Origin of the sequence: Enterobacter sp. SORGH_AS_0287 (genome assembly GCF_031453695.1) — a bacterium.
GTDB lineage: Bacteria > Pseudomonadota > Gammaproteobacteria > Enterobacterales > Enterobacteriaceae > Enterobacter > Enterobacter ludwigii.
The window spans coordinates 2,295,369-2,353,039 of record NZ_JAVIZW010000001.1; the positions used below are offsets into that span (position 1 = coordinate 2,295,369).

The following is a 57,671-nucleotide window of genomic DNA, read 5'->3' on the forward strand; positions in this document are numbered from 1 at the left end:
GGTTGCTACATGATGGGTAACGACGACCTGAAAGCCGAAACCAGCATTAACAAAGAGATTGGTCTGGAGTGGAAACACGACGGCTGGCTGGCGGGCGTGACCTGGTTCCGTAACGACTACCGCAACAAGATTGAAGCGGGGTATGCGCCAGTCGGCCAGACCTCCACCAGTAAAGTGACCACCGATATTTACCAGTGGGAAAATGTGCCTAAAGCGGTGGTTGAAGGTCTGGAAGGCTCCCTGAACGTGCCGGTCAGCGACACGATCAACTGGACCAACAACATCACCTATATGCTGCAAAGTAAGAACAAGGAGACCGGCGACCGTCTGTCGATCATCCCGGAGTACACGCTGAACTCAACCCTGAGCTGGCAGGTACATCAGGATGTGTCGCTGCAGTCGACCTTCACCTGGTACGGCAAGCAGCAGCCGAAGAAGTACAACTACAAAGGCCAGCCGGTGACCGGGTCTGAGAAAGACGAAGTCAGCCCGTACAGCATCGTTGGCCTGAGTGCGACCTGGGACGTGACCAAAAACGTCAGCCTGACCGGCGGCGTGGATAACGTCTTTGATAAACGCCAGTGGCGCGCAGGTAATGCCCAGACCACCGGCAACGCCACAACCGGTGCGTATATGTACGGCGCGGGTGCATACACCTATAATGAGCCGGGCCGAACCTGGTTTATGAGCGTGAACACGCACTTCTAAGACAGGCTGTGTCTCCCCCTCTCCTGCCGGGAGAGGGGCTGAATGTCTTCCTCTCCCGGCAGGAGAGGATCGGGGTGAAGGCATCAGGCCGCACTATTCCTCAACGTCAGGACGAGAAAACATGCGTACCACCCACTCCACATTTCGTCTTGCCGGAACCACGGTCCACCAAATTACCTTCGATCCCACCACCTTTACCGACGCCGACCTCCTCTGGCTTCCTCACCACAACGCGCTTGCTCACGCTGTCCCCAAACGTAAAGCTGAACACCTGGCCGGACGCCTCGCCGCCGCCCACGCCCTGCAGGAATATGGCTTTACGGCCATACCGGCTATCGGCAGCAGCGGCGAACCGCTGTGGCCTGACGGCATGACGGGCAGCATCAGCCATACGGCCAGTCGTGCGCTGGCCGTTGTAACGCCGCACGGGCTAACGGGTATCGACGGGGAAATTATCCTCGCTGATGACGAAGCGGTGGAGATCAAAGACGGGATTATTGGCCCCGCAGAGGACACGCTGCTGCGCCACACCGGCCTGCCATTTGCGCAGGCGCTGACGCTGACGTTTAGCGCCAAAGAGAGCCTCTTTAAGGCGCTGTTTTCACAGGTTAACGCGATGATGGGCTTTGATTGTGCCCGCGTCACGGCGCTCGACGAGAACACCCTGACGCTGGCGCTGACCCGCCCGCTGGCGGGGTTTTCGCAAGATGATGCCTTCACGCTGTTTTGGCTGCGTGACGGCAACACGCAGATCATACTGCTTCCGCCTTTTCCCGCCGCTTCGCGCAAGTCATCATCACGGCGTTGAACAATACGCCAGACTGCAGTCTTTTCAATCCTTGCCCCAGGTGCAGCGCAGATAAGGCAGGGTGTTACGTCTTACTGAACAAAAGCCTCATGCAAATGACTGTTATCCCAGTGGCACCGATGGACGAGACGGACAGAACAAGAATCGAAGCAAAATCATGCACACCCTCTATGCCGTAAATACTAAACACGTTTGCCAGACGTTGAACGTTGTCCAGAGGAAAAAAGGCTGCCCATATCAGGCCGCAAACAAAAAACCAAAATACTATTTGTACGCAAAAAAGGAAAAAACCGGTGAAAGTCCTCATCGGGTCACCGTTATTGCTCCGCAGGAGAACCGTTAATATCAACACCGCCATCGCCTTTAAGCCACACGTAAGCTGGGATCGTCATTTTTATCTCCTTATAAAAACCAGCAGTATTATCGTAAATCGCTTTTTGAATTAATGCATTTGTGCTTAAGGAAAGACTGATAAAAACAGATAAGGCAGATAAATATAAAAAAAGAATGGGCAAATAGCAGTGCTACTGAGTCGTAAAGGATAAGCAGTCGTAGAACGGGGCCAGAACTGGCCCCGCGGTTTTACTTCAATTCAGTGCTCAAACATCCGGGAACATCACGCTATTCCCCGGCGCCTCGCGATGGAGGTGAATAAAGTTCAGGTGCCGCTCATACTGATCCAGTATGTCCGTAATTACCTGTTCCTTACTGTAATCCATCAGGTCATTCCCCTGGCTCCCTTCCAGCAGGAACGTCTCAAGGCGGTAATACGTTGATTTCCCACTGCGTGCGCGATAGGTAAACCCGGGCACCGAATACTGCTGTGGCCAAATCTGGTAGACAAAGTTTTGTTCGTCGCCCATATGCACCAGCAGGTCCAGGTGTCCCAGGGTCTCACCGTCGTCCGGCGGCAGGTTTTTCAGTTCAACATACGCACCACGCAGCTTCAGCTCCTGCGCCACCTCTTCCATCGCCGGGAAGCAGACCGTTTCCATCATCTGTTTGGTGTAGCGCGTGCCCGGATAGTTCATCAGGCGTGACAACCGCTTTTTCCAGCTCAGTCTGTCCTGCGCACCCATCGGGCGTGGCGCGGTGTCGCGGCTGGCGCTGACGCGGCGGTAATCTTCCACCTTGAGAGATTTATACAACCCGGCCATCACGAAGAAGATCACGAAACTGAACGGCAGACCCATGATCACCGTGGTGTTCTGCAGGGCAGAAATACCGTTGGTCATCAGCATACCCAGGGTCAGCAGGCCAATGGCGACAGACCAGAAGATGCGCAGCCAGTTAGGAGCATCGCTGTTAATGTCCTTGAGCTTCGAGGTAAAGTTCCCCAGCACCAGCGCGCCGGAATCCGCCGAGGTGACGTAAAACAGCAGGCCGGTAATGGTCGCAACAGAGGCGCTAAAGGTAAACGCCGGATACTGCGCCAGCAGGCTGTAGAACCCCCGCTCCGGATGCACCATCGCTTCCTGCGCAAACGTCGCATTGCCGTGAATGATCTCGTGCAGCGCGCTGTTGCCGAACACCGACAGCCACAGCAGCGTAAAGGTGAACGGGATAATCAGCGTGCCCATCACAAACTGACGAATGGTACGTCCACGCGAAATACGCGCCAGGAACAGGCCAACAAACGGCGACCACGCGACCCACCACGCCCAGAAGAACAGCGTCCAGTTGTTCATCCACTCGACCGGGCGATCGAAGGCGAAGCTGTTCAGCGTCATACCCATAAAGCGGTTCACGTAATCACCCACGTTCAGTACTAAGGCATTGAGCAGGAATGACGTATCGCCCATAAACAGCACGAACAGGATCAACCCCAGCGCCAGCGCGACGTTCAGCTCAGAAAGCACGCGAATGCCCTTGTCCACGCCGGAGGTAACCGAAATGGTGGCGATAATCACCGACAGCGCGATCAGCGCCGCTTTGGCCGCCATGGAATCCGGGATATCAAACAGCACGCTCAGACCGTAGTTGAGCTGCACCACGCCGATACCGAGCGTGGTGGCGATCCCAAAGATGGTGCCAATCACCGCCGCAATATCCACGGTGTGTCCAATCGGTCCGTTAATTTTTTTACCGAAAATCGGATAGAGCGCGGAGCGGATCGTGAGGGGTAAATTATAACGATAGCTAAAGTATCCGAGCGCCATCCCCATCAGGGCATACATCGACCAGCCGGTTAAGCCGTAGTGGAACAATGTCCAGACCATCGCCTGTCGCGCGGCCTCCATCGTCTGCCCCGCCCCTTCCGGTGGCTGCATATATTGCGTGACCGGTTCCGCCACGGAGAAGAACATCAGGTCAATACCAATGCCCGCGGCAAACAGCATCGCGGCCCAGCTCAGCAGGCTGAACTCGGGTTTTGACTGTTCCGGCCCGAGCTTTACCGAGCCAAAGCGCGAGCAGGCGATGCAGACGACGAAGACGATATAGAGCGTCGCCGCCAGCAAGTAGTACCAGCCGAAGGTCTTCGACACCCAGTTCAGGGTGCGCCCAATCCACTCGGCAGAAAAATCGCTAAAGAAGATCGTCATCAGGGAAAACAACAAAATCAGTCCTGCGGATGTATAAAAAACAACCGGATTGATTTTGTCCTTTTCTCTGTCTTGCGAAAGATCTGTCATCCAGTATCCCCACTGTTTTTGTAACTATTGAAATCCAAAACCGCAACAATTAAGACACATTTTATATTGAACGTCCAATCAAAAACCGCTTTAATGGTTAACCAACGCTGATGAATGGAGTGGCAAAAATGCCCAAAGTGGGGATGCAGCCAATCCGGCGCAGGCAACTGATCGACGCCACGCTGGAAGCAATAAATGAAGTGGGAATGCATGACGCGACCATCGCGCAGATCGCCCGTCGGGCGGGCGTTTCCACGGGGATCATCAGTCACTATTTCAAGGACAAAAATGGCCTGCTGGAAGCGACCATGCGCGACATCACCGGCCAGCTGCGCGACGCGGTATTGAACCGTTTGCATGCCTTACCGCACGGCAGCGCTGAGCAGCGTCTGCAGGCGATTGTCGGCGGCAATTTTGATGAAACCCAGATCAGCGGCGCGGCAATGAAAGCCTGGCTGGCCTTCTGGGCGAGCAGCATGCATCAGCCAATGCTCTACCGTCTGCAGCAGGTGAGCAGCCGCCGTCTGCTGTCGAACCTGGTGTATGAGTTCCGCCGCGAGCTGCCGCGCGAACAGGCGCAGGAGGCGGGTTACGGGCTCGCGGCGCTGATTGACGGGCTGTGGCTGCGCGCCGCGCTGAGTGGCAAACCGCTGGATAAAACCCTGGCCCAGTCGCTCACCAGCCACTTTATTAGCCAGCATTTACCGACCGATTAACCGAGGAGAATTTATGTCCCGAATGGCAGAACAGCAGCTTTATATCAATGGTGGTTATACATCGGCCACCAGCGGTAGCACCTTCGAGACCATCAACCCGGCCAACGGTGAAGTCCTGGCGACCGTTCAGGCCGCCGGACGCGAGGATGTCGATCGCGCCGTAGAAAGCGCGCAGCGCGGGCAAAAAATCTGGGGGGCAATGACCGCCATGGAGCGCTCGCGCATTCTGCGCCGTGCGGTAGACATTCTTCGTGAGCGTAACGACGAGCTGGCGAAGCTGGAAACCCTCGACACCGGCAAAGCGTACTCAGAAACCAGCACCGTTGATATCGTCACCGGCGCGGACGTGCTGGAGTACTACGCAGGGCTGATCCCGGCGCTGGAAGGCAGCCAGATCCCCCTGCGCGATACCTCATTTGTCTATACCCGTCGTGAACCGCTGGGCGTGGTCGCGGGCATTGGCGCGTGGAACTACCCGATCCAGATCGCCCTGTGGAAATCCGCGCCAGCGCTGGCCGCAGGTAACGCGATGATCTTCAAACCGAGCGAAGTGACGCCCCTCACCGCCCTGAAGCTTGCCGAAATCTACACCGAAGCGGGTCTGCCGGACGGCGTGTTTAACGTTCTGCCGGGCGTGGGCGCAGAAACCGGCCAGTTCCTGACCGAGCACCCGGGCATCGCCAAAGTCTCCTTCACCGGCGGCGTTGCCAGCGGCAAAAAAGTGATGGCCAATTCGGCGGCCTCGTCCCTGAAAGAGGTGACGATGGAGTTGGGCGGGAAATCCCCGCTGGTTATTTTCGACGATGCCGACCTGGATCTCGCGGCGGACATCGCCATGATGGCCAACTTCTTCAGTTCCGGCCAGGTATGCACCAACGGCACCCGCGTGTTCGTGCCGGCGAAATTCAAAGCAGCGTTTGAGCAGAAAATTGTTGACCGCGTGGCACGTATTCGCGCGGGCGATCTGTTCGACGAACGCACCAACTTTGGCCCACTGGTGAGCTTCCCGCACCGCGAAAACGTGCTGCGCTATATCGCCAAAGGCAAAGAGGAAGGCGCGCGTGTGCTGTGCGGTGGCGATGTGCTGAAAGGCGAAGGCTTTGACAACGGCGCGTGGGTGGCTCCCACCGTGTTCACCGACTGCACCGATGAGATGACCATCGTGCGCGAAGAGATCTTCGGGCCGGTGATGTCCATCCTCACGTACGAAACCGACAAAGAGGTGATTCGTCGCGCCAACGACACCGATTACGGTCTGGCGGCGGGCATCGTGACTGCCGACCTGAACCGCGCGCACAGCGCGATCCACCAGCTTGAAGCGGGTATCTGCTGGATCAACACCTGGGGTGAATCCGCGGCAGAGATGCCGGTTGGTGGCTACAAACACTCCGGCATTGGCCGCGAGAACGGCGTAATGACGCTCCAGAGTTATACCCAGGTGAAGTCCATCCAGGTTGAGATGGGTAAATTCCAGTCCATATTTTAACCGGGAGGTTTTTTTGCAATTTGACTACATCATTATTGGTGCCGGCTCTGCCGGCAACGTACTGGCAACACGACTGACGGAAGATCCCAATACCACCGTTCTGCTGCTAGAAGCGGGCGGCCCGGATTACCGTTTTGACTTCCGCACCCAGATGCCTGCCGCGCTGGCGTTTCCCTTGCAGGGCAAGCGTTACAACTGGGCGTATGAAACCGAGCCCGAGCCGCACATGAACAACCGCCGTATGGAGTGCGGTCGCGGCAAAGGGCTGGGCGGCTCATCCCTGATCAACGGTATGTGCTACATCCGCGGTAACGCGATGGATCTGGACAACTGGGCAACTGAGCCGGGTCTGGAACACTGGAGCTATCTCAACTGCCTACCCTACTACCGTAAGGCAGAGACCCGTGACGTGGGGCCAAACGACTACCACGGCGGCGACGGCCCGGTGAGCGTGACCACCTCTAAACCCGGCGTAAACCCGCTGTTTGAAGCGATGGTAGAAGCCGGTGTGCAGGCGGGCTACCCGCGTACTGACGACCTTAACGGCTATCAGCAGGAAGGCTTCGGCCCGATGGACAGAACCGTGACGCCGCAGGGCCGTCGCGCCAGTACCGCACGCGGCTATCTGGATCAGGCGAAATCACGCCCGAACCTGACCATTCGCACCCATGCCATGACCGATCACATTATTTTTGACGGCAAACGCGCGACAGGCGTCGAGTGGCTGGAAGGCGAGAGCACGATTCCGTCAAAAGCGACGGCCAGCAAAGAGGTGCTGCTGTGCGCCGGGGCGATTGCCTCTCCGCAGATCCTGCAGCGCTCCGGCGTGGGTAACGCGGAACTGCTGAAGCAGTTTGACATCCCGCTGGTACATGACCTCCCGGGTGTGGGTGAAAACCTGCAGGATCACTTAGAGATGTACCTGCAGTACGAGTGCAAAGAGCCGGTCTCTCTCTACCCTGCCCTGCAGTGGTGGAACCAGCCGAAGATTGGCGCGGAGTGGCTGTTTGGCGGCACCGGCGTGGGAGCGAGCAACCACTTTGAAGCCGGTGGGTTTATCCGCAGCCGCGAAGAGTTTGAATGGCCGAATATTCAGTACCACTTCCTGCCGGTCGCCATTAACTACAACGGGTCGAACGCGGTCAAAGAGCACGGTTTCCAGTGCCACGTTGGCTCCATGCGCTCACCAAGCCGCGGGCATGTACGGATTAAATCACGCGATCCGCATCAGCATCCGGCGATCCTGTTCAACTATATGTCCCACGAACAGGACTGGCAGGAGTTTCGCGATGCTATCCGCATCACCCGTGAGATCATGCACCAGCCGGCGCTGGATAAATACCGTGGACGGGAAATCAGCCCGGGCATTGAGTGCCAGACCGACGAACAGCTGGACGAGTTTGTGCGTAACCACGCTGAAACCGCCTTCCACCCGTGCGGCACCTGTAAGATGGGGTATGACGAAATGGCCGTGGTCGACGGCGAAGGTCGCGTTCATGGGCTGGAAGGATTGCGCGTGGTGGATGCGTCCATTATGCCGCAGATCATCACCGGCAACCTGAACGCCACCACCATCATGATTGGCGAGAAAATTGCCGATGCCATTCGCGGACGCGAGCCGCTGGCGAAGAGTACCGCGGCATATTATGTCGCCAACGGTGCACCGGTTCGCCTGTAACGCAGTTTGCTAAGCAGCCCCTCTCCCAACGGGTGAGGGGCATATTTTACAGACGAAACGCCTCCAGCTTTTTACGCTGCCGCCCTTCCCCGTCAAAATTCGCTTCAGCCAGCCAGGCGCGGAGTTCGGCATCCCGCTGTGGCCATTCGCCATCAATGATTGACAGCATGTCGCTGTCGCGGTTGCGCCCTTTGCGCACCAGCTTCTGACGCAGCCGGCCTTCCCAGACAAACCCCAGCCTTTCCGCCGCATTACGCGAGGCAGTGTTCATTGAATCGCACTTCCACTCCAGCCGACGATAGCCATGCTCGAATGCATTCCTGAGCAACAGCCATACGGTTTCCGTGCCGAGGCGGGAGCCTTTCATCTTGCGTGACCAGGTGACGTGGCCGATCTCCACCGACCCTTGCATGCGCTCTATTGCCATATAGCTCACCAGCCCCACCGCTTGCCCGGTACGTAAATCGATGACGGCGTACGGCACCAGTTCATCATCCAGTACTTTGCCAAGGACCCATTCCGCGGTGTCTTCAACGCTCACGGGCTGGGTGCTGACAAGCCACGTCCAGTCGCTGTCGTCCCCCAGCGCATAGGCCTCATACAAATCCGCGGCGTGGCGTTCGGCATCCAGCGGCTCCAGACGACAATACTGACCGACGAGCGGAGTGCGGGTTAACGCACGGGCGCATTTCCAGTCGGGGACGATATCGTTAACAGTTTGACCATGTTGATTAAGCTCGGGCACGGCGTTGACTCCCGGAAGGATAAGGGTTTTGTTATAGCAGGTTAAAAAGCGGACGAAAAGAGACGCGGCGTATTGCCTGCTGGGGAAAACGGGAGGGAGTGGCGTTTGCACGCCAGGATGACAGAGGTACGCCGGGTAAGACGTCGCCCTACCCGGCAAAGCATTATTTCAGCAGCTTCACCGTAGCGTCGATGTCGATCTCATCTTCCGTGAAGATCATCGTCGTATTCTGGAAGGTGGTGATAGCCAGCTTCTTCACCGTGCGCATTTCACCCGGTTTTTTGTCAGACTTGGGTTTGATGTTGTTCATCAGCAGCCCCACGGACAGTACCGCGTTCTCTTTATCGATGCCGGTATCTGCTGGCTCTTCTTCGCTGAACACCACAAACGATTTGATCGAGGTGAGCTTCACGCGCTCGCCTGCGATATAGAGGTGTTTGCTTTCCGGGATCACCTTCACCGCATAGGCGGAAAGGCCTTTGTTGTTGGTTGTGGGCTCGAAGGTCACCGCTGCGTCTTTCTTAATCAGATCAGGGTTGGCGACCTTAATCACATGAAAATAGCGGTTGTCACCGTTTTCATCTTTGATAAATCCAAAGCCTTTATCTTTAAACCACGTTGTGATTGTACCGTTCATCGCTGTTACCGCCTGTCAGATCTCTAAGACTAAAGTTTTGCAGCGCGCAGTGTAATCCACAATGGCTGAGGAGACAAAAAAAAGCCCCTGCACGGGGGCAGGGGAAAACTCATGTCAGAGCTTATTAGTATTTAGTTGAACACCATACCACCGTCAATCAACAAGGACTGACCGGTCATGTAGTCGGAATCTGGCCCGGCGAGATAAGAGACGCAGGCGGCCACATCTTCGGGTTCGGACAATCTGCCAAGCGTAATGCGTTTGGCAAACGTTTCAGTACCGTAGCCGAGCGGTTTACCCGCTGCTTCGGAGACCTGGCGGTCAATTTCCGCCCACATCGGCGTTTTGACGATGCCCGGGCAGTAAGCGTTAACGGTGATCCCTAATGGCGCAAGATCACGTGCCGCCGTCTGGGTTAACCCGCGTACCGCAAACTTACTGGAACTGTAGACCGCCAGTTCAGGGTTCCCGGTATGGCCTGCCTGGGAACAGGCGTTGATGATCTTGCCGCCGTGCCCTTCTTTACGGAAGGCGTCAATGGCAGCCTGGATACCCCAGATAACCCCTTTGACGTTGATGTTGTAAACTTTGTCGACAATTTCCGGGGTGATCGACTCAATTGGCGTGGAAGGCGCGATCCCGGCATTGTTGACGATCACGTTGAAACCGCCCAGCGCAGTGCGGGCTTTTTCCACCGCTGCAAACACCTGCTCGCGGCTGGAGACATCCACCTTCACGGCGACGGCCTTCCCCCCATTACGAGTGATCTCATCGGCAACGGCTTTTGCCGTCTCTTCGTTGTAATCCGCGATGGCGACGGCAAAACCGTCTTTCACCAGGCGAAGCGCAATCGCTTTACCAATCCCCTGGCCTGAGCCTGTTACGAGAGCAACTTTTTGCATTTCTCTGTCCTTATATTGATTCACAAAATCTGGCTGAGATGGAGCTGGCCCATCAGCAGCGGGTTATCGCTATAGTCGACGGGAATGGCGACCACAGCCGGGCCATCGACATCCATTGCAGCACGCAGCGTAGGCTCCAGCGCATCCGCGCTCTCGACGGCAAAGCCTTTCGCCCCAAAGGCATCGGCATAGACTTTGAAATCGACCGGGCCGAACTCTACGCCGGAAAGGCGCTGGTATTTTTTCTCTTCCTGGATCGCCACCATGTTGTAGGCGTTGTCTACCCAGATGATGTGCAGCACATTGGCGTTGAGACGCACGGCGGTTTCCAGCTCCATGCTCGACTGCAGGAAGCCGCCGTCACCGGACACCGAGACCACCTTGCGACCAGGATTGACCAGCCACGCACCAATCGCCCACGGCAGTGCAACGCCCATGGTCTGCTGACCGTTAGAGATCATGACCTGACGTGCGCGGAAGCTATAGAGATAGCGGGCGATCCAGATGTGAAAGCTCCCCATATCAACGGTGAGCGTAACGTCGTTATTGACGATGTCCTGCATGGCCCGCACGATGCGCAGCGGATGCAGGGCAAACTGATTAAGCGAGGCGCCACGGCGATCGAGCAGATCCCGTTGATGCTGACGATCGACCAGGATTTCTGACGCACGCGCGCTGAGCTCCAGCTTGTGGGCGATCCGGCTGGCGAGCAGGTTCAGCGTTTCGGCGATGTCCCCCACCAGCTCGAGGTCAGGCACATAATTGCGTTCTTCATAGGCGGGCAGCACATCGATATGCACCAGCGTGGCGTCGCCGCTGTTCCACATGGACGGTTCGTATTCCACTGGGCTGTAACCGATGCAGATAATCAGATCCGCCAGATGCAGCAATCTGTCGCCTGCCTGGTTGTTAAAGAGGCCGACACGTCCGGCAAAGCGGGTGAAATGTTCCTGATTCACCGCCCCGGCCGCCTGATAGGTACTGGTGACCGGGATGCGGCTTTTCTCCAGCAGCTTACGCAGCGCGGCGCTGTTGGCAGGCTGGCTGGCCATCAGGCCCAGTAAAATGACCGGATTTTTGGCTTTTTCGATAAGCTTCGCCACGTCGTTAATGGCGGATTCCGGTGCTGGCCCCATTTTGGCAGTACTGCTGCCCGGCAAAATCGCGCCCGTGGCGGGCTGGTCGACAATATCCTGCGGCAGGCTGACGAACGCGCCCCCAGGCCTGCCGTGCTCGGCAGCGCGAAACGCGTTCGAGACCACTTCGGCAATCGCATCCGGTGAACTCACCTCTACGGCGTATTTCGTCACCGGGCTGAACATGGCGACCGTGTCCATGCTCTGATGCACCAGCTTCGCTTTATCTGCCCGCTTCACGGCACCGCCCAGCGCGACCACCGGGTCACCCTCACTGTTGGCGGTGGCAATCCCGGTGATCAGGTTTGAGCAGCCCGGTCCGGAGGTGACCAGCGCAACACCGGCCTTGCCGGTGAGGCGCCCTACCGCTGCGGCCATAAACGCCGCGTTCGCTTCGTGGCGCACGGGAATGATTTCGATGGAGGAATCGAGCAAGGAATCAAACACTTTGTCGATTTTTGCACCCGGAATACCGAAAACCTGCTTCACGCCCTGCGCTTCCAGCTGGCCTACGACCATATCGGCGCCATGCGCCCACTGACGTGCCTGTTTATCACTGTTCACGGTGGTTCTCCTGTTAGTTTTCGACGGAACGGATTGCAGCATCAAGGTTGCTGGGGTGAAGGTTGGCCTGTAAAAATGCGCTGTCGGCAGGCAGGTCGATCATCAGTTTGTGAATTTCACCGAAGGTCAGCACGCCGCTCTCCAGCTGGTAGTCGAGCAGATGCCCGCCGCCCTGACGATCGTCGGTGATAAAATGTTCGTGATATCCCGCGACGTTAATGCCCTGCATATGCTGCGGCGTGCGGAACCCGACCAGTACCCCTTCTCGCTGGTTAAAGCGGAACACCGGCTGGTCGTCCAGCACGTCGGTCATCGCACGGTATGGCGGCTTCTGACGTGGAACGGTACGGGTGTGGGCGTGGCGGAAATTACCGTCGATACGTAACGCACAGAACAGGTTATCGGAGGGGATTTGCTGGTCGATCACGTCGTGGATCTGCTGACGGCTGACCGGCGCATCGAAGGTTTTGCGATACTGCGGCTGGAACCAGGTCATCACCGCAAACGGTGTTTTTTGCTCCGGCTTCGCGGCACGGGCACTCCCGTCGGCGCGCAGCTGATACACCTGGCTGCTGAAGGCAATCATTTCGCCATCCAGCTCGTTGAACGTACCCAGACCAAAATCGCCGTGCGCAAGCAGATCGGCGATAGTGGTATCCCCCTCGTACACGCCGCTTAACAGGGCGCTCATTAGCGATGTCTGATAGATCACGCTGTCAGGATGCTGGGCAGAAAACCCACGCAGGGTCTCGCACAAACTGGCCTCACAGTCGCATGCAGATGAATGCACCATCATGCTCGTCCTCTTCAACTTTATTTAGAAAGGTTAAATAAATGTTGACCCGATTCAGCATAGAGTTCCAATATAGAATCCATGCTGGTTTGAGACGTTTTTGATATGGAACTTCGTTATCTGCGGTATTTTGTCGCCGTTGCACGTGAGCGACACTTCACCAAAGCGGCCAAAGCGCTGGGTATTTCACAGCCTCCTCTGAGTCAGCAGATTAAACGGCTCGAGGAAGAAGTGGGCACGCCGTTATTCAGACGCCTGACGCGAGGCGTGGAGCTGACTGAAGCGGGAGAAGCCTTCTATGAGGACGCCTGTAAGATCCTGGCGCTGAGCGACGCCGCGCTGGAGAAAGCCCGGGGCATTGCCCGCGGGCTGAACGGCAGTCTGTCGATTGGGATCACCAGTTCAGACGCCTTTCACCCCAAAATCTTCACCCTTATTCGCCAGTATCAGTTGCAGAACATGGCGGTGAGAGTGCACCAGGTAGAAGCCAATATGTCTTCGCTGACGGCGATGCTGGCGGAGGGTGAGCTGGATATCGCGTTTGTGCGTCTGCCGTGTGAGAGCAGCAAAGCGTTTGAGCTAAAAATTCTCGACCGTGAGCCGATGGTTGTGGCGCTGCATCGCGACCATCCACTGGCGAAGTGTGGATCGCTGGCGCTGGACCAGCTTCGTGATACGCCGGTCGTTTTGTTCCCGCAGGAGGTCGCGCCAGGGCTGTACGATCGCGTTTACGGCTGCTGCGAGCGGGCCGGAATTGACGTGCAGCACACGCTGCAGTCTTCGCAACTTTCCTCTTCCCTGAGCATGGTGTCCGCTGGCGGCGGGTTCGCCCTGGTGCCGAAGTCGATGGCCGCCATTTCGCCCCCCAATGTGACCTACCATGCGCTGACATCACCGGAGCTTTATACCGATATCGCGCTGTGCTGGCGGCGTTTTGAACGTTCGCGGACGGTGAAACGGTTTCTGGCGATGCTGAGTGAAGGGTAATGGCGCGGCGTTGCTTGCGCCCGCTAAGGCCTTTCTGGAAGCCGCCTCGCAAACCTGCAAGTAACCCTGTGTAATTCAGGGTTACTGCTTTTCTTACTCTCCTCCCGGCCGTAAAGTGCCTGCGTTGCGGCACATCCGCAACCGGGCGTAGGAACCCGCATATCACGATACGACAATTATTTTGTCGCGGCAGCGCTCATCCCGTTACACTACGGTCGCGCTGGCGGAGCAACCGAAAGGTTGGCCGTTTTTGTCGTGTGCGGTATTCCTACCTCCGTCAGCGCTACCACCCATGAGCGTAGGAACTTATTGGATGGTCTGGAGTTTTTTTAAAATGGAAAATCACATGACAACTGTCCCTTCCCTGTCTTACGCGCTCTCTGAAGAAAGCGCTATACACCATCTGATTCATCTACAACTGCCTGAATCTGCAGATCTCTTCGAACTGGCCGATGCCTGCACCGCGTATGTAAGCGTGCTGGTAGAAACCGACGATGCGGTCACTCATGCAACACTGTGCACGCGTTTGCTGGCAGTCCTTAAACGCCTTCGCGCGCGTTGTGATTCTGCCCTCCCGCCTTATCTGGTCGAACAGCTGATTGCAGGAGAGAAGATTGTCTCCTGCGTTCCGGACTGCTGGCAGGATACGTCGCTCCAGGTGGACTATGCGCTGGCGTTAACGCAGGCGGTAATGGGCGGAACATTGCCTGCAAACGTGGCAAAAGAGCTGACCGGTCTGCTACATGATATGGTCTGGCTGCTGGCGGAGTTCGTCAAGGAGCCGTATATCACGGCGCACTAAGGCCAGAGCTTAAGGGCCGAAATCCAGCTGGTCTGTGAGCCAGAATTTCGGCCTTAATAATATAAAAAACCCATGCAGACGAAGGGTTAAAGTACTGAGATAGCCTCGTCCAGCCAGCCGGGAAGCGTTTCTCTGTACCAGTTCAGGTACAGCTCAAAATCTGTTTTGTTCCGGTCATAGAGCAGGGACATCACCTCTGACACAATCCATGCTTTAGCAAGGGTTATTTCCGTCGCTAGCTGTCGGGCAGGCATATGCAGATAATGCACGCTGTAACGCTCCGCAAGCTGTAAAATGCTTTGCCTGGAGCCCATCCCCTTTACCAGCGGGGCGAGGTCGATAGCCGGACTGCCCGTGCCAAACCTTTCCCAGTCAAAGAGAACCCACTCTCCGTTTTCTCTCCTCCCCCAGTTACCGGCATTGGTATCCCCTGAGATTAAACATTTCTGCCGAAACAAAACGCTGCCCGCTTGCTGAAAACAGCGCATCTGGTGGGCCGCGCGGTCCGGTAATCTCAAAAGCGCCAGTGATTTTTCAAGCGCTTTCTCGGGCCAGGAATGAGGGTGATACACCCAGGTTGGATCTGGTGGAGTGCAATGAAGATGAGAAAGGCATTTCAATATGTCATCCCCCGACACCTCATCCTGAGACACTTTTCCAGGGATATATTCCAGCCTTAACCGGCGTGGATGTAGATCGGCAGACAACAGCGTCGGCGTTTTGATTCCCCTGCTGTTGAGCTCTTCCGCCGCATGCTCGTAGAAAGCGTATTCCACAGGGCTAACAGGGCATTTATCTATGACTTGCTGACCATATTGATCCACCAAACGCTGCACTTTTGCCGCACCCATTTGGGATAAATTCTCCGCAGACATACATGACTCCCTGTGTCAGGTTTGGCTTTAAGGGATAAGTGTAGTGTGATGCGGAGGGATCAGGGGCATTGCGTTTTACGGGCGGTGTTGCGGGTTGTGGGAAGGTCCGCTTAGAGCGATGAGAGGACGTTGAGTTTCTAGTAAAACTGACATGAAAACGTCCAGAGTCCCTCTGGGGATTTGTGAAAATAGCCGATACCATTGTCCGCCCACATCCAGTTTACTTTTTCTTCTGACCCCACTTGAAAGACAAAATCTTGAATCCCCACACCATGTTGTATCTCCATTGGATATCCTCCAACCTTGGTTCCCCTGTACCGGTTAAAACCATCATAGAATCTATCACTTGCATCCTCATCATCGTTTACGTCAGACAAGTCAATAATATCCCAAGCATCCTCCCATCCCGGAGCATCATCATTGACACTCACCCACCGAACCGGAAATGCTCGATATGGAGTGTTAATTGCAGGCAATAACTCAAGCCCATCAAGGGTGGCGTATTCTCGTATTAGCCACCCCTCGCCATGAGGTTTATCAAATGGATGGCTTTCCATATTATGATAAAGCACTAAGAGCGCGATCCCCTTCAGTTGTTCAGGAATCACGGGAAGTTCATCTACGCGAATCTGGAGAAGCGGAAACATCGGCTGCCCCTTCCAAACTGGCAACCCTGCACCTGGAAGAGCGACTCCTTTTAAAAACCAGGATGTAATTGGGTCTGCTGTAGGGCGGAAACCACCGACTTGTGCCACAGATGCAGTACGTAATTTGGATCTGAGTTCTTCTAAAACTAACGCACTCTTGGATTTCATAATTGCATCCTTGCGTATGCCCATACTCTTGGATTCTGAAATAGAGAAGTTTTTATTATATATCGTAATTATTACCCAACAGACCTAAATATTTCTGTGCTTCCTCGTCAGAAGAGTAACGGAGGTCCGCTCCTGACACGAAGCGGACCGTCGTGTAGGGATTAAGTTCTGCTTAGAGCGAACAGTGGAAGTTCTGCATGCATATTGACATCGAGAGTCTTGAGCAATGGGGAGCAAGTCAAAGGTTCGAAAGATAGCCACCTGGAAATGCTCTCCTTTGTACGTCATTGAGCAAGATCGGTCAGGCAAACTGAATCGCCTTCGAGCATATTAAGCAGCACGGAGGAAGTCATGTGTGATAATAAAACTGATAGTTACGCCAGACGCTTTAAACAGGTCTTTGATTATATTGACCACCATCTCGATGACGCTTTATTACTGGAAAAACTGAGTGAAGTGGCTCACTTCTCGCCATTTCATTTCCATCGTCAGTTTTGTAGTTATTGTGGGATGCCACCTGGCCGTTACATCCAGATGATGCGCTTAAAACGCGCATCTTATCGACTGGCTTTTAATCCGTTAGAGAAAATCACTGATATCGCGTACGACGCCGGTTTCCAGCATTCTGAATCATTTAGCCGTGCTTTCAGACAAATGTTCGGTCTATCACCGACGCAATTCCGCCAGCAGCCCCCCTGGGTGGATTGGCATAAGCGCATATCCGAACCTTACAAAGCCAGGAGACAAACCATGCAAAGCCAGGTCAGGATCATTACTTTCCCCGCGACGTCAGTCGCAATGCTGACACATTATGGACAACCGGAGCGAATAAACGAAACGGCGGCTCGCTTTATTGAATGGCGAAAAACCACGGGTTTTTCACCGGTTGCCAGTAGCCAGACATACGGTATTGCACCACACGATCCAACCTTAACGCCGCCGGATGAATTTGAGTTCCATATTTGCGGAACCGTCACGTCACCCATTATTGAAGACAATCGCTTCGGGGTGATAAATAGTGACATTCCGGCTGGTCGCTGTGCGGTGTTACGTCATCAGGGATCGCATGATGCGTTAACCGGGTTGGCTAAGTCTCTGTATCGTGACTGGTTGCCAGAGAGCGGAGAGGAACTTCGCGACTTCCCGCTTTTCTTTCATTACCACAACTTTGTGCATGAGGTAGCAGAACATGAATTACTCACGGATATCTATTTGCCGTTAAAATGAGCTGATTCAGGGTTATTGTTCATCGTTGATCTGCTCCCCATCGATTAAAACCGTGATATTTGCAACGTCCGCTCCTGGCACAAAGCGACCAAACTAACGGAGCAGAAGGTCCGCTGTGAGCGAACTGCGGACATTGTGGAGACAACGTGCTACTGGGTGCGGATGTCCTGTAAGTATCCATGCAAAACGAACCATCAACTTTTAGGGAGTCTCTGGCACTCCAACTTCCGCTTCTGGCACAAAACGGATGGATATATGTGGAATGTTCGCTATGAGTGGAATGAGGGAAAAGTTGATGCTGCGCAACATATCATCCCATCATGATTGAAAGGTAACGATACCAGGCGTATCAAAAGAGACGGCAGCTTTGCCATTCTTTAAGGAAACAGAAATATGGCGGACAGAAGACCACTTAATCCAGGCGTAGTTGTTCCTAAACCCGGCGGTGGTACGCAGCCCCGTGATCGTAACAATGATGGTAGAGTTCGAGAAAAACGCTCGGATGCTGGTAAACCACGCAAATAATGACAAGCCGCCTCAGGGCGGCTTTTTCCAAAATGACCCGGCTGTCCCCTTTGAGCGAGGAACGGAAGTTGCTAACAGCATTCTGTGTGAATCAACAGGGAGCAGGTCAGTCCGTTATGAGCAGGAGTGGAGCTAAGATAGATTCGATAAAGGGTACCGTTAACTGTATACATTTTTATTTACTTGATATAAAGCAATGATATCCTGTTTCAGGATGCGTTGCTGGGTATTTTATATTAGTAGAACTATTATCAATGCCAATGTTGGTGCAATTATGTACTCAAAGAGCAAAGGAGTGAATGATGCGCGGTACTAAAATAATTAATAGAGAAATTAACATAATCGCTAATGAACACTTCAAAAAACAAGGCAGCTCCCATGAGTTGCATCAGTTTGCCTCCCTTTTCAATTCTAATTACCTTTCAAATCTTGCAGATATTTTTCTAAAAATAGATAAAAAAAAGACTGACGGTCTACATTCGCTTTATTATGGAATTGAATTAGGATGGATTGATAAAAAACCGCTTGTTGAGTATTCTCAAGCATCATCCTTAAAGCAGGTTGAAGTAGGCGATGCTTTAGTAGTTTACAATAATTATCTTTTGGATAATACGGGTAGGTATATAAATACAATTGATGAACGCGCTGTGATTATTCAAGCTAAAGTGACGAAAAACAAGAAAAAACTTCCGAGTGTTACAGTAACGCATGATAATTCTTCAAGAAAAGAGTATGCGCTATATAGTAATTGGCCATCTTTTCGACTAAAAAAGAAGAATGGGTTCACCCCCCATTTTAACCTCCCACATCCACTTGTTAAAAATTCACCATCCCCCTATGCATTTTATCTTGCCGCAAGGAAATCATATTCTAACGACCGTAAATGGCAGAGTCACTGGATGGGTGCGCCTTCGCAACGTTCTAATACGTGTAATATTACAGTAGGAGAGATATTACTTGCTTTGAAAACAGGAAGGCCCGTTGGTCATTACCATGTTGGGGCAGACTTCAAGTCAAATCCCCAGTGGGAAAAACTGGTTAGAACAATTCTAATACAGGTCTCAATGAACCATACTAATAAAGGTTGGTGTGGGGTAATAATGCCAACCAGAATAAAAGGCAAAAATATTCTTAATGTTAAATCAAGATCTTTATCTCTTGCTTCCTTTATGAAATATACTTTACATAAGACCTTTCACTTGCAAGAAATATTATCTTTGCATCAGCAAGTTCAAGCTAATATATCCATTGATTGGAGCGGGGCTATCCATGCTCATAATGAACGACCTGAGAGAAATATTTTTGGAAAGTTTCCAATTTTAATTGTTTCACGATTTAGCTCGGAATTCCTAACGTCCTCAGATAATAAGTTGGGATAATATGGTCGTCTAACTATTAGACTTGTTGGTTTTTATATAAAGTTTCCAAGAGACAGTCACTCATTAAAATGACTGTTTCGTAATCAGCGGAGTTTTTGAAAGCCAAATATGAGCGAATGAAGCCTGATGGGAGGGTGTAGGGATGAAATGGTCCTTTATGAGCGAGGAGCGGACCTAACATTGTCATGTATTTATCAACAATGACAGGTCTGCTACATCCTCTTCTAAACTCATTCGATCCACACCAATATATTTTTAATGACCGACAATAGTTTGCATTTTAGCCTGTAAAGCTGCGGTTAATTCTGCTATTCCTTGAGCATTGCCATAATAACGAATAAATCGAAGATGCCGTAAATCAAACGGGATATCACTCTCAGTTTGTGCAATCAATATTACTTCCCTGCCCAAAGTATGTGCTATTCCAGCCTCATAGAAAACGTTAGGGTTTTTCCCTGTGCAATCACATATCACGATACGCGATCTATCTATTAAGGCGACTACATCTTGAATTATCGCTGGATTTTCCCAAATATCATCGGCACGACGACAGCGTAGACCAATTTGTTCTGCGGCAGAGTGAATGCTACTATAAATTGCATTGAAAGCCGCATCAAATGGCATCATCACAGAAACCAGTATTGACTCAATGTTCTCATGTTCTGAAAGATGAAAAACTGTTGGTCTTTGACGTCTTGGCCTGACCGTCCGGAGTAAAAATCGGTAAAGATCTACATCCTTAACAGCCCAGTGATTCCGTGAGAATTCAAAGTCTTTAGGCATATCTAACGCCATTCTATTCCCATAGATAAAACCATTTGTAATAGGAGGAACTTCATTATCTAATGAATATTCAAAAGATACTTCTCTACCAACTATTTTTGCTCTATTTATTTGACCAATATAAGCCAATTCATCTCCCACCCCTTCCTGCATAAATAGACATGGCAGGGAAATAAGTTTATCAAGATCAGGTGAGTTATTGTTTTTAAACTGCATTGATATATGGTCATCAGTAAACTCAAACACCCGAGAGACCTCCATCATTTCTCGCCCAACATCCCAATCAACCGACCTCATAATAAGATTAAACATATTGCCCTCGTTTGCTTTTCCCGATACAAAAAATTATTACACATCTTTCCTAGCAACCCATTGAGTGTGCTCTCTAGAGAAAGCATTTTCCGCATCGCCTACAAATACAGAAAATTCTTCGTCGGTATTAGGCTGTTTCGCTTCTTCTTTTACAAGCCCGATCTCATGCGAAGTTAAAGAGTACGAAGCTGCTAATTCAGAAAAACGCTTCGCTTGCATCCAAGTTAAAATACTTGCTGCCGATGCGACGAAAATATCAGTTGGCCAGAATGGTACGTCTACATTAGCAACCCGCACCACAGCACAAATCACAGCAAATGTGTTGATCGCTATTAAGGCCCCAAAAAAATATCTAGCTCTGCGACGGTTAAATTTTGCTTTATTGGCATACCATATATGTTGATCTCCAACTCTACTTTCAATATATATTTTTTTGCGCTTATTTAATGGCTGAGATCGTATTTGCTCCATAACATGAGAAATCTGAGTACCATCTAAATAATCAGTCAAGGCCCGGCATACTTCCCTATTTTGCTCAATTATCGCCTTAAGCGTATGATGAAAATCTTTCCGAGCGACCTGATCGTCACCTTGGAATGGCTCAGCTCGGCATACGTACCGCCAAGTTATCGTCTTTATAGACTCTGCGACAGCTCTCCCTCCATACCAAAGCTTTTCTGGTCGAACACTAAAGAGATAGATAGAGCATGCCAAAGCAGCTAAAAGAGCAAAGACCTGCAAGGCGGCTACAATCCAATGTGTAACGCTTACGATTGAAAGAACAGCAGCAACAACCAACGCGATGAGATGGAATCTCAACGCTGTGAAAAATTGCGACTGCGAATTTAATGAAAGGTCATTAGCAGACTGGTATAAGGCAGGAAAATCTTTATCTTCCATATTGTCCTCTGATCACTCATACCCAAGGCTCTTATAAATCTCATCTTTATAGTGCCAATCATCGTCCGGTTGCTTGGCCCAGTTAGTGAGCGCGTAAGAAACTATCCTCGGTGAAAACGGCACAAAAATAGCTCCAACATTCCGAATAATTGGTGGACATTTTGCTTCTACCACGCTACGTGCCCCATCTAAGTTAATACCTATAATTCTGCATTTTTTTTCTAGAGCGATTTCCATTTCCCACCTGACATATTTATGCTTGCTACGAGTATCTGCACCAATAAGCACCGCAAATGTTCCAGCCATATCTATCCGCTCGCGACACTTGCGTTTTATGTAGACTTCATCGTTGGAATGTATTTCTTGAGAAAGTTGGCAATTAGTAAAATTAAAATCAATATGCTCATGCTCTTTCCATGCAAGCATCAAACGGTAGTAGTGAATATCCGTACTACTAAATCCTACAAATGTCCTAGGCAATCCCATACCCATCTCCTCTATCCTGAAATTTTAGCTCTTCTATGTATTGAAGAAGTTAAACTTGTTATAAATCTAATGCCACCTTTTTTGACTGTAAGACCTCAAAATTGTTATGTAAGTCTCTTAACATAAATAAATGTAATCCCCTCGGAAAACTGGTGTGCCTGTAAGTAGCATTTACTTGTAATCTGAACCTGAGGGGAATCATTATGAAAAACATTACGTTTTACCGATAGAAGCAAACCGAAACTGGGAATGCAAGCATCCTCGTTAACCGGACCAATCAATTTAAGGGTTCTGATCTGTCCGCAATCAATTAACGATCTATGCACTATGCATTTTCGACTTCCGCTTCTGGCACGTAGTGGACCTCCTGAAGTCCCCCAAAGTCCGCAAGGAGCAGACGTTGACACCTAAATCTATCAATAAGATGCCAGTAAAAGTAGTGGCGATTCATTAGCTGTCGGAACTGTCTAATCGTTTAAAAACTAGTCTAATCGTTTAAAAACTAGTCTAATCGCAGTGGAACACCACTCTTACAGGCTTACCACGACTTACATATACCATTCCCAGCGCTTTGCTAACCAACCAATTTGCTCTCCGACGAGGGAGATATTGCCAAGCCCATAGGTATCCTTGCGAACAGGTCTTATGTTGTAATGATCATTCTTTACGCAGAGTTGCTATTCAGATAAAAGCACAAGGCTGAAAATGTGGGAGTCGGAATGGTAAGACAGAATTTTGAAACACGGTAAACAACGAGATAATGTAATGTTGTTCTTTAAATCCCTCAGAAGGGCTTATTGTGCGGTTATGAACAACAATTTTTTGAGGCTAAATGTTGTAGGTTTTTAAACTACAATATAATTAATTCATTTTATAAAACAAATGCTGTATAATTCAGCATTATCAACGGGAGAGAATATATGGAAAATAATACATTATCAACTCAATATATTTCACGCTTATTAAGTAAGGAAGAAGACGACAGGCTAGATGAGCTAAAGAATATTCTATCTGAATTAGATATATGCATCAGGCTAAGGAAAATAACGCCGCTCCAAAAATATGAGATCATTAATGAAATAAAGCGAGCCATTGCGAGTGAAAGAGGAATTTCTTTCGATGAAAAGAACTCCCCATCTGATAATATTCATCGAGGGAATGCTAGCGCCAGTAATGATGACTTAGTGGATTTGATAGCAATGCTTAATAGAGGGAGAAGTCAATGAGTGATAGTGCCTATAATATCTATTCATTAGCCGTGTCTAGTCTTGCATTGCTACTGTCAGTGTATACATTCTTCAAATCAAGAAAAGATATTAAATTTGCTCAAGAGAATGCAAGTGAAGCATTGAAATTGCAACATGGTACAATTGAACTTCAAATTCGAACTGGTATAACTAACGCAAGAAATACAATAAACAACTTAACACCTATATTAACACCATACTTAGCAAAAAAACAAGCAGGTTCATTGAGCGTCGAGGAGTCTTATTCTCTTGATTTATTATATAAAACTTATGATTCTTGTATTGAAGATCTTCTCAACCAATATGATGAAGCATGCAAAAAATATATTGACGGCAAAGTTGACAGAGCAATGTTCAAAGAGACATATTTTCATGAAATAAAAAACATAACATCAAGCCAAGACCTTTCTTCCTATTATAATTTAGAGGCAACGAAATACACATCCACCTTAAGGGTGCGTGATGAGTGGATAACTGAATGATATTAAGTGCCTTTATCGTTCATATAAAGGCACTTAAACCAATAATTAATACCAATGTAAATTTGATATTCCTTTTAAATATTCATCGGCAACTAAAGAGAACCTCGAAATATCCCCCCCAAAGAATCCACATTTTAATGGCGCCCAGTTAATACCTTGTTCTTTGGCTTCCTTAATCATATTAGATAATGGAGAATTGTACGATCTTTTTTCTTTCCAACCAAAACGACCGATAGGTCCCCATACTGTTCGCTCTTGCTGATGATGCAGATCTGCGATGACAAGCGCAAAGAAACATTCAAAATCATCAAAAGCATTTTCGTAATTCTTCCCAATAAATAGGGTATCATCAATTAATGGTTGCAAGATGGTATGGAGATGCTCACTCATTGGTACGAAATGCCTTTCAAAACCGGGGAGTTGCTTAAACACATCTTGCCTAGTCAGCTCAAGAATAGCATTGGAAATGGCTTCAGAGAAATATAACGACTTACCATTGCTCGAAAGTGATGAGTCTAATTTTATAAAGAAAATATTAAATAATGTGTCATACTTTTTATTTTCAAATGCAGCTATCCCCAATGCATAAAACTGCATTATTAAAGGATACCACCGTAGATTTAACCATATAGTTAAACCACCTCCTCTTTCCAGTCTGTCGGTTGCACGAGCTAATGCTTTACTTAATAATGGAATATGAATTGTTCGAGCCCAATATGAAACACAAGAAACTATTAGTATTATATTTTTAGATATGTTTTCATATTTAGAAATCCTCTCAAGGAGTTCTTCTTTAGTAAACTGCCCGTTTACTGAGAAAAAATCCTCACTTGTTTCAGAAAGGAAATTTTTAACTTCATCAATCACAAAGTCATGTAACTCGATAGAGGATGAATCATTCGCCAGTAATTGTTTTGTTTTTCTGATTTTATCTTCAGCCTTTAAAGGAGAGAATTCTGTCTGAAAATAGGGAATAGAAATTAATCTATCATTATCCGTTGTTTCCTCTGAATTGTTATTGGACCAAGAGGGAGATTTAAAAATAAAATCTCCATCACCATCAATATATCCGTAATGCGGACTTTGGTTTGAAGATTTATCATTTGATACTTTGTTGTAAACATAAGTCATCAAACCATTGGCGGTTAATACGCCGTTTTCGGTTAATGCTTTTCCTTTAAGACCTTCTATTAGATGGCCAGTGAACACAGAATGATTTGGCAAAGGACCACCAGAATCTGCGACAGTCTCATCGGCTTTACCGGCTGTCAGCACTTGTCTGGAATACCGCAACATCATATCATTTAAGAAGCGAGTACTTCCTGGACCTATTCCTCGTGTTAATGCCAACCCACCATAGCAGGCATCCATGACGAAAAGTATATGTTTAGCTCTTATCAACTCTGCATTTTTGGTAAGTTCATCCCAGCGTATAAAGGTAGATAGATCATCTGTGATTGCATCATGCGGCACAAGAAACCCAACTTCACCATAAATTCCAGTTCGTGTTTCACCATGTCCAGCATAAAAAATGAAAATCCTCTCATCTAGTTCGACATCATCCCTTGTAAGTCTGGAAAATGCTCTTAATATATTTTCTTTGGTAGCGTTTTCATCAAGAAGAAATGATATATTACCCTCCTCGAAATCGAATTCATTGATGAGTAAACTCTTTATTTCTAATGCATCATTAACTGCATAGGCAAGAGGGGATACATTCTTATATTTGTTTATACCAATAACTAAGGCCCTGCTATTGATATAACTTTCCTTTAGGAAGTAACGAAGATCTTTCATAAGCATATTCCATCGTGTCAGATCGTTGTTGGTATCGTTGTGATTATATCACTTTGTTTATTCATTATGCTGCATTCCTTTAATGTTATAACTACAAAATCCGCTCTTAGTGTACGCTACGAAGTCAGCTGGAGATTTCAGTGAACATTTTGTGAAAAAACATTTGACCAGTAAGCCATAAATTAACAGTGTTCGATGTGCGCAATGTCCACTCCTGGCACAAAGCGGCCCGACATAAAAGCCGCAAGGTTTGCTACGAGCGATAAGCGACCCCATAAACTTAAAATGAGTGCGGAGTAATGCCGCTATTTCAGGCCAGCCCGTCGGCTGGCTTAACTCTCCCCACTTGAGATCCAGAAATCGTTTTCTGCGATGCGCTCCTGGGACCTTATCCGCTCCCCGCATCAGGTGTCCCCTGATGGAATACCAGTTTCCATTGCCCGCTCCCGGCCCGCTCCCAACACGAAGAACGCAAAGTCGGGCGAGTGCCGTCCGTATTGAATGTCCTGTAGTGCAATATCGCGACATCCTCTCTTATTTGGATGAGCTGAAAGTCGCTGCTGAGAATGGTCGGGATAACTGTTTCGGCAGAAAGTGCCTCTATTGTCTGCGAACGATCAATCAACACACCTGATCGTGTCATTTCCCTGAACTGGTCGTGAAGTATCTGTTCAAGCCATTCACGATCGTTGCGCCTGCTGCCATGAAGCGTGCGTTCCAGCGTTTTCAACTGTTCCAGAAGCATGGCATTTACCCTCATTCAAATTCGACTGTCAGTTTCATGGCCATAAATGTTTTGCGGCAACTCGTCCGCCAGCATGTGAAGTGTCGTCTTCAGCCATTTGGTTGCCCCTCTCTGGCCACTGCGTTTATGTGAGTAAATCTTTACTTCAAACGGGCTTATGGTGAACGGCAATGAAAAAATCTGAATACTGGCAGCATGTTTCAGCTTCTCAGCAGCAAAACGGGGAATGGCCATTAGCAGGTCACTTTCCGCAACGATAAACGGGGCACTCAGCATGGATGGCGTCTTAAGCGCTATCTGCCGCGTATACCCCAACTGCTCAAGCCGTAAATCCAGTACCCCCTGCTTTTCGTTCCAGGGGGTTATCACCAGATGCCGTGCGGCAAGATAATCTTCCAGCGTCAGCTGTGTTCGGCGGGTATTGCTGATGACAACATACTCATCCTCAAACCAGTTTATCTCGTCCAGTTCATTGTGGCGGATATCGTCGGGTGTACTGAATCCCAGCGCCAGATCCACTTCTCCTGCCAACAGTTCGTTCAGCGCCGGGCTGTGTGGCAAATAGCGTAAATCAAAGCGCAAGCCAGGCGCTTCCTGCTGCAGTCTCTGCATCAACGTCGGGAAAATGCACAACGCGGTAAAGTCCGTGATCGCAATCTGGATCCGCTCCGTGCTTTCGCAAGCCACGAACGCCGGTTGAACAGTCAGCTCCTGATTGAGAAATTTCAGTGCTGATGCAATAGACGGCGCGAGCTGGGTGGCATACACGCTTGGGCACATCCGGTGGCCTTCCCGGTAAAATAGCGGGTCATTGAGCGCAATACGCAGTCGGGACAGTGCGTGGCTCAACGCAGAGGTGCTCATCGCCAGTTCATCCGCGGCGAGGCGAACGGAACAGTGCCGATAAATGGCGTCAAAAATGAGCAGCAGGTTTAAATCAAGACGTCGTAGCGCTGGATGCATAATATTCATCATGGGGTGATTTCATTGCACTTAATTCTTCCGACAATACCCCCTATGCTTAACGCCATCAATAACGATGCCTTGCAAAAAAGACAGGAAAACATATGAGTATCAGCCTTCGCCAGGCCCGCCCGGAAGATGCCTCCGCTATTTACGATATGATTTATGAGCTGGCGGTTTACGAAAAAGCCCCGCAAGAAGTGGTCACCACACCGGATGAGATTCGCGAAACACTCTTTGGCGACGGCAGCCATACCGAAGCATTAATCTGCGAGATTGAAGGGAAAATCGCCGGGTACGCCGTGTTCTTCACCAGCTACTCCACATGGCTTGGACGTAACGGTATTTACATGGAAGATCTGTATATTTCCCCCGATTATCGCGGCAAGGGCGCGGGAAAAGCGATGCTGAAGAAAATTGCGCAATATGCCGTGGAACGGCGCTGCGGACGCCTTGAATGGAGCGTACTGGACTGGAACCAGCCCGCAATTGATTTTTACCTCAGCATTGGCGCATTACCTCAAAACGAATGGGTACGGTATCGCCTGGAGGGTAACGCGCTGTTGAACTTTGCCGAATAACGCGACCGTGTTGCGGCAAATTGCAGATGCAGGCTGCTTCTGTTGAGGGGCAGTCATGTTTGCGTTGAGGGGAGTATCAGGAACACATTGATCAGGCTCCGGGCCTGTTCAGCCGCGGCGCGTTCGTCGGTGGAGTATTTCTTCGACATAATGGTCAATGGCAATATTGTGCTCACGGCTCACGCGCGAAATGAATATGTGCAAAAGCGCCAGCGATGCGTGGAGTGTGACTGCGACCAGATTGTCGAAGTCTTTCTGAGTAAAACGGTCATTCCCCTTCAGTGTCGAATGCTGGAGCAAGGTGTGGGCCGTGATCTCAAGGACGGCTCGCCTGTAATCACTCGACAGCAGGACATCCAGATCGGTCTGAATCGCCACGGATAATCTAGACACTTCCGAGCCGTTGATAATACTGGTTTTCATATTCTGTCGGTGACATCTGATTGCTCGAACCATGCCGACGCTTACTGTTATAAAACATTTCGATGTAATCAAAAATATCGCTGCGGGCTTCTTCCCGCGTTCCGTAGATCTTTTTCTTTATCCGCTCGCGTTTCAGTAACTGGAAAAAGCTTTCTGCAACCGCGTTATCGTGACAGTTACCGCGACGGCTCATACTCCCTTCCAGGCCGTGTGATTTCAGGAACGACTGCCACTCATGGCTTGTGTACTGACTGCCCTGGTCCGAGTGAACCAGCACCGGTCTTTGAGGATTACGCCGCCATACAGCCATCAGCAGTGCGTTCAGGACAATGTCCTTTGTCATCCGGGATTGCATTGACCAGCCGATAATTTTGCGTGAGAACAGATCAACAATCACGGCCAGATACAGCCAGCCTTCGTGAGTCCTGATGTAGGTTATGTCCGTTACCCAACGCTCATCCGGAGCATCCGGATTGAACTGTCGTTGGAGCCTGTCGGGTGACACGATACTGGCCTCGCCTTTGCGTGCCCGAGGGCTCCGGTACCCGACCTGAGCCTTTATCCCGGCACGATTCATCAGTCGCCAGACTCTGTTCACTCCGCACTGTTGCCCGCTATCCCGTAAGTCCAGATGGATCTTGCGATAACCATAAACGCAACCGGACTCCAGCCAAAACTGTTTGATCTGTCCCGTCAGTCTCAGATCTACCTGGTGGTGCTGAGAATACGGTTGCTTAAACCAGGCGTAAAAGCCACTGGGATGAACATCCAGCACCCTGCAGAGCAGACGAACAGGCCAGCAACGGGAGTTGTCACGAATAAAGGCGTACCTCAGTCGGACAGCTTTGCGAAGTACGCCGCGGCTTTTTTTAATATGTCCCGTTCGTCAGTAACCCGCTTCAGTTCCTTCTGGAGTCGGCGGATCTCGGCCTGAGCATCTGACTGTTCTTTATTAGTGGATGAGTCCGGACCGTACTTCTTTATCCAGGCGTAAAGGCTGTGGGTGGTGACATCGAGACGTGTTGCAACGCTGGAAACAGAATGACCGCGATCAATAACCTGCTTGACTGCTTCAATTTTAAACTCTTCGGGATAACGTTTACCGCTCATGGGCACCTCTCTTTAAGTCATCTTAAATGACTCTGAGGTGTCTGTTAAACCCGTGGCGATTCAGTCTGGCGAAGATCAAACGTGAAGTTAAAACTGACAAATCCGGAATCGACCGGCAAAGAGTAGGTCAGTCTGTCCCCCTGTTGCTCAACGTACGGTTCATACCCCTCCCCCATCAGCCGTTGCGACTGCATATCGCCCTCTCTTCTCTTCCAGGCGCCAGGCACACGTGTTGACCAGGGAGCGTCACCGCAGGATTAAACAAGTGTTTCACCCGCTTTGATTGATTGACTGATAAAGGGCGCGGGCTTTCCAAAGAGATATCCTTGTGCCAAATCACACCCTAAACGTTGAAGGCACAACAGTTGATCATTGGTTTCAACGCCTTCAGCAATAATTATCATATCAAGGCATTTCGCCATGCCGACCATTAATTTTGCGATGGTCTGAGTTTCTTCATCCGTGGATATTGTTCGCACAAAAGATTTATCGATTTTTATTTTATCAAAGCCTAACTGAATCAATCTTGAAAGGGAGGAATAGCCCGTACCAAAATCATCAATAGAGATTTTTATGCCCAGCACTCTGAGCGCCATAAGGATTTCGATGGGGGTTTCACTGTCGGTAAACAGCGAAGATTCCGTCACTTCCAGTTCGAGTCGGGTCGCGGGCAACCCCGTTTCGGCCAGCACTGCGCGTACTGTATCGACAAAATTCATACTGCTTAACTGCACCGGCGACACGTTGACAGAGATCCTTGCCGGCACCTTCCATGTCGTCGCTTCCTTGCAGGCGATTTCAAGCGCGGCTTTGCCTATCTCATGAATGAATCCCGTTTTCTCTGCTACTGAAATAAAATCATCCGGCGCAATGATGCCCTTAACGGGATGATTCCAGCGCAGAAGGGCTTCATAGCCATATATTTCAGTGGTGTACGAATCAACAATCGGCTGATAGTAAACGACCAACTCTTTATTTGCGACTGCCACTGATAAATCACGCTCCAGGGTTCTGCTTTCCTCGAGCTTTTGCAGCATGATGCGGCGAAACACTTTGATCATGTTTAAGCCTGCACGTTTAGCTTCATACAGAGCCAGATCGGCAAACTTATAAAGGTAATCTGAACGTCGTTCTAACTCTGAAACAACAATACCGACGCAGGTACCAATGGTGACGTTAGAGTTACCTATTATGTAAGGCTTTTTAATGCACTCACAGATTTCCATTGCCAGATTAACGGCACTTTCTTCTGTCAGCTCATGCGACAATAATGCAAACTCGTCGCCCCCGAGGCGATAGAATGTAGTTGTTTCGTTGCTCATGGAAGATAAACGGTGCGCAACCTCACGCAATAACAGATCGCCGGCATCGTGACCAAAGCTGTCATTGACTTCTTTAAAGCGATCGAGATCAAACAACATGACCGTGACTGGCCTGTGTATGCGGCTCGCTATCGAGATGTTATTAATAAGATCATCCCAGAAATAAAGCCTGTTTTTAAGCCCCGTCAACGAGTCATGGTAAACGTCATACGCCAGTTTTTTATTCTGTTGCTGGAGTATTTCCTTCGATTTCTGAAGTTCATTTGCCAGGCTGGTAACCTGTCGGTGAGTTTTAAGTATCTTCCTGTTCTGGCAGACGTTTAAAACACCCAATATCGCACTTAAAATAATCAGCAGAACCGAAAGGCCTGAATAGATACGATACAGCTTTTGTATATTCTGGTTTGTCTCGTTGATGGAGTTAACATCATTGGAGAGTGCACTGGATGAAAACTGGCTAAGGGAGGAATCAAGCGCATACATTTTCTCAAGATAATCAGCAAGTTGAGCGCGACTCATCCCTTCCAGATGATGATCAAGGTAATCAAGCGTTTCATGAAGGTTTTTTGCCAGTGCATTATGGCTTTTATTCGACTTTACATATTTCCCTAAATCGCCTTCTTTCAGTAACTCACGCTGGCTAAGCATGATCTCCAGCCTCATGCGGAGATCGTCCATGGTGATATCAGGATTATTGTCAGAATAACGGCTGATCCACGACTCCAGCCTGTAGTATTCTGAAACCATCTGAGACACAGACCAGGAGTCCTTATAATGGTTGAGTTTTTGCAGATCCTCCTGCCGCTCATGCAAAAGAAATGAAATATACCCGGTTGTAATGAATAGGAAAAATATAATGCCTACCAGGATCCTGTTCATGCATTTCTCCAGATTATTACTCTACGACCATTTTGCTAATCTGCCATGCTGATCTCGAGTAATAGACCTGGTTATCCAACTCTTTGTTACTTTCATAAGGATAGACAATAAACAGAGGGCCCTTGTCGCGAACGCGCATATATTGGCCGTTCATTTTTATTGCAAGGATCACGTTATATTTTGTGAAGTCTTCAATGGGAATTTCAGTCGTATAATCATTGAGCGCGGTTACACTCAGAACAGTGCCTTTGGCGCCGACCAGTTCCATGAGTTTTTTCATGGGAATACCCTCAAAGCTTGTCTGGTCATTATACCATGGGTTACGGGTACGCATGGTAACGAGGCCGATTTTTTCCAGGCCAGCGATATCAAAGACTGCAGCGCCATTTTGATTACTGTTCTCGATTTTCCCGGAGATGGTTAACACGGGTTTCCCTTCAAGCTTAGGGAGTTCCTTCCCCCAGGAACAGGTCGAAATAATCAAGAAAAGTAGGGTGATTGCCATTCTCATGCGCGATGACTCCAATAAGGAAATAGGTATGTCTTGTCGTCTATTCTGACACAAATTGTTACCAGCCAACCAGATAAGACTCCAGGACGAAACGGTCCCGTTATACTCTCGTTTAACGGTCCATGACAGCCATCCCGACGTTGTTGCTTGCCGTATCGTCATTAACAAAGATTAGCCTTCAGACGTGTCCCTGTCTCCCTTTTACACCATGATAATATGAGACAGAGCAGGTTATTAAAATTGGACGAAGGCGGAATTTGAAAAAATTGTCGTTTCTAATCCCCCGTTGCGTCTTAAACGGTCAGAATTTGTGCGGAGTGTTCAATTATTGGTACGGAATACCCTCAGGAGAGGTGCACATTGCGCCCTTATAAGCAGGTTAAAAGAGCAATGTCGTGCTATCGAGCGATCAATCCGACACAAGAATATTGTCGATCACCGGCTGGACGATTTGCTGAAATACTTTCGCGTCGTTAAACGCGCGTGCGGCTAACATGGCACCATGTACCGTTGCCATTAACTGCCCCGCCTCTCTGGCGTGGGTTGACCGGACAGTAAAGCATTTTTCCCTTTCTCCTCTCTCGAGCAACTCCGTCAGCCAGCCAGAGAGATCGGCGAAATGTCCCGTCACTTCCGAAGCGACTTCGGGCGGCAACGTCGGCAGTTCGGCGGCAAGCATCGCGCAGATACAAAATGGCGCGGAACCGTCCTGGATGCATTTGGCCCAATAATCGGCATAGGCCTGAAGTTCGGCAACCGGATTATTTAGCTGACGGCTTAATGCCTGCATTCCGGCGCGGGCCTCCTGGCGATACTCGCTCACGACGACCCTTACCAGCTCCGCCTTGCTTGAAAAATGGTGGTGAATACTCGCCTTGCGAATATTCACCTTTTCAGAAAGGTCGGCAAAACTGAAGCTTCGGTAGCCACCGGTGGTAAGCAATTGTCGGGTGAAAAATATAATGTCGTTTGCTTTCTGTGAACGTTCGGTGGACATAGCCGTAACCCATTGTCAGTATACAGATCAATAAGATATCAGAGAGCAGAGCGAAAACCTACCGACAGGCCGCCTTTACTGCCGCCGTCTGCCGGTCCCCGCCATACTGTCAAAGACGCCATCTCGCAGCACTAACGCATGAAAAAGCGCGGCCGCCAAATGCAGCATCACGGTAGCAAATAGCATCAGCGCAACCAGAGAGTGCAAAGGCCGCAGAATAGCAAACCAGTCGTTATTCACCGGAACAATGGGTGGCAAAACAACCCCGCCCCCGAGGGTGATGGGGTACCCCGCCGCTGACTGCATCGCCCAGCCAATCAGGGGCTGAAGGAACATCATGATGTATAACGCCCAGTGTGAGAGATGCGCTATCAGGCGCTGCCAGGCCGGTATGGAAGCCGGTAGCGAAGGGACGGAGGTATAAAACCTCAGCCATAGCCTGACCACCACCAGAACCAGAATCATCAGCCCCAGCGGTTTGTGGATCGCCACCAGCAGGGCATGTTTCGACGAAATGGTTGAAACCATCGCGATGCCGATAAACAACATTGCCACGATAGCCGCTGCCATGAACCAGTGCAGAATGCGCAACGCCGGATGGAAATAAGCAACCTGTTTCATAAGCCAGCTCCTGACTGTTGGGACTGTTCACGGGTACGCGCATTGTAGGATTTGGCATAGGCCGCCGAGCGCGCATTCAGTAAAGGATCGTCCGAAGGGGCAATGCCATCGGGCAAAATCAGCGGATCGTAGTTGATGTCATTGCACGGACCGTTTTGCTGCGGTGTTGCACGCGTCAGCACGAGCATGCCGGCATTGATGGTTTGCCGATCTTCAGGCCAAACCTGGCTTGCATCGTTGCCCGGATCGCCCGGTTTAGCGACGGTAATCATCAGATCCCATTTCAGCGGCCCTTGCTTCAGGCGCTCTTCAAGATCGTGTTGCAGAAAATCTTTATCATTTTTATCCGCCTCGCTCATCGGCTGAGAGCCAATATGCGGCACCATACTCCAGCGGACCAGATGCTCTTTACCCGTTTTATCAATAAAGCGAAATGCATTCAGGCTATTAAAGCGATCGCTTGCCCAACTGGATGAAGGTACATACTGCTTTGCCCAGGCGAGGTAGGGTTGCATCTGAGGATGCGCGATCACAAACGCCTTAAGCTTATCGGGGTTGGGTTTACCGGTTGCCGGATCGGGCAGAGTCAGGTTTTGCAGCGCATAGAAGTCTTCAACGGTAGAGACCGGAAAGCGTGGCATCGCGTTCATGCCTGTTCGCCACTGCTCGCCGTTGCTCTGCCTGAATTGCAGCGCCATGCTGCGCACGGGAACGGCATAATCCGGCGCTTTTGGGTTACCCCCTGCGATGGCGAAACGGCCCGTAACTGGCGTTTCGCCAGGGGCAAATAGCGCTGCTCGCGATAACGAACTGACCTGGCCGTTAGAGATAAAATCCCCCACCACGCACACGCCCTTCGCGTGATTGCGGCGAAAACCGGGATGTTCCCCACCCGATTTCTGCAATACCGAAACCAGTTTGTCAGACGTCAGACGATTCGGCGTCAGCCAGCCGCCTGACCAGAGAAACAGCGCTATCAAGACAAGGGGAATAATCGCGACCAGGCACAGGCGGACTATTTTTTGGCCGGTGGAAAGTGAAGTGTTCGTCATATTTTTGCTCACACAGTGAATACACAATCAAATACGCGAGAACGTATTCCTGAAAACATTAAGCACGTCTTTCGCTGCTGGCGTGATAACTCGCCCATTAAGACGCGCCACAGGATGAATGAAGCAGGATTTTTTTAACTGTAGCCCAGAGCCGCTCTTTATCTCTGTCACGTATTTTTTCATGCTGAATTTCTCGCATGAATGCCGCTTTATCAGCTCCGGAAAAGCCGCCCTCCGTTTTTAATTTCCGGGCGATACTGCGAAGCGTTGATTCATCGGCATGGGCAATTTTTGCTCTCACCGCAGAGAGCGGCATCGGTGTCCTCGGTGTGTCTTCTTCCATGAGCCAGTCGGCACAATGGAAATGCTGGATAGCCTTCGCAATGTCCATCTGCAGTTGAATGAAAGACCTGACGCTCTCTCTTTCCAGCCCTGACGCGTGGGCGACAGCAAAGGCTCTTTCAAGCACGTCCCGTTCCTGTTCAGGGTCAGCAATTGCCTGACCCTGCTGCGCCTTATACGCTGCAACCTCTTTCATCAGGCAAAAACGCAGGTTGATACTCATGCCGGGGCCGGAAAAAACCTCGGTCGCTGTCGTTGTTTCCGCAATGCCATCTCCCTGAATGGATGGCCCTGCCGCTAACTCATGCTTTTTCTCCATTACCGATCTCACTTATCGCATAGGTAAAAAAATAACGTTCTCAGGCCCGGATCCGGTTGGCTGGAAAGCGAACGAAAATCAACCTACCAGTTGGTAGGCTGAGTGTCAATTTCATCACTCATTTTTTACTCAATGCTGGATGCCATGTTTGTTCGGAATGGTTTTCAAAAGAATTCGGGGTAAGAGAGGCAGCCGAAACGGCGAGCGAGGGGGAACGAAGAGAGGTGAGCAGTACTCAGATAAATCATGCGGGCAGGAACACTGCATCCTGCCCGCATACCGGCCATACGGTCATTCCACTCCCCCAGCAAAAAAAATCGTATGGCGAGTTATCTTAGGCGTGAACCATATCTGCACAATACTGGATGCCAATACCGAACGCTCCGCCATGTTTCTGGCTGATCGAAGTGGTCAATTCGTAGGTTTCATGACGTGCCCAGTCACGTTGCAGTTCAAGCAGGTAAGTCAGGGCAGTAATCGGCTTTGCGCCAGCCTGAATCATGCGTTGTACAGCGCGTTCATGAGCTTCTGCACTCATGTCACCGCTGGCGTCTGTGACGATATAGACGTCAAAACCTTGCTCAATGGCAGACTGAACCGGACCATTCAGACAGACCGAGGTCCACAGACCTGCAAACACCAGGCGGTCGCGCTCCAGTTTGTTGACGGCATCAACAAAATTACCATCCTCCCATGCGTTGGAGGTGGATCGGTTAACGTACGACGCGTCATCCGGGAATACCGCTGAAACTTCAGGAAATACCGGGCCCGCAAAATCATGGCGTGAAATCGTCGAAACAAGGGTCGGAATATTAAACCCCTTACCTGTTTCCGCGAGGACTGCGGTATTTTGTCTCAGCAGGCCGATATCAATATTTTTCACATTGAACGCCATCTGGCTCTGGTGATCCAGCAGGATCAGCGCATGGTTTTCCGGGCTTAACAGATTTCTGGCCGCTGCAGGTGTTGCTTTAATCGTCATAATAGTTTCCGCGATGTTTATTTAAATTTATCAGTGTATTAACGACCTGATTCGTGAACTCGGGAAAACTATACAAAACGAAATATTCTTTTGTCCGTTCATTTTTGCAAAGGGCTTATTGCAAAAATGAACGCTGTGAAATATTAATGAATTTTATATGAAAAAAGGAATTAACATGTTTGTCCGAATATTCTCTTTCTGTTCTCTGCTAAATAGTGGGAACAGTGATTCATAAATTCCCTTATTTTTGCTGATTTCCTCACATCAGGATGCGCGAGCAGCCAAATGTCTTCACCCAGTCCCTCCACGATGGGGCTAATCTGAGCCAGTTTATCTATCTGATTGCCATGCATGCAGGGTAACAAACCGATCCCAATCCCGCTTGAGATTGCCGACGCAACACTGAGAACGGAGTCGCCGCGAAAGGTGATATTTTTCTCGGGAATATTTTTTTCAATCCACAGAAAGGCGTTTAACTTAGACATTGCGTAATGGAAGGAGACCCAGCGATGCTCCGTGAGCGTCATAGCATTGACTTGCTTTTTTTCCCATTGTTCACGTAAACCATACACTGCCCAGAACGCCGATCCCACCTTGCGGCCGGAAAGATGCTCCGGAATGTCTCTGGTGGCTCGAAACGCGATATCCGCCCCGCCATCGAACAAATTGACGGATTCATTTCCTGTCGAGACCTGAAAGGTAATGTGGGGATTTATTCGGCTAAATGACGCGATCAGGCGGGTTAAGGTAATCCTGCAAAAGGGCATCCGACGTGGTGACCCTTATCTCCCCCGAAAAACCGCATTCATCCTCTTCAATGTTCTGTAGAACATAGTGGATATCCTCTTCAATGCGGTGTCCCAGGGCGATCAGCGCGGTTCCGGCTTTTGTCGGAACGTAGTGGGTACGGCGACGCAGAAAGAGGGCTAATGCCAGCGACGTCTCAATGGCCCCCAACCGACGAAACAAGGTGGAATGATTGATGCCCAGAGCATCTGCGGCGCGTGACAGATTACCGTGCTCACCTACAGCCATAACGGTTTTCAAATCATCCCAGGAAAAGTTCTGGGAGGTCATTTTCTTCATACTCTTTAAATCCAAATATCTTATCGGCAGGCCAGCTGTAAAAATTGCTGGCGGATGCGCTCGGCAATGGCATTGACCACCGCCGCACTCTCATCAGTCGGATCAATATCAACCCGGAAGGGACGTTTCCCGCAGGTGTATTGACGATATTGACTATTGCCTGCGCGGCATGACCGTGCAGGCCTCATCGCTCATTTACCCCGGAAGCGTATGCATCCGCCTGTCGGGGGGATTAGGCGAAGCCACCGTTTACACGAATAACCTGCGAGTTGATCCAGCTCCCGTCCGGACCGGCGATCATCGCTACTGCGCTGGCGATCTCTTCTGGGGTACCGATGCGCTCGAGCGGGGCCAGTTTTGCAACGGCCGCAACCTGCTCTTCGCTCTTACCGTTAAAGAAGAGCTCAGTCCCGGTGGGGCCCGGAGCAACGGCATTAACGGTGATATTTCTGCCCCGCAGTTCGTTTGCCAGCACGTGTACAAGCCCTTCCACGCCTGCTTTTGAGGCGATATAGGGACCATAAGCCGGGAAGGATTTGGCGATCACGCTCGTCGAAAGGGCAATGATTCTGCCGCCTTCACTCACGGTTTCAGCAGCATTTGCCAGCACCAGAAATGCGCCACGCAGGTTGGTATGAATGACACGATCAAAATCGTGAAGACCGGCAGGGGTAATCTTCGCCATTGGCATGATCCCCGCGCTGTGTACCACCACATCCAGTCTGCCGGTAACCGCTTTCGCTTGCTGGAACAAGTGGCTGACATCCGCTTCGCTGGCAACATCAGCCTGAATCGCCGTCGCACGGCCACCTTTAGCGACGATGCTCTGCACGGTTTGCTCTGACGCCTCGGCATTACCTGCGTAATTCACGATAGTGGTAAAACCGTCCCGCGCGAGACGCTCAGCAATGGCGCGGCCGATACCACGGGAACCGCCCGTAACAAGGGCAGTTTTATTGACTTTGTCCATCGTTCTCTCCGGTTTCAGTGAAAGGGGTCTGAATGGAGATATTAATGTTTTAGCGGGAGAGATAAATGGGTGATATTTGATAACATAATTCCATTATCGTTAATAATCGCCTTCAGGATCCGTGATGGATAAATTTGATACCATGCTGCTCTTCACCCGCATTGTAGAGCTTCAAAGCTTCAGTCAGGCCGCGGACCAGCTAGGGATCCCCAGAGCGACGGCCAGCAATGCAATAAAAAGCCTGGAGAAAAACCTGGAGTGTCGTCTGCTGGAGCGGACGACCAGACACGTGCGGGCCTCGCTGGATGGCGAGGCATTTTATGAACGCTGCGTGCATATTCTTTCTGAACTGGACGATGCGGAGTCTTCCCTGCGTCATTCCGGCGTAAGGCCACAGGGGATTTTGCGCGTGAATCTTCACGGGGCCCATGCGACCCGCATTGTACTGCCCCGTATTGACGAGTTTCACGCCCGCTATCCCGCCATCAGGCTGGTTATCAGCAGTGGGGATCGTCTGGTCGATCTGATTCGGGAAGGCGTTGACTGCGCCGTACGCGCGGGCAAGCTCTTTGATTCATCATTAATTGCCCGGCCTTTAGCCCAGATGCCTCAGGTTATCTGCGCCAGTCCGGACTATCTTCGTAAGCACGGCCGACCGATGACTCCAGACGATCTGCTTTCTCATCAGAGCGTCAATTTCTTTTCCACCAGCCGGGGTAAGAACTACCCTCTGGAACTCATTGTTAACGGTAAAGAGAAAAGCTATCCGACCAAAGGCTGGATGACAGTGAATGACGCAGAGAATTACGTTATTTGCGCGTTGCGTGGATGTGGGCTGGTTCAGCTTCCACGTTATCATGTGGACGATGCCCTTCGGGATGGCCTGCTACAGGAAGTGTTAAGTGACTGGAAAAGCCCGGCCATGCAACTTTCGGCTATCTATCCACAGCACCGACAGCTGTCTCCCCGTGTCCGGATTTTTGTAGACTGGCTGGTTTCTCTCTACCGGGAACGCTTTGAGGTGAACGCTTAATGGCTGCGTAAACCGTCGCTCACGTTGACGGCGCCGCGGGATCGGCAAGCATCGCATCGGCGATATCCAGCATAACCCGCAGGCGATCCATATGTCGGAGGTCAGAGTGATACCCTACCCATATATCTTTGGACGGCGGTGGCTCCGGCATGCTGATAGCCGCTAAGCCGGTGATGGCATCACCAAGCGGGCGCGGTAACACGGCGATGCCCATTCCGCGCTGGCACATCTGTGCCTGTACGGCCCGGCTGGTACTGGTGAACACACGTCGTGACTGGGGGAACCTGTCGAGCAGCCAGGCGACGTCAGAGAAGTGGGATTGTGCTGTGTTCATCAGAATAAGCCCCACTGCGGCCGGATCGTGTCGGGCGATATCGGCGATTTCCGGCGTTCCATATAGCGCATAGGGGATGCGCATCAGGCGGCGCTGGACAATATCCGGTTCGGTAAAGGGAACGATGCGAAACGCAATGTCGGCATCACGCCGCGACAGGTTAAGTAAGCGGTAGCTTGCGATAAGCTCCGGCACAATCGCCGGATGGCGGCGCGTCAGTTCCTCCAGGACCGGTGCGAGAACATAGTTGGCAAACCACTCTGCTGAAGAGATCCGCAATATCCCTTCAAGACGTTCGTGATTACCGGCGAGACGCCGCTCCATCGCCAGCGCGGAGTTTTCCATCGCTTCTGCCAGCTTCAGCACCCTATCGCCGGCGTCGGTCAGAACCAGACCATCCTGTGTCCGGCGAAATAGCGCTTGCTGCGCCTCTTCCTCAAGCGCCTTTATCCGGCGACCAATCGTCGGATGGCTCACACCCAGGCTTCGTGCCGCCTCGCCGAAAGAGCCCTTACGCATAACTGCAAGAAATACCCGGACATCGCCCCATTCCATGCCAGTGTCTCACCGTACAAAAATGAACATTGAATATACAAAAGTGGCAGTTCCAAAACAACTTTGTCGATATCACTATAGCGTCCTCACCCCCCAGTCAGGAAATGAATGACATGTACAAATTAAAAGACAAAGTGGCGATTGTAACCGGTGGTTCCAAAGGCATCGGAGCCGGGATTGCCCGTCAACTGGCGGCTGACGGCGCGAAGGTTATTGTCAATTACGCGTCAGGCAAAAGTAGTGCTGATCACGTCGTTGCCGATATACAGGCTGCCGGTGGGCAGGCGGTAGCGGTCGCGGCGGATGTCACCCGTCAGGCTGAGGTTGAGGCGCTGGTTAACGCGGCCATCGACATTTTCGGGCGGCTGGACATTGTGGTGAACAACGCCGGCATTTATGAGTTCGCCCGCATTGAAGAGAGCACAGAGGCACTCTACCGCAGACAATTCGACATCAATGTTCTGGGCCCGCTGTTAATGTCCGGCGCTGCTGCACCGCATCTGAATAAAGGCAGCAGCATCATTAACATCAGTTCGTTCGTCACCCGCGTCTTTATCGCCGAGAGTGCCATCTACAGCGGCACCAAAGGGGCGATCGATGCTATTACCGGGGTACTGTCACGAGAACTCGGCCCCCGGGGAATTCGCGTCAACGCGGTCAACCCTGGCCTTATCGAAACGGAAGGCAGTCATAGTGCAGGCGCGATGAACTCGGACTTCCAGACATGGAATGAAAAGCAGACCCCACTCGGCCGCATCGGTCAGGTGCAGGATGTTGCGCCGATCGTCTCATTTCTCGCATCAGACGATGCGGGATGGATCACCGGTGAGGTGATTCTTGCCTCTGGTGGCATGCGCTAACGCCCTGCCTCTCAATCTCTGCATATAACCGTTACCTGTGGAGTGTTCCATGTCGCCCCCTATCCTCCCGCAAGCCGAGCCGCGTCGCTGGGCAATGTTTGTCATCCTGCTGGTTGGTGCATTTTTGCCCCCGCTCGATTTTTTTATCGTCAATGTTGCGCTGCCTGCTATTCAGGACGAGCTGAGCGCCTCTTCCTCTGCTGAACAGCTGGTCATTTCGTCCTATGCAGCCGTGTATGCCGTAACCTTAATTACCGGCGGCCGTCTGGGTGATATTTATGGTCGTGGGAAGATGTTTTTTATAGGGCTTATCGGTTTTGCGGCGGCATCGTTGCTGTGCGGTTTAGCCTGGTCACCATGGGTACTGATTAGTGGACGCGTGTTACAGGGTGCTACGGCCGCGATTATGGCGCCTCAGGCACTGGCTTCCGTACAGGCCATTTTTCCGGAAGCGGAAAAACCGTTCGCGTTGAGTATCTATGGCGCTGTATTTGGCCTGGCCTCGGTTATCGGGCAGGTACTGGGCGGTATCCTGATCTCAGCGGATCTGTTTCACCTGGGATGGCGCGCTATTTTTCTCGTTAACTTGCCGGTGGCGCTGCTGGTCATTCTCTTCGGATTGCCACTGCTGAAAGAGACGCGTGCGCCATCCGCACAACGACTGGACCCGGTCGGCATGTTACTGGCGACCGCCACGTTGAGTGCGCTGATTGTGCCGTTAATTGAAGGCCGTGAAGCGGGATGGCCCTGGTGGACATGGCTGTCATTTCTGGCTGTCCCGCTGCTGGCGTCGCTGTTATGGCGTTATGAGCGTCGCCTTAGCCAGAACGGCGGTTCGCCTCTGCTTGATCCGGCCGTGTTACGCGCACCGGGGCTGGGCCAGGGGCTGGCGATCGTTTTGCTGTTTTATTCTATCGGGGCCTTCTTTCTTTTGTTCTCCGTTTATCTACAAGAGGCGTTGCAGTTAAACGCCCTGACTGCGGGCCTGCTTTTTCTGCCTTTTGGCGTGGGTTTTCTGATCGGTCCGTTGCTAACACCTTATCTGAGGCGTTTTGTCGGCAATTACCTGAGCGCAATCGGGATGGGATGCGAGACGTTGGGGTTAGCAGGCCTGGCAGGGTTGATTGCCCATACTATGACGGGTAGCGCACCGTCCATGCTGCCACTCGCCGTATTGCTTTTTATCACCGGCCTCGGCCAGGGACTGGCGATGCCGACGCTGGTCCGGATGGTGACAGGCCGCGTTGCACCGGCGTTTTCAGGCATGATTGCCGGGGTAACCAGCTCGACACTCCAAATCAGCACTGCACTGAGCGTCGCCGTCATCGGTGGCATTTTTTACAGCATGCTGGACACCGGCAGAAGCGGTGCAAATATTACGCATGCCTTTATCGTCGCCCTTCTGGCGATGGCGATATGCCTGGCCACGGGTGCCGCGCTAAGCATTCGGCTTATCCGGCAGGCCTCCGGTTTATTTTCTGCTGCGAGCGGCGCGTCTATCAAGTAACGTAACAGACAATCAACTGGCTGAGGCGTGGACATCCTTGCTCATGTTCCTCCCCAGCGTGCCGTTTACCCGCAGCACGTACTCCTGCATCAACCTGAGAAAAAATCATGAAAAAATCGATAGTCCCTGAAGAATTCCAACACTATTTCGATGACTGGCACTTCTCGCCTGTCATCGAAGCAGATGGCACGGTGTATCTCTCTGGTGTTACCGCGGCACGGAAGGACAAACCGATAAGTCAGCATCCGGAAGAACAATTCCATGATGCGTTTTATAAGCTTGGTGTTTATTTGAAAGCCGCAGGCTTAGGGTATGAAAATATTCTTGAGATGACCACTTTTCATATTGATCTTAAAAAACATATAGACGTTTTTTCTAAAGTGAAAGATGAATATGTAAAGGCACCCTACCCGGCATGGACCGCCATAGGCGTATCAGCGTTCATTCCAGAAAATGCGCTGGTGGAAATGCGGATTGTGGCTAAAAAGTAGTGCCGCCGTGAGTCCCCAAATCACCTCAGGCACGAACCGGATCGACTTAAGCGCCGCAAGGTCTGCTACGAACAAACGGCAGACCTCGACGAGACGACAATGTCTTCATCAACTGCAATAGGCTATGTTTACAGATTCAGAAACCCTGGCAATGGCACTGCGGCCAGAAAATGGGACTTGCCGATGAATGCAGAGAACCTTCCTGTGGTACTTATCCCGGGATTTATGCTTGATGAAACATTGTGGGACGATTTTATCACCGCATTTCCCGAGCGCAGGCTCTTTATACCTGCGAGCCTGAGCCAGGGAACCACAATCCAGGATATAGCCGCTAACATAGTCCAGAAACTACCGGAGCGTTTTGTGCTGGCCGGCTTTTCGCTAGGTGGTTATGTTGCCAGAGCTATTTATGAGGCTTTTCCGGAACGGACAGCGGCGATGATCCTCATTGCCACGTCTCTCAGAGAGGATTCGGCAGAACAGATAAATACCCGTGTTGCTGCAGCGAATATCAATTCCTCCAGAGAATTTAGTGGGCTGAGCACAACGGCCATTAGAAAATCACTTCATGCTGATCTCGCCAGTAATACGGCCATTATTGAGAAAATCCGTAATATGGGAAAAAGGCTGGGAGCCGATGTATTCAGAGTCCAGTCAGGGCTAAACCGCGAGCGAATAACATTAAAACCCATTTCATGCCCGACATACGTTATTGCAGCGAAACATGATCGGCTGCGTTCAACAGAAGAGGCAGAAGAACTCGCCAGGCTAACCGGAACCTGTGTGGATTATGTCGACGGTTGTGGACATCTTATTCCTCTGGAAAAACCGGATGAACTGGCCCAGCGTGTGTCCAGATGGCTCGATAAAACAGGCCTTTAAAATAACGTTGATGCAAACAGAGTCCCCCTATTCTCTGCGAATCAAACGCCAGGACGTTTTTCTTAGATGTCTGCTTCTGGCCTCTGCTACGCATTTTCGGCTATCTGAGTTGGGAAATCGACAGTGACCAGCAGCCCGCCTTCTGCAGACGTACACAGGCCTACGCTGCTGTTGTGTTGCTGCGCAACCGCGTTGACGATGGCTAGCCCCAGTCCACTCCCGCTTTGCATCTGGTTGGGGTCGCGAAAAAATCGGTCGAACACACGCTCCCTCAATTCAGGCCGAATACCGGGCCCGGCATCTGAGACACGAAGCTGCGTGGCTTTATCCCGCGATCGTATCTCTACTTCAACCCGTCCACCCTCAGGGCTGTACTTGACTGCGTTCTCAATCAAATTGTCAATCAGCGACATCAGGTGCTCCCTGATGCCTGTGATCCAGACTTCATCATCAGAGACGAATTCAAGCTCTATCCTGCGCTCCGTAGCCAGCGGTTCCAGTGCAGCCATTCGCTCCTGAATGAGCGTCGTCAGCGGCACTGGCTGCATAACGGCATCAATACGTGCTTCACTGTGCATCATCAGCAACAATTGATTGACGAGTCGGGCGGCCCGGCTGTTGCTGCGAACAATCCCCGCCAGTAATTCCTGTTGAGTCTCATTGCTTACATACGACTGCAGCGCCTCCACGTTGATTCGCATTGCAGCCAGAGGAGTACGCAGCTCGTGAGCGGCATCAGCAATGAAAATCCGTTCCCTTTCCGCGCTTTCGCGCACCCTGGCAAGAAACACGTTTATCGCGTCCACCATTTGACGAAGCTCCCTGTGTTTTGGCATGGCTTTTAATGGAGAGAGATCGTCTGGCGTTCGCAAAGATATTTCATTTACGACCTTGCTCCAGGGTCGCATTGCAATACGAATTGACAGCCACGCGGGAAATAAAAGAAAAGGAATGCATACCAGTAGCGGCAATATGTAATAGCCACGCGAGTTCAGGTAGATAAAGAAGTTCCATCCTCCGGCAGGCGTCACAAGTGTCACCTCCACATCGGAGTTCCCGGATTTTAGCGTACGGCTGGTCCAGGTGCGCCCCTCACTCTCAATGCGCTGTAATTCCCCAAATTGGGTGTTTACGACCCCTGTTGGTGCGCCATCAGATGAATAAATTATCTCGTTATGTTTGCGAATAATGAGGCTGATTGACAGTTCGGGATCTTCACCTCCGCCATATCCTTCCCGCAACGCCTTACTGAACGTGTTCAGCACATCGGTGCGTTCCTGCGGGCGATCGTCCATACTGTCCACCAGCGTAAAAAGGGTTTCGTAGGTCTTACTGCCCGTTAATATCGGGGGGCTACGCAAGTCCTCCCACAAAACAAAAGTCAAAAAAAGACACCACAGCAAGGTAAGCAGCAGCATCTGGGCGATGATGATTCGCCGTACGAGCGTGGGGAGTCTCAGGGTGCGCCAGATATTTCGCATCAATCACCGCCTTTGTAGATCGGTACAGTATCAATGACATACCCTACCCCTCTCACCGTTCGCACATAACCGTCCCCGATTTTTCGACGCAAATTCCCCATATGCACGTCGAGAGCATTACTCAGATTTTCTTTGGTGCCGAAGATTCTTTCTTCCAGAAATCGTCGTGTAAGCACGCGGTCAGCGCGCAACATTAACGTTTCAAGCAGCGCGTATTCACTTGCCGTCAACTCCACGTGACGGGCACTCACCGTCACGCGACGCGTTGGCACATGCAGAGATAACCCTCTGATTTCTATTGCCTCATTCTGAAAACCGTAACTGCGTCGCGCAAGCGCTCTTACCCTGGCCAACAACTCGGCGAGAATAAAAGGTTTAACAAGGTAATCGTCTGCACCGGCATCCAGCCCGCACAGGCGATCCTGTAGCGTGCCTCGAGCAGTCAGGATGATGACAGGGATCCCCTTGAACTGTTGCCGCAAGCAGGTCATCAGGCCCATGCCATCGCCATCGGGCAGTCCCAGGTCGAGCAATATCAGTTCTGGCACGCAGGCATCAAGCTGATGCAGCGCATCCTCTTTGCGGCGAACCCATATGACATCAAATCCTTGATCTGCAAGGGCGATCCGCACGCCATTGCCCAGATCCAGGTCGTCTTCGATTAGTAGAATTTTCACATTGGTAACGGTATCAACAGTGAATGAAGAACGTCTTAAGAAAAAAACGGTTTCGATAAATCTATCAGGTTTACTGCAGCGGTACTTGCTTCAGCGTTTCTTCATTTTCGGCTCATAAGAACCTTAGGGTGCGTATTCAAACTGAGAAAACTGGCGTGAATAACCGCTTGTATCGTCATCATTTGAATCCACAAGGACTTCTTTAATGAGAAACATCGCACTGCGTCATCAGTATCCTCCTTTGCTCTCGCCTCGCAGCCTGAAAAAAATAGTGCCGGGAGTCGTTCTGGCGTTTCTGACCACCCCGACACTGGCGGCAGAACAGAACCAGGGTAACGTGTTGACCCTGGGGGGAGGTGTGGATATTGCGCCACGCTATTCTGGTTCGGATAAAAGCCGTGCCACTACAGCATTAGTGCTCGATTACTCCATGGCAAATGGCGTCTTTATCAGCACCACGCGGGGTATCGGTTACGGTAACAGTGTCGGTAAACTGGATTACAACGCTGCGCTGAGCTATCGCGTTGGTCGCAAGGATCGTGACGTGAGCAGCGATTCAATAAGCTCCGGCAGTGACGACTTGCGGGGTATGGGTGATGTCAAAGGATCGGCCATCATTGTGCCCGGAATGGGGTATAAGGTGACCGACTGGCTGAGTGTGCAATTGCAGGCTGAAGTGCCGGTTTCTGAAAGAAACAACGGTGAGGCCCTGCACTTCGGGATTATCAGCCCGCTTTATACATCACCGAAAAATTCGCTGACGCTGGCGCTGACCACCAGTTGGGGATCCAGCAAATACATGCAGACATACTACGGGGTGAATGCCGCACAGTCAGCAGCATCGGGGTTTTCCCGACATGATGCTGGATCCGGTATTTATGCTTATTCGCTGAATGTGGACTGGACCCACAAGCTCACCCCAGACTGGAGCGTAGCTGTCGCAACAGGTGTTACGCAGTTGACGGGAGATGCAGGCAATAGCCCCATTGTTCAACGAAAAACGTCACCCACGGGAAGTTTGAAAGTGACGTACAGCTTCTGATCGTGATGGGATGAGTGCTTCCCGACGACTTCTCGCTCTGAACTCTCAATAATATGTATTCGTTCCGCCCCAGTAAGATAACGGGGCGGCACTCAACACGCCCTGATGCCCCCCTGACTCGGGGCATCAGAATCGATGATGCACTCTGGCGATCAGGCAGCTTTAACGGCTCTGATTTTCTTACTGCCAGCCGCATCTGGCTCTGGGTTATCTGTGGCAGTGGCGGCATTGAGATCGGGAAGCTTGCTGGTACGCAGAATATGCTGCACGGCCTCTTTCTGCTCGGCGAGATACAGCCCAAGATTTTCAGCCTGCGTTTCATCCATCTGCATGCCGCTTTGCAACAGCCAGTCGGTGAACGCTTCTGCCATGTCGAGCAGTTTGTCGTGAGCGTCAGCCTCTTTTTTACTGGCAAATGTCATTTTCTCTTCACCTTTTCGTACGACAACATATTTTGTTTCAACAGCCATTATGCACCTCTCATACTGTATTTATATACAGCATAGCATTTCCAGAATTGTGTTGCAGTCAAATTGTACTTTCGTTTTAGCCCGAGCCTGCAGACCACTGTGTCAGTAGCGCATGCAGTTTGGCGGGCTCCAGCGGCTTACGCAACACCAGGTAGCCTTCCTGCTCCGCTTCCAGCAGAACCGGCGAGTTAAACTCCCCGCTGACCATCGCGCCGCTCATGTCGGGCAGACGTTCGAAAAGTGCTTTCAGGATGTCGAACCCGCTTTCGCCGGATCGCAGGCGCTGGTCGCACAGTACAGCGAATGGCGTGAAACCGTCGTCAATGATGGCAAAAGCGTCTTCGGCCGAGGCCGCGCAGCGCACGTTAATCCCCCAGAGGCTCATCAGGCTCTCCCAGGCGGACGTCACCAGCGGATCGTCGTCAACGACCAGGCAGGAGCCATGCAGTGGCGCATAGCGTACTGGGGAAGCGATGTTGTCACCGGCGGGCAGTGGATCCACCGCTTTCACGTCACCTGTGTATTGCGTAAAGCGCATCCAGAAGCGTGAACCTTTGCCTTCAATGGAGTGCATTCCATACTTCACGTTCATCAGCTTGGCACAGCGGGCAACCACCGCCAGGCCCAGCCCGTGCCCTGCGCTGTCGATCTTCCATGCCAGCTCGGGGCGGTAGTAAGGCGAGAAGATTTTGCTTTTTTCGTCGTCGGCGATCCCCACCCCGGTGTCCCATACTTCCACCAGACACTCGGCACCGCGCGGGCGGATGGCAACCAGCACACCGCCCTGCTGCGTGTAGCGAAGGGCATTTTGTATCAGGTTAATCAAGGACTGACGCACCAGCAGCGGGTCCCCCATCACGAAGAGGCGACGTTTGGGCCGCCAGGTTCGCAGCCGCAGGGCGCGACTGTTGGCCTCTTCGCGAAACAGGGTGATCACCGAGTCGAGAAGCGTGCCGATGTCCACGCGTGTAGGGGCGGTCATCACATTGCCAGATTCAATTTTGCTGAGATCGAGCAGGGAATTGAACATCAGGTGCACCGAACGAACGCTCTGTTGCAGGTCAAGCAGCTGTGGCGTCAGGCTGTCGTCCTGGTTTCTGTGGATAATGGCTTCGATCAAAAAGCCCATGGCATGCACTGGCTGGCGCAGATCGTGGCTGGCGGTCGTCAGGAACTGATTTTTATCGAGCAACGCCTGTTCCGCTTCTTCTTTGGCCTGCCGGAACTGCTCCGCCAGGCGTGAGCTTTGCTCTTCCAGCAGTGCTTGCTGGATAAAGAACGCGTGGGACGTTAACGCATGGCGGTAGATTGCGAAGCCGTACAGCAGATTCAGCATCAGCACGATGAACATCAGGTCATCCAGTCGCAGGATGATACCGAGAGTCAGAACCCCCCAGGAGGCAAAGAAAAACCGTGTGAAGGTGCTGATGACCGGCGTCAGATGCGTCGCATTGGCAGCGACAATAGCGGCAATGCTGATATTAAGGAGCAGGAAAAAGTCAAAATTCTGCGTCTGCGGGGTAATTAAATAGAGTGATGAAATCCCCAGCCCGTGAAAAAAGGCCACCTTATTAATGCGCGGAAGCCAGCGGCGCAGGACGGCCTCATTATCATTTTCTTTAACCTCTTGCTGATAGCGCCGATGCACTATTCGGATCGCCACAGCACAGAGCAAGTAAATTATTATCCAGGTGATGGTTGGACCCAGATCGTCCCCCAGCAAATGGATCCAGATAGCGAAAGGAATGCCGACAAAAGGCACAGCGCTAAAGCTGAATACCAGCCGCAGAAACGTATTATTCAGCAGGCGAATTTGCGCGGGGGGAGAGATGCCATCGTTCTGTGAACCCTGGAAAAACCTCATTCCGACGGCTCCCGTTTGCCATGCAGTAGCGTGATGGCTTCCACCCGACTGTTAACGCCTATCTTTTTCAGAATATTGCTGATGTGTTCTTTTACCGTGGGCTCAGAAATAGAAAGCTGGGCGGCAATTCTTTTATTTGGCAGGCCGCGCATAATCATATTCAAAACATCAATTTGCCGCGGCGTTAAGTTAAATTTACTTAACTGCTCATTATTCGTCTTAACGGCACATTCGTTTGCACAAGGAAACCATGTCAGATTATCCGCCAGGGCAAAAACGGCCCGTGAGAATAATTCAGGAGGTTCGCTTTTCAATACGAAACCGTGTCCTCCGGCCGTATGCACTTTCTGCCAGATATCGTTATTTTCATCCCCACTGACGACCAGGAGGCGCACCTGAGGGTAAAGTTGTTTCACTTCTTTGAGTAATTTCAATGCCGTACCGGAAGATAGCCAAAAATCGATTACCAGTAAACGTGGCGGGCCATTTTCCCTAATATGACGGTAGCAATCTTCTTCATTCGTCACAACATACGCCTGTTTGAACCGGCAATGTGTAATCAGAAAATTGGCGATGCCGCTTGCTACCAATGGATGATCATCAACGACCAACGCATAATTCTGCCCCAAAGGAATCTCCTTTCACCTTCGCGTATCTGAGAGTACAGATGAATTATTATCGACCCACCCTACTTTAGGAGGGTTTTTTCAATTAGGAAAGAGAAATATATTACCCGCTGATTTGGGTAATAGAAAACATAAATACAATCAGTGATTTTAACTGGTTGGATATAAAGGATAATTTATGAAAAGACCACTAATCGCTTTAACCGTTACGTTGATGCTAGCCGGTTGTTCCACCCTGAAAACCGATCAGGCTATTCCACTGCTGCAGGCGGAAACCGCTAAAATGCTGGGGCTGGGCTCGTCGGACGAAATAACGGTGACCAACGTGAATGGTGCCCAGCCGGATGCGTTGGGCGGCCAAAAACTTTCTTATCGCGCCACGACAGAAAAAGGGCGAATTTTCGATTGTTCATCAATGATGATGCCTGGAATTTTAGGATCTGCGCCGACGCTAAGCGCGCCGACCTGTACGCCGGTTGTCACGCATAAATAATTTCCTCAATACCAAAAGGCGTACAAATAATAACGCCTTTTAAATTTCCCGACACATTTGAGTTTCATATAAAAACGATTTTCCAGACATCATGCTAATGAGTACGGAGATAGCCCGTGAATAACTCTACATCGCATTCTTTAGCGGTTAAGACACCGCTTTCCAGACTTTACCTCGCTCTATTTTCCGCACCGCTGTTGATGCTCTCCCCTGCCGATTTCGCTCGCGCAGCGGATGCCATTTTTGACGGCGACGCGCGTGTTACCGAATCTTTAGGTTACACCGGCGATGTTTACGTCGGCCGTAACCAACGCGGGAACCTGCTGATCGATAATGGCAAAATCACTGCCTATAACATCAATATCGGTCGACTGTTCAACGGACAAATTTATGAAAGCGTGGTCACGGTCCGCGGACCAAACGCTGAGCTGAACGCGGTTAACGATCAGTATATTCTGCGTGGTGGCCTGAATCTTGGCCTGGGCACCCTGCGAGTCGAAGACGGTGCGCTGGCCAGCGCGAAGGAGATCGTGGTCGGTACCACCCGTGGCTACGACAGCCACCTTATCGCTACGGGCGCCGGTTCACGCGTCGTCAGTAATTTTCTCAGCGTCGGCACTGACCTGGGTGCCCGCTCCACGCTGGCGATTGAAAACGGTGCGACGCTCAACACCACCTACGATGCCCGTATCGGCAATGGTTCCGGCCCAGATGAAACCGACAAGCTGAGCCCGAAAGCCACCGTCACGGGATCCGGTTCGCAATGGAATGTTGGCCGTACGCTCACGCTTTATGGCGATCTGGACGTGCTCAACGGCGGAGCGGTTAACGTGGGCAACATTCAGGTGGCGGGCGTCTCTGGCGCACGTAAAACCGCCGAGCTGGTTATCGCGGGCGAGGGCTCGCGTTTTACCAGTGCCAGCAGCGTTAGCGTTGGCGATTACGGCAATGGCGTACTGTCGGTCATGGACGGCGGTGCATTTTCCGCAGGCGGTAACGAGCTGGTAGTGGGGATGACGGGTTCCGGCTCGAACCGGGGCGCGCTGATAATCGGCAGCCGCGGCAATATGGACTCCGGCACCGGTTTAACGGAGCCGACGCTTGGCGCGGCGGGCGGCGCGGGCACTCTTGATGCGAAGACGGCAATCAGCCTTCGGGGTGGGTTATTCGGCAGCTATGTCTACTTCAACCATACCGACGGAAATTACGTTTTCAGCAACAAGATGAGCGGCGAAGGTGAAGTGATCAATACCTCCGGTCAGACCACGCTGAACGGCGATCTTTCAGGGCTCAAGGCGAACGTGACCGCGCGCGGTGGAAAAGTCATTATTGCCAGCAATATCAACACCCAACCCGAAGACGATATTTTTGATGTGCAGACGCTTAGCGCCGAGAACGGCGGCACGCTGATCCTCAACGCGACGGCGGGATCGGAGGTCAGTAACGGACAAGGTTACAGCAGCGCCGCGTCGATCAAAGCCGGCGGCACGCTGGGCGGTAACGGCACGCTGGGCCAGACAGAGATCCTCTCCGGCGGCCATATCTCGCCCGGTGATGGCACTATCGGCACGCTGACGCTGAAACGCTACTTGAACTTTGTGGGTGAATCGTTCTATGACGTTGATATCGCCGGTGACGGCCGCAGCGATCAGTTACTGGTGTCTGGCAAAACGACCATCAGCGATCAGGCTAAAGTACAGGTTACCGCGCTGGATCCGCAGACCAGCTACAAAACGGGCCAAAGCTATCGCATTCTAACCTCCGACGGGGGAATTGACGGCCAGTTCGCCGGGGCCATCTCCAAATCCGCCTTCCTGGACGTGGCACTGAAACAGAGCACCGACGCTGTCGATCTCACCATCGCGCAGAAAGAGACCGGCGGAGAGAATCCTGGGGGTGAAAACCCGGGTGGTGAGAATCCGGGCGGTGAGAACCCAGGGGGTGAAAATCCGGGTGGTGAGAATCCAGGCGGCGAGAACCCAGGGGGTGAAAATCCGGGTGGTGAAAACCCTGGCGGCGAGAATCCAGGTGGAGAAAATCCAGGCAGCGGTAAGCCGGGTATTTTCCAGACGGTAGCCAACACCAGCAACCAGTGGAATACCGCCGGCGCGCTTTCCACGCTGACACAAAACGGCCCTTCCCTGGCGCTGTATAACTCTCTGCTGGTACTCAGCGCACCGCAAGCGCGCGAGGCGTTCAACCAGCTGTCAGGTGAAGTTTACCCGTCGGTACAGTCTAACCTGATCGCCGGCAGCACTCAGCTGTTCAACGTACTGAACCAGCGCATGCAGCGCGCGTTCGATAATGACAGTCTGCCGATACCGCCGTTAGCGATGTCGCTGGTACAACAGCCGGAGCAACAAAATAACGGCGTATGGGGCCAGACCTTCAGTTCCTGGAGCAGAACGCGCGACAACGGTAACGCAGGCAAGCTGGACGGCAACACCACCGGCTTCCTGCTGGGCGCGGATCGCACGTTGGCTGACCATAACGTACGTGTCGGGGGGTACTTTGGTTATAGCCGCGGTGATTACAACGTTGATAGTCGTCGTTCATCCACGGATACCGACAACTATCACCTTGGCCTGTATGCCGCAGCGCAACAGAATGCGTTCTCACTTCGCGGCGCACTGGGTTACACCTGGCACAAGATTGAAGGCGAGCGCAACGTTGATTTCAGTGGTTTCTCGGACCGCCTGAAGTCAGATTACGACGCCAACTCGCTGCTGGCGTTTACCGAGGCGGGCTACCGTTTTGGCCAGCCGGCGATGAATGTTGAACCGTTTATCAACCTGTCCTGGATTCGACTGCATACCGACAGTTTCAGGGAAGATGGCGGTGCCGCCGCGCTGAGCGTGCGTAATGAAACGATGAACACCTTCTACTCCACGCTCGGGATGCGCGGCGTCACCGAACTGCCGAAAAACGTTAACCTGTATGGTTCGTTGGGCTGGCAGCACGCCTACGGGGATAAAAACACCTCATCGCGGATGGCATTTGCCGGCAGTGACGCGTTCATCACCCAGGGCCAGGCCGTTGATGAGGACGTGATGGTGGGCGATATCGGCGTCAGCGTACAGCTGTCGCGCGCTGCGACGCTGGATGTCGGTTATCAGGGGCAACTCGGTCAAGACACCCGCATCAATTCGGTCAACGCTAACCTGCGTTGGTCGTTCTGATTACCCTTTTCAGCATTTATACAGACCCGCGTACTGCGGGTCTTTTTTTGTCCGTTTTCTGTCCATCGCAAACTGATATCTGGTAAGGCTGACCTGTGCCCATTGGTTAACACACCAGGGTATTCGTCGTGTGCGTTTCGCCACGACAGCACACAATCGGATCTGTCGAATTACGTCAAAACACATATATGCTTAAATCAGAGAGCATCAATTAATGAAAGACATATTCCCGTCAACACATATCAGGAGGTCTGTTTGCGAATTGAAACAACTCGATTGTGCCTTCGCCCGGTAATGGCATCAGACGTAGCCAATCTTTTCAGAATTTATGGTGATCCGGCGACGAACACGTTTAACCCCGCAGGCCCCTACCCGGATATTGATCATGCAAAAACGGTTCTCAATCGCTGGCTCGCCCACTGGCAAACTCACAGCTTTGGTAGCTTCGCCATATCGCTTCTCGAATCCCCTGAAAAAATTATCGGATTTGGTGGTCTGAGCATCCGTAGCTATGGCGATTGTGTGATTAACAATCTTGGGTATCGGTTATCGACAGATGCCTGGGGAAAAGGCCTGGCGACAGAATTTGCTACACGCGCGGTAAGGTATGGTTTTGATGATATGCAACTCACCGAGATCTCAGCCGTTGTCAGAGCTAACCATCTGGCGTCACAGAACGTTCTTGAGAAAACGGGACTGAGATATGTCAGAGAGATACATGATATTAAAGACGCACCGCCGAGCCTTTTGTATTCACTCACCTTAACGGAGTGGATGAACAAAACCAGGTAAACATCACCTTCTGTCGTTAAGGTAAAAAATACGCATACAGGTAAATGCCAGTGGGTTATGTTTTCACGTGAGCGTATATTAAACGACAAACTCGTTGAGTATAAATTCATTTTAAGGCATGGAAGTTGAGGTCCTGGTGAGAAGACGTTATGTGATTGCAGATGTGTTTACTGATAAACCGTTTTGCGGTAACCCGGTAGCTGTCGTTCTGGATGCCGAGGGATTGACCACTGAGCAAATGCAGCTGCTCGCGTTAGAATTTGGCTACAGTGAAACGACGTTTGTTTTACCTCCTGAAGAACCATCACATACGGCTTGGGTACGGATTTTTACCCCGACGCGTGAAATCCCTTTCGCTGGTCATCCCAATATTGGGACTGCTTTTGTCCTGGCGTATCGGGCTGAACTGAATGGCGAATCGCTACCTGAAACGCTGATATTCGAAGAAGCCGCCGGACGGGTACCTGTCAGGATTATCAGAGAAAATGCAAAGGTCACGGGTGCAGAGCTTCTTGTTCCGCAAGCTTTATCCTGCCATTCAGAAGTCAGTCCGGAAAACGTGGCGGCCTGCCTCTCTCTTGAAGCCAGTGATATACGCACTGAAATGCATATGCCTGTCGTCGCCTCTGTTGGCCTGCCTTTTTTGATTGTCGAACTCGCGACCCGAAATGCGCTTCGCTGTTGCGTACCCAATTTGCAGGGTTTCCGGGCTATTTTGCCCCTCGACGGTGCGGTGTCCATTTACGCCTATACGCTGGAAACGGATCCTGAAGACCCATGTGATTTGCAGGCCCGGATGTTTACGCCACGCATGACCGAAGATCCGGCAACAGGCAGCGCGACTGGCGCAGTGACAGCTCTGCTGGCCCAGCTTCGCAATAAAAAAGAGCTCTCTCTTCGCGTAAGCCAGGGCGTTGATATGGGGCGCGCCAGCATATTATTTTCAGGCTATGACGGCACTGCAGAAAGCCCGTCAGTTCGGGTAGGAGGAAAAAGCGTTGTTGTCATGGAAGGTTCATTTACATTGCCCTGACGCCCGCGGTGAATGAGGTGCGGATGTCGCTATTTTTATCACACCCGGTGAAGATTGACTCAGAGCATAGTGTATAAATCAATGGAGAGTTGGTCATGAATATTGAGAGTACGAGCCAGTACCTCTTCAGGTCTGGCTCCCATAGCCATGAATTTTCAGTCAATCGGCAGAATAATTTTTAACCAAGAATCATCGTTTCTACTACTTTATATCCGTCCAATTAAATTTCTTACCCGTTGTATCCTTAATTACAATCGGTTTTTGATAGTCCTGTAGCCACTTTTGCAAGCTAACGATATCATTTTCAACCCGATGTATTCCGAGCCATAATTCGGATAGGGTATTCGCATCATCGGTAGACCATGGCGTATCGTAGTCTCCGATCAACTTATTCTTTCTTTCAACTTTAGGGCTATACCAAATGAAAGTTGGGACAGATAACGCTTCCCGGGGGGGGTTAGCCCCCGCATGATAATATACCACTGAACGTGAAGGATCGCGTATTAAGGCATGGTCAGAAAAGTAAAATACAGAAGAGCGTGTATTTGAAAGTTGGTTAAAAACTTTCCCCATAACATAATCCGTGAAGCGCACAGAGTTATCATAGCAATCATCATCTTTATTTCCATCTTTAAAGACGGAAGCATCTTTTGGGAAGCGCGCGCAGGCTGGTTCGTGGCTACCATATAGATGTAGCACAATTAATTTCTTACCAGATGTTTTCAGAGTTGATTCAAGTTCTGGGAGCAAAGAGTCATCGAACCCCTGCTCAATCCACTGGTGGTGTCTGGTTTTCATAGCGATACCTGTAATCACATTATTATATGCGCCCCCTTTTCCCTGGTGACTATACCAGTACGTATCGTACCCGGCTTTGTTCGCTATACTAATAATATTGTCACTGTACTTAGCGGGATCTGCTTCCTGTACTGAATCAGCAGTGAGCGCAAGTGGCACAGCCATAATGGTCACTGGCGCGGGGCTAATGGCATGCTGGAACAACAGAAGATTTTTCCTTTCTGCTTCCAGTTCAGGAGTCGTGCTTCGCTCATATCCATATATGCTCATATTTGCACTGCGCTCAGACTCCCCAATAATAATTACATAATTATCAATTCCGGTATCTGATAGTGATATTGAATAGTCAGGTGTATTATTATTAATACTGGAGGCAATACTCATATCAGAGATGGCTTGCATAAAGACTGTAGCCGTGCTCAGTGGAGTTGAATTTACAACACGTTGAGCAAGGCTATCAACATTGCTTTTTCGTAATTGATGCAGTATACCCTGTACAGTATAGCCAGTTAGCAAAAGCACGAATAATATTGCAGGGTATCGCCTATACTTTAACGGCAGGGTACTTGTGCTACAGTTGATAGTTAAAACAAATAAACACAGCAACCCCATAAAAATTGCACAACTTCTCCAATAAACGCCTAACATTGAAAATGCTTCACTACCTGTAGTATTTATTACACTTAATGCAAAACCATAGTCAAATTTAGCATTGAAGTGATTCCAGGCATACATCTGAAGAGACAAATCAGCAGCGATTAATGTTAAGGCTAAAAAGCCAATAAGGTTTTTTAATATTTTGCTATTGATGCAAAGAAGTGTTAATAACAGAAAAGCAAAAACCAAGGTGCGATTAATGACCAAATTATAACGCGCACCAATAAAATTAACAATAACAACAATGGATACTGAAATTATAAAAAACGCCCCACTTAAAACAAATCTAAAATTATCATAACAAATTTTTTTAAGAGTTAATAACATTTCATAGCACCTAAACCGGCTCGGTTTTTATCCGTTTTATTTAAATATAGAAAATAGTGTGATTCTTGTTTATTATATAATCAGCTGAGCTTGATTAATTAATGCAAATATGCTCCATAAGCTCAAAGGGTTCACAGAATCAGGACGCCTTGTTTAGCTTTCTTGAGGACTTTTAGAATATGAAACGCTGCGGGTGCCAGAGTCTATAGTATTCCGGCAATCTTCGGTACTACGAGGATTAGTA

General features: G+C 50.7%; 56 protein-coding genes and 1 pseudogene (1 of these 57 only partly in view). 22 read left to right on the forward strand and 35 right to left on the reverse strand.

All coding sequences use genetic code 11. The annotated features are described in order from the left end of the window. Together QE396_RS10930 and entD are read left to right on the forward strand one after the other, a co-directional pair. Nucleotides 1–708, forward strand: partial view of a TonB-dependent siderophore receptor gene (locus tag QE396_RS10930; RefSeq protein ID WP_020885035.1) — the end only. Its footprint begins 1,542 nt before the window's first position; the window shows 708 of its 2,250 coding nt (coding positions 1,543–2,250); its start codon lies beyond the left edge, outside the window; the stop codon is at nt 706–708. A 121-nt stretch (nt 709–829) separates the two neighbouring features. Beyond that, nucleotides 830–1,516 carry an enterobactin synthase subunit EntD gene (entD, locus tag QE396_RS10935; RefSeq protein ID WP_020885036.1) on the forward strand — a complete coding sequence of 229 codons (687 nt, stop codon included), beginning with the start codon at nt 830–832 and terminating at the stop codon, nt 1,514–1,516. Nucleotides 1,517–1,833: 317 nt separating this feature from the next. Here entD and QE396_RS10940 read toward each other — a convergent pair whose 3' ends face one another. Together QE396_RS10940 and betT are read right to left on the reverse strand one after the other, a co-directional pair. Beyond that, a complete protein-coding gene (locus tag QE396_RS10940; protein WP_127353203.1) occupies nt 1,834–2,031 on the reverse strand; it encodes a hypothetical protein in 198 nt (65 codons plus the stop codon). Nucleotides 2,032–2,115: 84 nt separating this feature from the next. Next, nucleotides 2,116–4,149, reverse strand: coding sequence for a choline BCCT transporter BetT (gene betT, locus QE396_RS10945; protein WP_014169058.1), 2,034 nt, complete (start codon nt 4,147–4,149; stop codon nt 2,116–2,118). A 128-nt stretch (nt 4,150–4,277) separates the two neighbouring features. Between betT and betI the strand changes: the two genes are divergently transcribed. The 3 genes from betI to betA are packed head-to-tail and all read left to right on the forward strand — an operon-like array spanning nt 4,278 to nt 8,029. Continuing rightward, nucleotides 4,278–4,865 carry a transcriptional regulator BetI gene (betI, locus tag QE396_RS10950; protein ID WP_020885037.1) on the forward strand — a complete coding sequence of 196 codons (588 nt, stop codon included), beginning with the start codon at nt 4,278–4,280 and terminating at the stop codon, nt 4,863–4,865. 13 nt (nt 4,866–4,878) lie between these two features. Further along, a complete protein-coding gene (gene betB / locus QE396_RS10955; protein WP_020885038.1) occupies nt 4,879–6,351 on the forward strand; it encodes a betaine-aldehyde dehydrogenase in 1,473 nt (490 codons plus the stop codon). 13 nt (nt 6,352–6,364) lie between these two features. Further along, on the forward strand, nt 6,365–8,029 hold the full coding sequence (gene betA, locus QE396_RS10960) for a choline dehydrogenase (RefSeq protein ID WP_020885039.1): 1,665 nt from the start codon (nt 6,365–6,367) through the stop codon (nt 8,027–8,029). Nucleotides 8,030–8,075: 46 nt separating this feature from the next. On the opposite strand, the gene QE396_RS10965 is transcribed toward betA, so the two are convergent. The 5 genes from QE396_RS10965 to budA form a co-directional block, all read right to left on the reverse strand. Further along, nucleotides 8,076–8,774: a GNAT family N-acetyltransferase gene (locus QE396_RS10965; protein WP_014169054.1), complete on the reverse strand. Its 699-nt coding sequence runs from the start codon at nt 8,772–8,774 to the stop codon at nt 8,076–8,078. A 163-nt stretch (nt 8,775–8,937) separates the two neighbouring features. Further along, on the reverse strand, nt 8,938–9,411 hold the full coding sequence (locus tag QE396_RS10970; RefSeq protein WP_014169053.1) for a cold-shock protein: 474 nt from the start codon (nt 9,409–9,411) through the stop codon (nt 8,938–8,940). Nucleotides 9,412–9,542: 131 nt separating this feature from the next. Then, nucleotides 9,543–10,313, reverse strand: a complete 771-nt coding sequence (locus QE396_RS10975) for a (S)-acetoin forming diacetyl reductase (RefSeq protein WP_020885040.1) — start codon at nt 10,311–10,313, stop codon at nt 9,543–9,545. Between the two features lie 20 nt (nt 10,314–10,333). Next, complete coding sequence (gene alsS / locus QE396_RS10980; protein WP_020885041.1) at nt 10,334–12,013, reverse strand: acetolactate synthase AlsS; 1,680 nt, start codon at nt 12,011–12,013, stop codon at nt 10,334–10,336. A gap of 13 nt (nt 12,014–12,026) precedes the next feature. Further along, complete coding sequence (gene budA / locus QE396_RS10985; RefSeq protein ID WP_025204708.1) at nt 12,027–12,806, reverse strand: acetolactate decarboxylase; 780 nt, start codon at nt 12,804–12,806, stop codon at nt 12,027–12,029. 105 nt (nt 12,807–12,911) lie between these two features. On the opposite strand from budA, the gene QE396_RS10990 reads away from it, so the two are divergent. Both QE396_RS10990 and QE396_RS10995 read left to right on the forward strand, forming a co-directional pair. Further along, complete coding sequence (locus QE396_RS10990; RefSeq protein WP_020885043.1) at nt 12,912–13,793, forward strand: LysR family transcriptional regulator; 882 nt, start codon at nt 12,912–12,914, stop codon at nt 13,791–13,793. Nucleotides 13,794–14,139: 346 nt separating this feature from the next. Beyond that, nucleotides 14,140–14,595: a hypothetical protein gene (locus tag QE396_RS10995; protein WP_025204709.1), complete on the forward strand. Its 456-nt coding sequence runs from the start codon at nt 14,140–14,142 to the stop codon at nt 14,593–14,595. An 86-nt stretch (nt 14,596–14,681) separates the two neighbouring features. Here QE396_RS10995 and QE396_RS11000 read toward each other — a convergent pair whose 3' ends face one another. Further along, entirely contained in the window at nt 14,682–15,470 is a 789-nt protein-coding gene (locus QE396_RS11000) for a phosphotransferase family protein (protein WP_020885045.1), read from the reverse strand. 137 nt (nt 15,471–15,607) lie between these two features. Next, nucleotides 15,608–16,285, reverse strand: a complete 678-nt coding sequence (locus QE396_RS11005; protein ID WP_020885046.1) for a DUF1963 domain-containing protein — start codon at nt 16,283–16,285, stop codon at nt 15,608–15,610. 351 nt (nt 16,286–16,636) lie between these two features. Here QE396_RS11005 and QE396_RS11010 point away from each other — a divergent pair, with 351 nt between their 5' ends. Both QE396_RS11010 and QE396_RS11015 read left to right on the forward strand, forming a co-directional pair. Next, entirely contained in the window at nt 16,637–17,512 is an 876-nt protein-coding gene (locus QE396_RS11010) for a GyrI-like domain-containing protein (protein ID WP_020885047.1), read from the forward strand. 824 nt (nt 17,513–18,336) lie between these two features. Continuing rightward, the gene (locus QE396_RS11015) at nt 18,337–19,416 is read left to right on the forward strand and encodes a hypothetical protein (RefSeq protein WP_165569264.1); all 1,080 of its coding nucleotides are present in this window, start codon (nt 18,337–18,339) and stop codon (nt 19,414–19,416) included. A gap of 255 nt (nt 19,417–19,671) precedes the next feature. On the opposite strand, the gene QE396_RS11020 is transcribed toward QE396_RS11015, so the two are convergent. The 3 genes from QE396_RS11020 to QE396_RS11030 are packed head-to-tail and all read right to left on the reverse strand — an operon-like array spanning nt 19,672 to nt 21,903. Next, nucleotides 19,672–20,511, reverse strand: a complete 840-nt coding sequence (locus QE396_RS11020) for a hypothetical protein (RefSeq protein WP_007949333.1) — start codon at nt 20,509–20,511, stop codon at nt 19,672–19,674. Between the two features lie 36 nt (nt 20,512–20,547). After that, a complete protein-coding gene (locus QE396_RS11025) occupies nt 20,548–21,411 on the reverse strand; it encodes a DUF4231 domain-containing protein (RefSeq protein ID WP_007949332.1) in 864 nt (287 codons plus the stop codon). Between the two features lie 12 nt (nt 21,412–21,423). After that, nucleotides 21,424–21,903 carry a TIR domain-containing protein gene (locus QE396_RS11030; RefSeq protein ID WP_230075068.1) on the reverse strand — a complete coding sequence of 160 codons (480 nt, stop codon included), beginning with the start codon at nt 21,901–21,903 and terminating at the stop codon, nt 21,424–21,426. A 914-nt stretch (nt 21,904–22,817) separates the two neighbouring features. Between QE396_RS11030 and QE396_RS11035 the strand changes: the two genes are divergently transcribed. Further along, on the forward strand, nt 22,818–23,123 hold the full coding sequence (locus tag QE396_RS11035) for a hypothetical protein (RefSeq protein ID WP_007949330.1): 306 nt from the start codon (nt 22,818–22,820) through the stop codon (nt 23,121–23,123). Beyond that, complete coding sequence (locus QE396_RS11040) at nt 23,120–23,626, forward strand: hypothetical protein (RefSeq protein WP_007949328.1); 507 nt, start codon at nt 23,120–23,122, stop codon at nt 23,624–23,626. The genes QE396_RS11035 and QE396_RS11040 overlap by 4 nt, the downstream gene beginning before the upstream one ends. Before the next feature lie 45 nt (nt 23,627–23,671). Here the strand turns inward: QE396_RS11040 and QE396_RS11045 are convergent, their stop codons facing one another. The 3 genes from QE396_RS11045 to QE396_RS11055 form a co-directional block, all read right to left on the reverse strand. Beyond that, entirely contained in the window at nt 23,672–25,423 is a 1,752-nt protein-coding gene (locus tag QE396_RS11045) for a caspase family protein (protein WP_007949327.1), read from the reverse strand. A 388-nt stretch (nt 25,424–25,811) separates the two neighbouring features. Continuing rightward, on the reverse strand, nt 25,812–26,168 hold the full coding sequence (locus tag QE396_RS11050) for a DUF4440 domain-containing protein (protein ID WP_020885049.1): 357 nt from the start codon (nt 26,166–26,168) through the stop codon (nt 25,812–25,814). Between the two features lie 15 nt (nt 26,169–26,183). Continuing rightward, nucleotides 26,184–27,143 carry a LysR family transcriptional regulator gene (locus tag QE396_RS11055; protein WP_020885050.1) on the reverse strand — a complete coding sequence of 320 codons (960 nt, stop codon included), beginning with the start codon at nt 27,141–27,143 and terminating at the stop codon, nt 26,184–26,186. 92 nt (nt 27,144–27,235) lie between these two features. On the opposite strand from QE396_RS11055, the gene QE396_RS11060 reads away from it, so the two are divergent. After that, nucleotides 27,236–27,712, forward strand: a complete 477-nt coding sequence (locus tag QE396_RS11060) for a GNAT family N-acetyltransferase (protein ID WP_014169039.1) — start codon at nt 27,236–27,238, stop codon at nt 27,710–27,712. 108 nt (nt 27,713–27,820) lie between these two features. Here QE396_RS11060 and QE396_RS11065 read toward each other — a convergent pair. From QE396_RS11065 to QE396_RS11125, 13 genes and pseudogenes are all read right to left on the reverse strand, one after another. After that, nucleotides 27,821–28,081: pseudogene (locus tag QE396_RS11065) on the reverse strand (hypothetical protein); the annotation flags it as partial. A 16-nt stretch (nt 28,082–28,097) separates the two neighbouring features. Further along, a protein-coding gene (locus QE396_RS11070; RefSeq protein ID WP_127353187.1) for an IS3 family transposase occupies nt 28,098–29,245 on the reverse strand; the annotation gives its coding sequence in 2 pieces (ribosomal slippage) (nt 28,098–29,008 and nt 29,008–29,245; 1,149 coding nt in all). A gap of 44 nt (nt 29,246–29,289) precedes the next feature. Further along, nucleotides 29,290–29,439: a hypothetical protein gene (locus QE396_RS11075; protein ID WP_020885052.1), complete on the reverse strand. Its 150-nt coding sequence runs from the start codon at nt 29,437–29,439 to the stop codon at nt 29,290–29,292. Between the two features lie 63 nt (nt 29,440–29,502). Further along, complete coding sequence (locus tag QE396_RS11080; protein ID WP_020885053.1) at nt 29,503–31,446, reverse strand: bifunctional diguanylate cyclase/phosphodiesterase; 1,944 nt, start codon at nt 31,444–31,446, stop codon at nt 29,503–29,505. Nucleotides 31,447–31,462: 16 nt separating this feature from the next. Continuing rightward, a complete protein-coding gene (locus QE396_RS11085) occupies nt 31,463–31,957 on the reverse strand; it encodes a molybdopterin-dependent oxidoreductase (RefSeq protein WP_020885054.1) in 495 nt (164 codons plus the stop codon). 409 nt (nt 31,958–32,366) lie between these two features. After that, the gene (locus QE396_RS11090) at nt 32,367–32,954 is read right to left on the reverse strand and encodes a TetR/AcrR family transcriptional regulator (RefSeq protein ID WP_020885055.1); all 588 of its coding nucleotides are present in this window, start codon (nt 32,952–32,954) and stop codon (nt 32,367–32,369) included. A 75-nt stretch (nt 32,955–33,029) separates the two neighbouring features. After that, complete coding sequence (locus tag QE396_RS11095; RefSeq protein ID WP_020885056.1) at nt 33,030–33,575, reverse strand: cytochrome b; 546 nt, start codon at nt 33,573–33,575, stop codon at nt 33,030–33,032. Further along, entirely contained in the window at nt 33,572–34,627 is a 1,056-nt protein-coding gene (locus tag QE396_RS11100; RefSeq protein ID WP_020885057.1) for a catalase family peroxidase, read from the reverse strand. Before QE396_RS11100 ends, QE396_RS11095 begins: the two co-directional genes overlap by 4 nt. 97 nt (nt 34,628–34,724) lie before the next feature. Next, the gene (gene aroQ, locus QE396_RS11105) at nt 34,725–35,288 is read right to left on the reverse strand and encodes a gamma subclass chorismate mutase AroQ (RefSeq protein WP_020885058.1); all 564 of its coding nucleotides are present in this window, start codon (nt 35,286–35,288) and stop codon (nt 34,725–34,727) included. A 334-nt stretch (nt 35,289–35,622) separates the two neighbouring features. Next, nucleotides 35,623–36,270, reverse strand: coding sequence for an isochorismatase family protein (locus QE396_RS11110; RefSeq protein WP_020885059.1), 648 nt, complete (start codon nt 36,268–36,270; stop codon nt 35,623–35,625). A gap of 170 nt (nt 36,271–36,440) precedes the next feature. Further along, complete coding sequence (locus QE396_RS11115; RefSeq protein ID WP_309951050.1) at nt 36,441–37,037, reverse strand: substrate-binding domain-containing protein; 597 nt, start codon at nt 37,035–37,037, stop codon at nt 36,441–36,443. Then, nucleotides 36,991–37,356 (reverse strand): LysR family transcriptional regulator, encoded by a 366-nt coding sequence (locus QE396_RS11120; protein ID WP_309951052.1) that lies wholly within the window; start codon nt 37,354–37,356, stop codon nt 36,991–36,993. Before QE396_RS11120 ends, QE396_RS11115 begins: the two co-directional genes overlap by 47 nt. Before the next feature lie 232 nt (nt 37,357–37,588). Then, on the reverse strand, nt 37,589–38,326 hold the full coding sequence (locus QE396_RS11125) for an SDR family oxidoreductase (protein WP_020885061.1): 738 nt from the start codon (nt 38,324–38,326) through the stop codon (nt 37,589–37,591). A 124-nt stretch (nt 38,327–38,450) separates the two neighbouring features. On the opposite strand from QE396_RS11125, the gene QE396_RS11130 reads away from it, so the two are divergent. Continuing rightward, nucleotides 38,451–39,359: a LysR family transcriptional regulator gene (locus QE396_RS11130; protein ID WP_020885062.1), complete on the forward strand. Its 909-nt coding sequence runs from the start codon at nt 38,451–38,453 to the stop codon at nt 39,357–39,359. Between the two features lie 19 nt (nt 39,360–39,378). Here the strand turns inward: QE396_RS11130 and QE396_RS11135 are convergent, their stop codons facing one another. Beyond that, the gene (locus QE396_RS11135; protein WP_020885063.1) at nt 39,379–40,248 is read right to left on the reverse strand and encodes a LysR family transcriptional regulator; all 870 of its coding nucleotides are present in this window, start codon (nt 40,246–40,248) and stop codon (nt 39,379–39,381) included. A 113-nt stretch (nt 40,249–40,361) separates the two neighbouring features. Between QE396_RS11135 and QE396_RS11140 the strand changes: the two genes are divergently transcribed. From QE396_RS11140 to QE396_RS11155, 4 genes are all read left to right on the forward strand, one after another. Beyond that, nucleotides 40,362–41,108 (forward strand): glucose 1-dehydrogenase, encoded by a 747-nt coding sequence (locus tag QE396_RS11140; protein WP_020885064.1) that lies wholly within the window; start codon nt 40,362–40,364, stop codon nt 41,106–41,108. A gap of 49 nt (nt 41,109–41,157) precedes the next feature. After that, nucleotides 41,158–42,615, forward strand: a complete 1,458-nt coding sequence (locus tag QE396_RS11145; protein ID WP_309951055.1) for an MFS transporter — start codon at nt 41,158–41,160, stop codon at nt 42,613–42,615. A gap of 107 nt (nt 42,616–42,722) precedes the next feature. Next, nucleotides 42,723–43,106, forward strand: coding sequence for a RidA family protein (locus QE396_RS11150; RefSeq protein WP_020885066.1), 384 nt, complete (start codon nt 42,723–42,725; stop codon nt 43,104–43,106). Between the two features lie 99 nt (nt 43,107–43,205). Further along, a complete protein-coding gene (locus QE396_RS11155) occupies nt 43,206–43,988 on the forward strand; it encodes an alpha/beta fold hydrolase (protein WP_185791382.1) in 783 nt (260 codons plus the stop codon). An 86-nt stretch (nt 43,989–44,074) separates the two neighbouring features. Here QE396_RS11155 and QE396_RS11160 read toward each other — a convergent pair whose 3' ends face one another. Together QE396_RS11160 and QE396_RS11165 are read right to left on the reverse strand one after the other, a co-directional pair. Beyond that, nucleotides 44,075–45,469: a HAMP domain-containing sensor histidine kinase gene (locus tag QE396_RS11160; protein ID WP_020885068.1), complete on the reverse strand. Its 1,395-nt coding sequence runs from the start codon at nt 45,467–45,469 to the stop codon at nt 44,075–44,077. Then, nucleotides 45,469–46,146 (reverse strand): response regulator transcription factor, encoded by a 678-nt coding sequence (locus QE396_RS11165; RefSeq protein ID WP_020885069.1) that lies wholly within the window; start codon nt 46,144–46,146, stop codon nt 45,469–45,471. The genes QE396_RS11160 and QE396_RS11165 overlap by 1 nt, the downstream gene beginning before the upstream one ends. 205 nt (nt 46,147–46,351) lie before the next feature. On the opposite strand from QE396_RS11165, the gene QE396_RS11170 reads away from it, so the two are divergent. After that, nucleotides 46,352–47,188 carry a MipA/OmpV family protein gene (locus tag QE396_RS11170; RefSeq protein WP_020885070.1) on the forward strand — a complete coding sequence of 279 codons (837 nt, stop codon included), beginning with the start codon at nt 46,352–46,354 and terminating at the stop codon, nt 47,186–47,188. Between the two features lie 152 nt (nt 47,189–47,340). Here the strand turns inward: QE396_RS11170 and QE396_RS11175 are convergent, their stop codons facing one another. The 3 genes from QE396_RS11175 to QE396_RS11185 form a co-directional block, all read right to left on the reverse strand. Next, nucleotides 47,341–47,658 (reverse strand): YebG family protein, encoded by a 318-nt coding sequence (locus tag QE396_RS11175; RefSeq protein WP_014169017.1) that lies wholly within the window; start codon nt 47,656–47,658, stop codon nt 47,341–47,343. 76 nt (nt 47,659–47,734) lie between these two features. Continuing rightward, nucleotides 47,735–49,522, reverse strand: coding sequence for a hybrid sensor histidine kinase/response regulator (locus QE396_RS11180; protein WP_020885071.1), 1,788 nt, complete (start codon nt 49,520–49,522; stop codon nt 47,735–47,737). Next, on the reverse strand, nt 49,519–50,151 hold the full coding sequence (locus QE396_RS11185) for a response regulator transcription factor (RefSeq protein ID WP_014169015.1): 633 nt from the start codon (nt 50,149–50,151) through the stop codon (nt 49,519–49,521). Before QE396_RS11185 ends, QE396_RS11180 begins: the two co-directional genes overlap by 4 nt. Nucleotides 50,152–50,326: 175 nt before the next feature. On the opposite strand from QE396_RS11185, the gene QE396_RS11190 reads away from it, so the two are divergent. The 4 genes from QE396_RS11190 to QE396_RS11205 all read left to right on the forward strand — a co-directional run bounded on the left by QE396_RS11190 (nt 50,327) and on the right by QE396_RS11205 (nt 55,645). Then, nucleotides 50,327–50,641 (forward strand): lipoprotein, encoded by a 315-nt coding sequence (locus QE396_RS11190; RefSeq protein WP_014169014.1) that lies wholly within the window; start codon nt 50,327–50,329, stop codon nt 50,639–50,641. Nucleotides 50,642–50,757: 116 nt separating this feature from the next. Beyond that, nucleotides 50,758–53,820, forward strand: a complete 3,063-nt coding sequence (locus QE396_RS11195; protein WP_020885072.1) for an autotransporter domain-containing protein — start codon at nt 50,758–50,760, stop codon at nt 53,818–53,820. A 255-nt stretch (nt 53,821–54,075) separates the two neighbouring features. Further along, entirely contained in the window at nt 54,076–54,612 is a 537-nt protein-coding gene (locus QE396_RS11200; RefSeq protein WP_020885073.1) for a GNAT family N-acetyltransferase, read from the forward strand. Between the two features lie 136 nt (nt 54,613–54,748). After that, complete coding sequence (locus QE396_RS11205) at nt 54,749–55,645, forward strand: PhzF family phenazine biosynthesis protein (RefSeq protein ID WP_032670744.1); 897 nt, start codon at nt 54,749–54,751, stop codon at nt 55,643–55,645. A 201-nt stretch (nt 55,646–55,846) separates the two neighbouring features. On the opposite strand, the gene QE396_RS11210 is transcribed toward QE396_RS11205, so the two are convergent. Then, nucleotides 55,847–57,427, reverse strand: coding sequence for a phosphoethanolamine transferase (locus tag QE396_RS11210; RefSeq protein ID WP_020885075.1), 1,581 nt, complete (start codon nt 57,425–57,427; stop codon nt 55,847–55,849). Nucleotides 57,428–57,671 lie beyond the last annotated feature (244 nt).

Excerpts from the sequence above, each read along its gene's own strand:
- QE396_RS11160 (WP_020885068.1), bottom strand. The coding sequence starts at position 45,469 with ATGCGAAATATCTGGCGCACCCTGAGACTCCCCACGCTCGTACGGCGA.
- QE396_RS10995 (WP_025204709.1), top strand. The coding sequence starts at position 14,140 with ATGACAACTGTCCCTTCCCTGTCTTACGCGCTCTCTGAAGAAAGCGCT.
- QE396_RS11055 (WP_020885050.1), bottom strand. The coding sequence starts at position 27,143 with ATGATGAATATTATGCATCCAGCGCTACGACGTCTTGATTTAAACCTG.
- QE396_RS10990 (WP_020885043.1), top strand. The coding sequence starts at position 12,912 with ATGGAACTTCGTTATCTGCGGTATTTTGTCGCCGTTGCACGTGAGCGA.
- QE396_RS11010 (WP_020885047.1), top strand. The coding sequence starts at position 16,637 with ATGTGTGATAATAAAACTGATAGTTACGCCAGACGCTTTAAACAGGTC.
- QE396_RS11130 (WP_020885062.1), top strand. The coding sequence starts at position 38,451 with ATGGATAAATTTGATACCATGCTGCTCTTCACCCGCATTGTAGAGCTT.
- QE396_RS11020 (WP_007949333.1), bottom strand. The coding sequence starts at position 20,511 with ATGTTTAATCTTATTATGAGGTCGGTTGATTGGGATGTTGGGCGAGAA.
- QE396_RS11050 (WP_020885049.1), bottom strand. The coding sequence starts at position 26,168 with ATGCTTCTGGAACAGTTGAAAACGCTGGAACGCACGCTTCATGGCAGC.
- betT (WP_014169058.1), bottom strand. The coding sequence starts at position 4,149 with ATGACAGATCTTTCGCAAGACAGAGAAAAGGACAAAATCAATCCGGTT.
- QE396_RS10970 (WP_014169053.1), bottom strand. The coding sequence starts at position 9,411 with ATGAACGGTACAATCACAACGTGGTTTAAAGATAAAGGCTTTGGATTT.
- QE396_RS11025 (WP_007949332.1), bottom strand. The coding sequence starts at position 21,411 with ATGGAAGATAAAGATTTTCCTGCCTTATACCAGTCTGCTAATGACCTT.
- QE396_RS11090 (WP_020885055.1), bottom strand. The coding sequence starts at position 32,954 with ATGTCCACCGAACGTTCACAGAAAGCAAACGACATTATATTTTTCACC.
- QE396_RS11075 (WP_020885052.1), bottom strand. The coding sequence starts at position 29,439 with ATGCAGTCGCAACGGCTGATGGGGGAGGGGTATGAACCGTACGTTGAG.
- QE396_RS11015 (WP_165569264.1), top strand. The coding sequence starts at position 18,337 with ATGATGCGCGGTACTAAAATAATTAATAGAGAAATTAACATAATCGCT.
- QE396_RS11040 (WP_007949328.1), top strand. The coding sequence starts at position 23,120 with ATGAGTGATAGTGCCTATAATATCTATTCATTAGCCGTGTCTAGTCTT.
- QE396_RS11145 (WP_309951055.1), top strand. The coding sequence starts at position 41,158 with ATGTCGCCCCCTATCCTCCCGCAAGCCGAGCCGCGTCGCTGGGCAATG.
- entD (WP_020885036.1), top strand. The coding sequence starts at position 830 with ATGCGTACCACCCACTCCACATTTCGTCTTGCCGGAACCACGGTCCAC.
- QE396_RS11180 (WP_020885071.1), bottom strand. The coding sequence starts at position 49,522 with ATGAGGTTTTTCCAGGGTTCACAGAACGATGGCATCTCTCCCCCCGCG.
- QE396_RS11190 (WP_014169014.1), top strand. The coding sequence starts at position 50,327 with ATGAAAAGACCACTAATCGCTTTAACCGTTACGTTGATGCTAGCCGGT.
- QE396_RS11210 (WP_020885075.1), bottom strand. The coding sequence starts at position 57,427 with ATGTTATTAACTCTTAAAAAAATTTGTTATGATAATTTTAGATTTGTT.
- QE396_RS11060 (WP_014169039.1), top strand. The coding sequence starts at position 27,236 with ATGAGTATCAGCCTTCGCCAGGCCCGCCCGGAAGATGCCTCCGCTATT.
- QE396_RS10975 (WP_020885040.1), bottom strand. The coding sequence starts at position 10,313 with ATGCAAAAAGTTGCTCTCGTAACAGGCTCAGGCCAGGGGATTGGTAAA.
- QE396_RS11120 (WP_309951052.1), bottom strand. The coding sequence starts at position 37,356 with ATGAAGAAAATGACCTCCCAGAACTTTTCCTGGGATGATTTGAAAACC.
- betI (WP_020885037.1), top strand. The coding sequence starts at position 4,278 with ATGCCCAAAGTGGGGATGCAGCCAATCCGGCGCAGGCAACTGATCGAC.
- QE396_RS11175 (WP_014169017.1), bottom strand. The coding sequence starts at position 47,658 with ATGGCTGTTGAAACAAAATATGTTGTCGTACGAAAAGGTGAAGAGAAA.
- QE396_RS11095 (WP_020885056.1), bottom strand. The coding sequence starts at position 33,575 with ATGAAACAGGTTGCTTATTTCCATCCGGCGTTGCGCATTCTGCACTGG.
- QE396_RS11150 (WP_020885066.1), top strand. The coding sequence starts at position 42,723 with ATGAAAAAATCGATAGTCCCTGAAGAATTCCAACACTATTTCGATGAC.
- aroQ (WP_020885058.1), bottom strand. The coding sequence starts at position 35,288 with ATGGAGAAAAAGCATGAGTTAGCGGCAGGGCCATCCATTCAGGGAGAT.
- QE396_RS11080 (WP_020885053.1), bottom strand. The coding sequence starts at position 31,446 with ATGAACAGGATCCTGGTAGGCATTATATTTTTCCTATTCATTACAACC.
- QE396_RS11100 (WP_020885057.1), bottom strand. The coding sequence starts at position 34,627 with ATGACGAACACTTCACTTTCCACCGGCCAAAAAATAGTCCGCCTGTGC.
- QE396_RS11005 (WP_020885046.1), bottom strand. The coding sequence starts at position 16,285 with ATGAAATCCAAGAGTGCGTTAGTTTTAGAAGAACTCAGATCCAAATTA.
- QE396_RS11030 (WP_230075068.1), bottom strand. The coding sequence starts at position 21,903 with ATGGGTATGGGATTGCCTAGGACATTTGTAGGATTTAGTAGTACGGAT.
- QE396_RS11045 (WP_007949327.1), bottom strand. The coding sequence starts at position 25,423 with ATGAAAGATCTTCGTTACTTCCTAAAGGAAAGTTATATCAATAGCAGG.
- QE396_RS11085 (WP_020885054.1), bottom strand. The coding sequence starts at position 31,957 with ATGAGAATGGCAATCACCCTACTTTTCTTGATTATTTCGACCTGTTCC.
- QE396_RS11110 (WP_020885059.1), bottom strand. The coding sequence starts at position 36,270 with ATGACGATTAAAGCAACACCTGCAGCGGCCAGAAATCTGTTAAGCCCG.
- QE396_RS11000 (WP_020885045.1), bottom strand. The coding sequence starts at position 15,470 with ATGTCTGCGGAGAATTTATCCCAAATGGGTGCGGCAAAAGTGCAGCGT.
- QE396_RS11035 (WP_007949330.1), top strand. The coding sequence starts at position 22,818 with ATGGAAAATAATACATTATCAACTCAATATATTTCACGCTTATTAAGT.
- QE396_RS11125 (WP_020885061.1), bottom strand. The coding sequence starts at position 38,326 with ATGGACAAAGTCAATAAAACTGCCCTTGTTACGGGCGGTTCCCGTGGT.
- QE396_RS11170 (WP_020885070.1), top strand. The coding sequence starts at position 46,352 with ATGAGAAACATCGCACTGCGTCATCAGTATCCTCCTTTGCTCTCGCCT.
- QE396_RS11135 (WP_020885063.1), bottom strand. The coding sequence starts at position 40,248 with ATGGAATGGGGCGATGTCCGGGTATTTCTTGCAGTTATGCGTAAGGGC.
- QE396_RS11115 (WP_309951050.1), bottom strand. The coding sequence starts at position 37,037 with ATGCCCTTTTGCAGGATTACCTTAACCCGCCTGATCGCGTCATTTAGC.
- QE396_RS11140 (WP_020885064.1), top strand. The coding sequence starts at position 40,362 with ATGTACAAATTAAAAGACAAAGTGGCGATTGTAACCGGTGGTTCCAAA.
- betB (WP_020885038.1), top strand. The coding sequence starts at position 4,879 with ATGTCCCGAATGGCAGAACAGCAGCTTTATATCAATGGTGGTTATACA.
- QE396_RS11155 (WP_185791382.1), top strand. The coding sequence starts at position 43,206 with ATGTCTTCATCAACTGCAATAGGCTATGTTTACAGATTCAGAAACCCT.
- budA (WP_025204708.1), bottom strand. The coding sequence starts at position 12,806 with ATGGTGCATTCATCTGCATGCGACTGTGAGGCCAGTTTGTGCGAGACC.